The sequence below is a fragment of the Nocardia sp. NPDC004123 genome (assembly GCF_053603795.1).
Window position 1 is genome coordinate 1 of the sequence record NZ_JBSGGG010000046.1, and the last position, 43674, is coordinate 43674.

The window sequence follows — 43674 nt, forward strand, 5'->3', positions numbered from 1 at the left end:
CTCGACAACGGCTACCCGGCCCTCCTCGCGTGGACCAACACCCGCTTCGACCGCTGACACAAAAAGGCCGGTCACCACGGTGAATGTGGTAACCGACCATTTGAGTGGACCTGGCTGGGCGTTATTCCAAACGGTCTGACCTGCACAAACTCGAAACCACCCGTGCCAAAATCGATACCGGACCCTCGTCTCCACGCCCCCGCCGACACAAGAAGCCTCCGGCGGACCGTCCTCGCGAGCCTCGCAGAATCGAGCGGCGCCTCGGCCCTGCGACGGTCGAAGAACTCCTTCACGCGTACCGCGACGGCACCTCGACCACGCAACTCGCGGCGCGCTACAGAATCTCCAAAACCGCCGTCCTCAACCTGCTCACCAACCGCAACGTTCCCCGCCGATTCCAATCGATGACCACCAACGACACCGACCACGTCGAACGGCTCTACCTCGCCGGCCATTCACTCGTCAGCTGTAGCCGCCTCACCGGCTTCCCCGCCAGCACCATCCGCGACGCACTCCGCCAACGCGGCACCCCAATGCGGGCACCCGGCGGGCGCCACCGCGCACCGCGTTAGACCCCACGAGTCGGCGTGTCGACACGCCGACTCGTGGATCAAATTTCCCGACACAGCAAGCGACCGGCAATCAACTTCCCCGGCTCAACCGATACCTCCCCCATGCCAACCACGATCGATTTCGCAGACAGCGCGAGACTTACTGCCAACAATCCGATCCCCGGAACATCTCCGACTCCGGCGACGATATTGCGCACCATGCGAAGTTCTTGTCCTGCTTGGATTTCGGCGTCAGGGTTCGCCAAGGCCGCTGGATCCACACCCGTTCCGTCCAGGATCGCGGGCAATCACGCCCCCTCGGCCGAACCCGCTGACTCCACGACCCAGGCCGCGATCTGGGCGCGGGAGGTGAAGCCGAGTTTTGTCAGGATGTGCTCGACGTGACCTTGGGCGGTGCGTTGCGAGATCACCAATTTGGTGGCGATCTGCCGGTTGGTAAGTCCTTGGGCAACCAGCTCCGCGACCTGGCGTTCGCGCTTGGTCAAGCTCGATCCGGAACTGGTCACGATCTCCGGTTTCGGTTCCTCGAGCGCGACGGCTACAGCATCACGACGACTCATCGATAAACCGCGGCGAAATTCCGTTTCGAAGCGTCGGTCACCGAGCGCACGACGCACTTCCGTCTCGCACTGGTGATGAGCATGGTCCAGCTCTGGATATACAGAAAACTCCGAGGCCGACGATTTCAGCAGCCGCTCGGCAGCCCCCATGAGAACGGCCGCCAGGCCGGGGTCGCCTTCGGCGACGGTCCAGGCGAGCCCCTCGAGATCGAGTGCTGCGACCACAGGACTGTGTGCGCTTCGATCCAGTTGTAGCGATTGCTGCAGCATGTTCTGCGCTTCGCTTCGGTGCCCTCGGTGGAGCACGGCGAGAGCCAGTCCCCACAGGGCGCCGGCTCGAAACAGGGTTTCACTGCTTCTTTCGGTGATCGCCAGCAACTCCTCGTGAGAGTTGATCGACTGTGCGATATCGCCTTCCGCCGCGCTCGCGACGCCGTACAACATCAACATCTCGACCCGCAGGCGATCCTGCCCCGCCGACTCGATCAAGTCGACGGCGCGGGTCAGGCATGAAACCGCCCGAGCGGCGTCGCCTTTGTACAACGCCACGGCCCCTTCCGCATATCCGATCAATGCCTGGTTCATCGGACTCGAGTCCTGGTCGACGATTGCGCGCGCTTGCGCGAGCAAATACTCCGCGGAGTCGGTGTCGCGTTGCAACGCCGCGGTGACGATGTTCGCATGGAGTGCCCTGAGACGCCCGGGGGCCGAAGCGGCCCGCGGATGCGCGAGGACGCGTTCGAGCCAACGCCTGCCTTCTCCTTGCATACCTCGAAAACTCCAGAACGGGAACAGCGCAGCGGCCATGCTCAGGCCGGCTTCGGCCGCCTCCACGCTGTCCTCGGACAGCGAAAATTCCAGTGCGTCCCGCACATTGGCCTGCTCACGCTCGAGTCTGCGCAGCCAACCAATCTGCCGCTCACTGATCCACTCGGACTCGGCATTCACCACCATTCGCAAAAACCAATTACGGTGGCGGCTACCGAGTTCGGCGCTTTCGCCTGTCTCTCGCAGTTGCTCTCGACCGTATTCACGTACCGTCTCGAGCATCCGGAAGCGCACTGTTCCGTCGCGCTCCTCCCGTAACACGATCGACTTGTCCACCAGCGTCGACAACGCGTCCAGGAAATCTTCCGGAGCCCAGTCCGCGCCGCAGACCTGTTCTGCGGCATCGAGTTCGAAGCCCCCTGCGAAGATCGACAGTCGAACCCAAAGTTGCTGCTCGATCGGCGTGCACAGTTGGTAGCTCCAGTCGATACACCACCGCAGCGTCTGTTGCCGTCTCGGTGCCGTCCGGATGCTGCGGGTCAACAGCGTGTAGCGGTCGGTCATCCGCTGCAGGATCTGCTCGGGTGACATGGTTCGCATCCGAGCCGCCGCCAGTTCGATCGCCAGCGGTAGACCGTCCAGCCGCGAACAGATGCCCGCGACGGCGTCCTTGTTGTCGTCGGTGATTTCGAATCCCGGCACGACGGCGGCGGCGCGTTCGGCGAACAATGTGACCGCATCGTATTTGGGAAGCCCCCGCAATCGGTGCAGGCCCTCGCCCGATGGAGCAGACAGCGGCAGCACCCGAACCACCGCTTCCCCAGCGATGTCCAAAGGTTCGCGACTGGTGACGAGGACCCGCACATTCGGACATGACGACAGCACGGCCTCCACAAGAACAGCCAATGCCTCCACGACTTGTTCGCCGTTGTCCAACACCAGCAACAAATTTCGGCCCCGGAGGAATTCGATGAGAACGTCCCGCATCGGGCGAGCCGACTCGCCTCGCAATCCCAGACCGGCGGCGACCACATCGACCAGCAGGGACGGATCGTGCACGTCGGCCAACGCGATGACCCGCACCCCGTCGCCGAACTCGGACCGGGAGTTCGATGCAGCCCGAAGCGCCAGACGCGTTTTGCCGACACCGCCGATACCTGCCAAAGTCACCAGCCGCGATACCGCCAGCAGGTTCTTCACTTCTACCGTCTCGGCACGACGGTCGATGAAACTTGTCAACTCCGGCTGTAACCCGCCGGTCCAGTCCCTTTCTCGGGCAGTATCTTTCGAAGGACGCGCGGTCGACTCGCGGTGGAAAGCCATTTCGGTGACTCGGTCCCCGCGGGCACGCTGCACGTCCTGCATCGCCTCGCCGAACTCGGTCACCGACGGTCGCCCCGCCGGGTCCGGGTTCATCGCCGACTCCACCAACGCCGCCAGGTCACCGGAGATCCCGCGGTCACGCAGATCCGGTATCGGTTGGCTGGTGATTCGTAAGAACTGCGCCACCACCTGCTCACCGCTCAGGCGTTCGTATGCGGCATGTCCGGTCAACGCGGAGAACAGCGTCGCTCCGAGTCCGTAGACATCGGCGGCCGGAGTGACCGAGTCTCCGCTCAACATCTCCGGTGCCGTAAACGCCGGCGACCCGGTCAAAACACCCGAGTCGGTCTCGAATCCCCCCGCGATCCGCGCGATACCGAAATCGGTCACCGCGGGGTCCCCGTAGTCGGTGAGCAGTATGTTGCCCGGCTTCACATCGCGATGGACGATGCCGACCCGGTGCGCGACCGCGAGCGCGCCTGCGATCTTCACCCCGATCTGCAGCACCGTCTCCACCGGCATCGGCCCCTCCCGGCGTATCCGGGCATCGAGGGAATCCAAAGGGTAGTACGGCATCACCAGATACGGCCGCCCGCTCGCCGTGACTCCCACATGCAGGACCGTGACGATGTTCGGATGCCCGGTCAACCGGCCCATGGCCTGCTGCTCACGGAAGAATCTCGCTTGATTGTCGGCATCCAACTCGGCGGTCAGCACCTTCACCGCAACTGTTCGGTCCAGCGCCACCTGCCGACACCGATACACCGCACCGAAGCCGCCGTGACCGATCTCCTCCACATCCTCGAAACCGGATGCGCTCAACTCCGCGAGCACAGGCATCTGCATGTCGCGGCGGGTCCGCTGGGGATCATCGTCGACCATCAGCGACGCTCGATTCACTAGGCGGTGCACGAACAACGTGCACAACACGCTTACCTTCCGTCTACCGCCCAGCGTATCGCCGGCATCCGCAACCGGCCCCCGATCCGAGTCGCAGTTGTTACGCACTCTCTGCCGGCCGGCATTGCGGAATCAATGTGCCACGCCTCGCTCAACGACTGCTTCAACTGAGCCTTCAGTCCACGCACCACCGCGGCATCGGTCCGCCCGATCGCAATAAGTCGTCGACGACTTGGTGGCCGATCAAGACCGTCGGTCGAGAATCCGGTCGAGTTTCTCCTCGATCCTGGCCAGGCGGTCATCGGGCGTCGGGACACTCGGCCGGACCAGTAGGTCGATGGTCTGCTGGGCCACGGTCCTGACTCGGATCTCCTTACCTGCCACCACTTCTCCGCGCGCCGTGTGCTCCAGCGTGCCGAAGAGGATGTCCCGCACCAGCGGGGTGGGCGTCTCGGAGGCGAGGCCGCCGATCTCCTTGAGCTGGTCGATCAGCTGGGTGAACAGCCTGGTGTAGCGGCGGTTGAGGGTCGTCATGGTCCGCGCGAGCTCGGAGTCCGGCTCGACCTGGGAGCGCTGGACGAACACCGAGATCAGGTCCCAGTCGGATTCGATGCGGCGTGCCCAGCCGTCGATCAGGCGGCGGAGCCTGGTGACGGGGTCACCGGACACGGCGAGTGTTTCCTCGGCCTCGGCCTGCAGCAGGTCGTAGAAGTCCTTGGTGACGGCGGTGAGCAGCCCCATCTTGTTGCGGTAGTGCAGGAACACCGTGCCCTCGACGACTCCCGCGCGGCGCGCGATCTCGGCGCTGGTGGCGGCGAACCCGAATTCCCGGAAGCAGGCGTCGGCCGCCGCCCGGATGGCGTCGCGGGTCCGCTCACCCTTGGTCTGCACATCCTGCTGAGTCTCACTCATACCGCGAAGTATGCCATGCGCCCGCGCGGCAAATCGGCCGAAGACCCACTGATACCTGAGCATTACTCACCGACCCGCTGACTGCGGCTAGGCCGGTCCACATCGATACACCGTTGACGACCTGAGCGTTGCCCACCTACAGTCGAGACACAAAAATGAGTGCTACTCAGAAAGATGGGTGATGCCGTGGCGCTGTTTCGCAGCCGGGTGAGCACAGCCGGCGAGGAGTTCCGTCGGAATCGCGCGGGCATGCTCGCACTGGTCGAGCAGATGCGCGCCCTCGAGAATCGCGCCCGGGCCGCGTCGGAGACGTCGGCAGGCCGGTTCGCCGCGCGCGGCCAGCTCCTGCCGCGGGAGCGACTGGCCCGGGTCCTCGATCCGGGCGCACCGTTTCTGGAGTTGCAGAACATGATCGGCTACGCGATGTCGGACAACGGGCAGTCCGACACCGACCGCGCGACCACGGTGCCGGGCGGCAGCCAGCTGGCGGGCATCGGCTTCGTCGCGGGCGTCCGCTGCGTCATCCTGGTCACCGACTCCGGCATCAACGCCGGCGCGTACACCGCCGCAGGTATCTCGAAAGTCTTGCGGTGCCAGGAGATTTCGACGGCGAACCGGCTGCCGTTCGTGCATCTGGTCGAGAGCGCGGGCGCCAGCATTCCGACCTACCGGGTGGAGGGCTGGGTCCGCGGCGGCGAGATGTTCGCGAATCTGACCCGGCTGTCCAGTGCGGGCATCCCGGTCATCACGGTGCTGCACGGCTCCTCGACCGCGGGTGGGGCGTACATGCCGGGGCTGTCCGATGTCGTGGTGGGCGTACAGGGCAGGGGCAGAGCGTTTCTGGCGGGTCCGCCACTGTTGAAGGCCGCCACCGGCGAGATCGCCACGGACGAGGACCTGGGTGGTGCTCGCATGCATGCCGAGGTCTCTGGGCTGGTCGAGTATCTGGCCGAGGACGACAATGACGCGATCCGGCTGGTGCGCGAGGCGGTCGCCCGCACCGGCTGGGCCGCGCGGACATCGTGTTTCGCCCCGGCGGCCTTCGCCGCCCCCGCCTACGATCCCGATGAGATCGCTGGCGTCGTGCCGCTCGACTACCGCCGCCCCTACGATGTCCGCGAGGTCGTCGCACGGCTCGCGGACGGCTCCGACCTGACCGACTTCAAGGGCCGCTACGGCGCGGCGACGGTGTGCGTCGAGGCCGAGATCCATGGCCGCCCGGTCGCATTCGTCGGCAACAACGGGCCGATCGACAATGACGGCGCGACCAAGGCGGCACACTTCATCCAGCATTGCAGCCAGGTGGGCACGCCGATCACCTATCTGCAGAACACCACCGGCTTCATGGTCGGCACGGCCTACGAGCGCGGCGGCATGATCAAGCACGGCTCGAAAATGATCCAGGCCGTGGCGAATGCGACGGCCCCGCAGTTCACCTTCATGATCGGCGCGAGCTTCGGCGCCGGGAACTACGGCATGTGCGGCCGCGGCTACGACCCCCGGTTCCTGTTCGGCTGGCCGAATGCCACCATCGGGTTGATGGGTCCCGAGCAGGCCGGCACGACCATGCGCATCGTGGCCGAGGCCGCCGCGCAACGCCGCGGGCTCACGGTGTCCGAGAAGACCTTCGCCGCGCGGGAGCAGGAGGTGAGCAACCTGATCCAATCCCAGTCCGATGCGTTCTACGCCTCCGGCCGCGGCATCGACGACGGCGTGATCGACCCCCGCGACACCCGTCGCGTCCTGGCCTTCCTCTTGGCCACCACCGACGAGGCCGCACAGCACACCACCCGGCCGGTCACCTTCGGCGTAGCGAGGATGTGAGATGACAACCGCACTTCCCGATCTCGAGGACATCGCGCTCGACGACCGCGGCGACGTCCTGTACGTCACGTTGAATCGTCCGGAGCAGCGCAATCCGCTCACCGCGGCCGCACTCGACGGCCTCAACCGCATCGCCGACTACGTACCCCGCTCCGACGCGCGTGCGGTGGTGCTGCGCGGTGCGGGCGGCGTCTTCTGTGCCGGTGGCGACTTGAAGTCGTTCCGGGACACCTTCCAGGGCGATGCCCCCGATCCCGGGCAGATCGCCGCGGTCAACCGCGGCTACGGCACCGCGCTCGCTGCGTGGGATCGGCTGCCGGTCGCGGTGATCGCCGCGGTCGAGGGGGCGGCCATGGCGGGCGGCATGGGGCTGGTGTCCATCGCCGACATCGTCATCGCCACGGCCCGGACCCGATTCGCCCTCACCGAGACCAAGCTCGGGCTCACCCCGGCACAAATCTCGCCGTTCGTCATCGCGCGCATCGGCGCGCACCATGCGCGGCGGCTCATGCTGACCTCCGCGGTGATCGATGCGGAGGAGGCCCACCGGATGACATTGGTGGACGAAATCGTCACCGACAGAGCGGAATTGGATGATGCCGTCGATCGTGCGGTGCGACAGGTTCTGCGCTGCGCGCCGGGCGCGAACGCCCTCACCAAGGAGCTCGCGCACGCAGCGTTCGACCTGCCGCGCGAGGCGCTCCTCGACCTCGCCGCGGCCCGGTTCGCCGCGACCATGCTCGGCGCTGAGGGGCGCGAGGGCGTGGCGTCCCTCCTGGCCAAGCGGGATCCGTCCTGGGCGGTGCCGCAATGAGATTCGATACGGTACTCATCGCCAACCGCGGTGAGATCGCGGTCCGTGTGATCCGCACTGCGCGGGCCCAGGGCTATCGCACCGTCGCGGTATATTCCGACGCCGACGCGGGTGCACCGCATGTGCAGGCCGCCGATATCGCGGTCCGCATCGGCCCGGGTCCGGCCCGGGAGTCCTACCTCGACGCCGACCGGCTGCTCGACGCGGCCAAAACCACCGGGGCACAGGCTGTTCACCCGGGATACGGCTTCCTCTCCGAGCGCGCCGAGTTCGCGCAGGCGTGCGCCGACGCGGGCATCGTGTTCATCGGCCCACGCCCGGACGCGATTCGCGCCATGGGCGACAAGGCGGCGTCGAAGCGGCTGATGGCCGCGGCCGGCGTGCCGATGCTGCCTGGATATCAGGGCGAGGATCAGTCCGAGGAGACGCTGCTGGCCGAGGGTGCGCGGATCGGCTGCCCGCTCATGGTGAAGGCGTCGGCGGGCGGTGGCGGCAAGGGCATGCGGCTGGTCACCGATCTCGCGGATCTCCCCGCCGCGATCGCTGCGGCGCGCCGGGAAGCGTTGTCCGCCTTCGGATCCGATGTCCTGTTGCTGGAGCGGGCGCTGCTGCGGCCCCGGCATGTGGAGATCCAGGTACTCGGTGACGAGCACGGCAATGTCATCGCGCTGGGCGAGCGGGACTGCTCGGTGCAGCGCCGCCATCAGAAAGTGGTGGAGGAATCACCCAGTCCCGCAGTGGATCCCGGACTGCGGCGGCGCATGTGCGCGTCCGCGGTCACGGCGGCGCGCAGCATCGATTACGTCGGCGCGGGCACGGTGGAATTCCTGCTCGGTGCGGACGGCGAGTTCTCGTTCCTGGAGATGAACACCCGCCTGCAGGTCGAGCATCCGGTGACCGAACTGGTGACCGGGCTCGACCTGGTCGACTGGCAGCTGCGGGTGGCGCAGGGCGAACGGCTCACCATCGGCCAGGACGAGGTGCGCGCGACCGGGCACGCCATCGAGGTGCGCCTCTACGCCGAGGACCCGGCCAACGAATATCTGCCCGCCACCGGGGAGATCGTCGCATGGCGGCCGCCCATCGGCGCGGGGGTGCGGGTCGACTCCGGCATCGCCACCGGCAGCGTGGTCGGCAGCCACTACGACCCGATGCTGGCCAAGATCATCGCCCACGGCTCCGATCGCGACGAGGCCGTCCGGAGGCTGATCGCCGCGCTCGAGCAGACCATCGTGCTGGGCCCGACCACGAACCGGAGCTTCCTCGCCGCCGTCCTGCGGCATCCGGAATTCGCCACGGGTAGGGCTACCACAGCCTTTCTCGATGAGGTCGATATCACTGCGGCCCAGTCTGTTTCGTCTCGTCATCTCGCGATCGCGGCGGCTTGGCTGCAGCGCGAACGGGAGCGTGCCGCCGAAGCGCGCTCCCCCGGGCTGTCCGGGTGGAGCAATGCCGCCGCTCGGTCAACGGTCATCAGGTTCGGCAACAACGAGATTCGGCTCGAGCGCACCGAGGACGGGTTGCGGATCACGGTCGACAGCCACACCCATCATGCTCGGCTGGGCGATCCGCTCGTCCTGGACGGCGTCGCCGTCGGTGTCAGGGGGCGGCAGCCGGAACCGGGCCATGTGCTGCTCGCACTGCCGGATCGGGATCTCGATCTGCGTGACACCCTGCTCGCCCCATCGGATGCCGGGCAGTCGGGTGGCAGTGGTGTGCTGGCCGCACCCATGCACGGCACGGTGACGGCCGTCTTCGCGGCGGTCGGCGACGAGGTCGCCGCCGGGTCGGCGCTACTGGTCCTGGAGGCCATGAAGATGGAACGTCCCGTCACCGCGGACATCTCGGGCGTGATCGCCGAGATCACCGCTGCCGGACAGCAGGTCGCCACGGACGAGGTGCTGGTCCGCATCATCGCGAAGGAGGAACAGTGAGCGATCCGTTCGAAACCGAAGAGCGACAGGCGTTGCGGGAATCGGGGCGCGGATTCGCCGCGCGCGAGATCGCCCCCCACCTCGACGACTGGGAGCGAGACGGCCTGGTGCCGCGCGAGCTCGCGAAGAAGGCGGCCGCCGCCGGGCTGCTCGGCGTCGGTTACCCGGAGGACGCAGGCGGCGAAGGCGGTTCGCTGGTCGACAGCCTGGTACTGGCCGAGGGCATGGTGGCGGGCGGGGCGTCCAGCGGTGTGCTGGCCGCGCTGTTCACCCACTCGGTGGCGGTGCCGCACATGCTCAGGCTCGGGACTCCGGATCAGATCGAACGATTCGTGAAGCCCGCGCTGCGCGGTGAGAAGATCGGCTCGCTCGGTGTCACCGAGGCCGATATCGGTTCCGATCTGGCCGCCACCCGAACCACCGCCCGCCGCGACGGCTCGGACTTCGTGGTCAACGGCAGCAAGATGTTCATCACCTCCGGCACTCGCGCGGATTTCGTGACCACCCTGGTCCGCACCGGTGCAGCGGGTCCGGGCGGGTTGTCGATTCTCGTCATCGAGTCCGGCACACCGGGATTCACGGTCTCGCGCAAGCTCGACAAACTGGGCTGGCGTTGTTCGGATACCGCCGAACTCGCCTTCCAGGACTGCCGAGTGCCGGTCGAGAACCTCGTCGGGCCGGAGAACGGCGGATTCGTGCTGCTCATGCACCAGTTGATGTCGGAGCGCCTGTCGCTGGCCATCCAGGCGTGCGCGGTGGCCCAGCGCTGCCTGGATCTGACGGTGGCGCACACGAAGTCGCGGGTCACGTTCGAGCGGCCGCTGATCAGCCGGCAGGTGGTTCAGCACAAGCTGGTCGAGATGCGCCAGCGCATCGAACTGGCCCGGACCTACGCCCACGCGATCGCGGCCCGCTACGACGCGGGCGAGCAGCTCGTCGCCGAGACCTGCCTGGCCAAGATCGCCGCGGCCGATGCCTGCTCGTATGTCGTCGACCAGGCCGCCCAACTACACGGAAGCATGGGGTTCATGCGCGAGACGGAAGTCGAACGTCATTATCGGGATGCGCGGATCTTCCGCATCGGGGGCGGTGCCAGCGAGCCGCTCGCCGACTGGGCCGCGAAGATGTTCGGGTACACCGCATGAGCGAGCGCAGCGAGCGAACAGCCGGCGCAGCCGCCGGGAAGGTCGTCACCATCGGCGGTGCGGCGGGCATGTGGGGCGACTCGTACCTCGCCACACCGCAGCTGCTGGCCGACGGGCGGTGCGACTACCTCATCTACGAGGCCCTCGCCGAGATCACCATGGCGGTGCTGACCAAGGCTCGGATGAAGGATCCCGACCAGGGGTATGCCCGCGACATCATCGCGATCATCGCCGCGAACCTGGCCGAATTCCGGTCCCGAGGTATCCGGGTGATCACCAATGCCGGTGGCATCAATCCGGAAGCCGCCGCCGCTGTGCTGTACGCGGCGGCCGCCCGGGCCGGCGTCGATGTCTCGATAGCGACGGTCACCGGCGATGACCTGATGCCCGCCCTGGATACCCTCCGCTCGTCCGAGCTTCTCGAAATGAGCAGGGGCACAGCGGTTCCGGATAATCCGGTCAGTTTCAACGCCTATCTGGGCGCGCGGCCCATCGCGGCCGCGCTGGACGCGGGCGCGGATATCGTCATCACCGGACGCTGCGCCGACAGCGCACTGGTCCTCGGCCCGCTGATCCACGAATTCGACTGGGCTGTAGATGATTTCGACCAGCTCTCGCAGGGCAGCCTGGCCGGGCACCTGCTCGAATGCGGCCCGCAGTCCACGGGCGGTCTGCTCACCGACTGGCAGTCCACGACCAGCTGGGCCACGAGCGGCTACCCGATCGCCGAGGTGACCGCCGACGGCGCCTTCACCGTCACCACGCCGGAGGGCACCGACGGACTCGTCGACCGCCGGACCGTCACCGAGCAGATGGTGTACGAGATCGGCGACCCGGCCGCCTATCTGCTGCCGGATGTCGTGTGCGACTGGACGCAGGTGCGGGTCGAGGAGACCGGCCCGAATCGGGTCCGGGTGAGCGGCGCGCGCGGACTGCGCCCGACCCCGACGCTGAAGGCCTGCGCCCAGGTGCCCGACGGGTCCCGCGCCCAGATCCTCATCTTCCTCGGCGGCCGCGATGCCGTGCCCAAGGCCCGCCGGGTCGCCGCCGACCTGCTGACCCGCGGCCGGAAGTTGTTGTCCGCGCGAGGTTTCGCGGACTTCCGGGCCGAGCACATCGATATCATCGGGGCCGAGGACACCTACGGCCCGCACGCCGCCCGGCCCACCGCACGCGAGGTCATGATCCGCGTCGCTGTCCACCACGACGACCCCGCCGCCCTCAGCGCGTTCATTCGCGAATTCCCCTGCATGGGACTGTCCGGGCCGCCCGGCATGGGCGGTGGCGGCGCGCTGCCGAAGCCGTCGCCGGTGCTGCGCCTCGACAGCTTCCTCGTGCCCCGCGACACCGTGACCGCGTCCGTCCTGATCGATGGCCGGTCGATCGATCCGCGCGACGTCCCGGTCGGGCGGTGCCGCGCCATCGACCGGCCGCAGGGAACCGATGTGCCGGAAGCAACCCCGGACGGCTGGGAGAACTCCGTATTCGATGGGGAGACCGTCGAGGTCCCGTTGATCGCGATCGCCCACGGGCGCAGCGGCGACAAGGGCGCCGACGTGAATATCGGCATCATCGCCCGGGATCCGGCACTCGAGCCGCTCATTCACCGCCAGGTCACCGCCGCCCGCGTCGCGCAGTGGCTGGCGCATTTCGGCGCAGCCCGGGTGGAGCGGTACGCCCTGCCCGGCATCCACGGCGTCAATTTCCTGCTGCGCCGAGGGCTCGGCGCGGGCGGGACGCTCTCCCTGCGGGTGGACCCGCAGGGCAAGGCGGCCGCGCAGCAGCTGCTGGATATGCCGGTGCACATTCCCGCGGCGCAGTTTCTCCAATTGGCTTCTGCCGATCTCACTTCGAACGAATAGGTGACCTATGCCTGTCTTCACTCCTGAGCACGACCAGTTCCGCAACTCCGTCCGCCGATTCGTCGAGCAGCGGATCAACCCGCACATCGACGAGTGGGAAGCGGCGGGCATCATGCCGCTGCACGAATTGATCTCCGAGATGGCGAAATTGGGCTTCGTCGGTCTGGACTACGATCCCGCATACGGGGGCCAGGGCGCCGACCACCTGTTCACACTGGTGCTCGCCGAGGAGCTGGGCCGCGTCGAGAACGGTTCGTTCCCCATGGCATTCGGCGTGCACAACGCGATGGCCACCCCGTCACTGCACAAGTACGGCACCCGCGAACTCAAGCAGGCGTACCTGGCGCCGGCCATGCGCGGCGAGATGATCGCGGCCGTCGCCATCACCGAACCGGACGCCGGTTCCGACGTGGCGGGACTGCGCACCCACGCCCGCCGCGACGGCGGCGACTGGATCATCAACGGTTCGAAGATCTTCATCACCAACGCCGTTCAGGCCGACTGGTTGTGTGTGCTGGTCCGCACCTCCGACGAGGGCGGCTACCGCGGCATGAGCCAGATCATCGTGCCGACGAACACCCCCGGCTTCACGGTGGCCAAGAAACTGGACAAGCTCGGCATGCGCGCATCCGACACCGGGGTGCTGTCCTTCGACGACGTGCGCGTCCCGGTCTCCAACACCATCGGCTCCATCGGCCGCGGCTTCCAGCAGCAGATGGAGCAGTTCGTCATGGAGCGCATGTGGGGCTGCTACTCGGTGCCGACCACGATGACGATCGCCCTCGAACGCACCCGCGACTACGCCAAGCAGCGCAAAATATTCGGGCAGCCGCTCAGCTCCCAGCAGTATCTCGCCTACCAGTACGCCGAATTCGCGACCCGGGTCGACATGCTGCGCGTCTACAACCATGCCATCGCCGAGCAGTTCATGGACGGCGGCAACGTCACCCGCATGGCGACCATCGCCAAACTCGAGGCGGGCCGCCTGTCCCGCCAGGTCGCCGACTGGTGTGTCCAGGTGCACGGCGGCATCGGCTACATCGAGGAAACCTGGACCGCCCGCTTCTTCCGCGACAGCCGGCTGCTGTCCATCGGCGGCGGCGCCGACGAGGTGATGATGCGCGTGCTGTCGAGCATGGACGGCTTCGCGTGACTTCCCGGATCTTCGCCCCAGAGGTCCTGGCCGGTCAGGTCTGCGTCGTGACCGGCGCGGGCACCGGACTGGGCCGCGCCGCAGCGCTCGAACTGGCGCGCTGCGGCGCCACCGTCGTGGTGTGCGGCCGCCGCCCCGAACCGATCATCGACACCGCCGCCGCCATCGCCGCACTCGGCGCCACAGCCGCCGCATACCCCCTCGACATCCGCGACGAGTACGCCGTGGACGACTTCTTCGACACGGTCGTCGAACGCCACGGCCGCGTCGACACCCTGGTCAACAATGCCGGCGGCCAATTCATGTGCCCCGCGGAACGCATCACCCCCAAGGGTTTCCGCACCGTCCTCGACCTGAACATCATGGGCACCTGGCTGATGACCCACGCCGCCGCCACGAAAGCCATGATCCCCCAAACCCGCGGCAAGATCCTCAACGTCACCCTATCCCCCCACCACGGCTTCCCGGGCCTGGCCCACTCCGCCGCCGCCCGCGCCGCGGTAGAAAACCTGACCCGCACCCTGTCGGTCGAATGGGCCCGCTTCGGAATACGCCTGTGCGCCGTGGCCACCGGCCACATGAACACCAGCGCCCTCCGCGGCAAATACCCACCCGGCGTAACAGAAGCCGCCCTCACCACCATCCCCCTCGGCCGCTACGGCACCGAATCCGAATTCGCCTGGCTCATAACCTATCTCGCCTCCCCCGCTGGCGACTACCTCTCCGGCACCGTCCTCACCCTCGACGGCGCCCGCGACAACCTCGCCCACCCCTGGCCCCCACCAGGTTTCACCGAGATCGCCGACATGGTGGAAAAGCGCGGACCCCGTACCTACTGACTCGAACAGGCTCGCGGTGGAGTCAGTTCACGGAACAAGAACGAACATCCCCACTATTCCTGCCACGAACAGCACAGCTCCCGGCCAGACGAGCCAAGGCTCCGGGGACCAGGCAAAAGCCGTGTCCAGCAGCGCCGCGCCGACGAACGTTGTCAGCGCCGCAGCCCCGAGCAATCGCGCGCTCATCATTCCCCCCTGCGCCAGGTTCGACCACCGGCCACTATCGAGGGTACGGATTGCCAGGATCGGTCGACAACAGAAGCGCTGAACCACAACAAGTCTCGTCCGCGATGGGCGGCGGCTATTGCCGCCGCCCATGCTGGCTATTCGAAGGGTTTTCCGGATGCGGCCAGGTCGGTCAGGCTGGCCGGGGGCTGGAAGCGGGAGCCGTAGCGGTCGGCCAGTTGGGTGGCTCGGGCTACGAAACCTGGGACGCCACCGTCGTATTGGTTGATGTACTGGATGACTCCACCGGTCCAGGCGGGGTAGCCGATGCCGAGGATCGAGCCGATATTGGCTTCGGGGACCGAGCGCAGGACGGCTTCGTCGAAGCAGCGGACTGTTTCGAGCGCGGTGAGGATGAGCATGCGCTCTTTCATGTCCTCGAACGGAATCTCGGTGGTGCCACCGAAGATTTCGCGCAGGCCGGGCCACAGGCCGACGCGCTTGCCGGTGTCGCTGTCGTAGTCGTAGAAGCCGGCGCCGGTGGATCGGCCGCCGCGGTGGTGCTCGGTGACGAGGCGTTCCAGCACCGGGCCGGCTTCGACGCCGGTCACCACCTTGCCCTGCGCTTCGAACGCCTCGCGCATCAGATTGTTGATCTTCAGCGGGAGGGTGAGGGTGAGTTCGTCGAGGACTTGCAGTGGCGGAGAGGGGAATCCGGCCTGGACCCCGGCCTGTTCGATCGAGACCGGGCTGATGCCCTCGCCCAGCATGGCGACCGCTTCGAAGAGGAATCCGGCCATGACCCGGCTGGTGAAGAAGCCCCGGCTGTCGTTGACCACGATCGGCGTCTTCTTGATGGCCAAGGTGTAGTCGATGGCCTTGGCCAGCGCCGCGTCGCTGGTCTTCTCCCCCACGACGATCTCGACCAGCGGCATCTTGTCCACCGGCGAGAAGAAGTGCAGTCCGATGAAGTCCTCCGGACGCGAAACACCCTGCGCCAGTTCGGTGATCGGCAGCGTAGAGGTGTTCGATCCCAGCAGTGCGTCCGGCTTCAGCACCTGCTCCACATCGGCGAAGACGGCCCGCTTCAGCGCCGGATCCTCGAACACCGCCTCCACCACCAGGTCCGCACCCGCGCAGTCGGCGTAGTCGGCGGTCGGATGGATGCGATCCAGAATTTCGTCGCATTGCTCGACGGTCATCCGCCCTGTGACAACCGCCTTGTCCAGCAACCGCTTCGAGTAGTCCTTGCCCTTCTCGGCAGCCTCGATGGAGACGTCCTTCAGCACGACCCGCATGCCCGCCCGCGCCTGCGAGTAAGCGATGCCCGCGCCCATCATGCCCGCACCCAGCACCACGACCTTCTCGAACGTAGTCACCGGATAGCCGTCGGGACGCGCGGAACCCTTGGTGATCGTCTGCATGTCGAAGAAGAACGCCTGGATCATGTTCTTCGCGACCGGCCCGGTGACCAGCTCCATCAGGTAGCGGGTCTCGATGAGGAAGGCACCGTCGATCTCGACCTGGGTGCCCTCCACGGCGGCGGCCAGGACCGCGCGCGGCGCGGGCATCGGCTGCCCCTTGAGCTGCTTGCGCAGATTCGCGGGGAACGCAGGCAGGTTGGCCGCGAAGGCGGGCACGGCGGGGGTTCCGCCGGGAATGCGGTAACCCTTTGTGTCCCAGGGCTGTTGCGCATCCGGATTCGCCTTGATCCAGGAGCGGGCCTTGGCAAGCAGTTCCTCGGGGGTCGCGGCGAGCTCGTCGACCAGCCCGGCCTGCAGGGCCGCTGCGGGCTTGCGGCGCTGACCTTGCAACAGGATCTGGGTCAGCGCCTGCTGCACACCGAACATGCGCACGGTGCGCGTGACGCCGCCGGCGGCGGGCAGCAGGCCGAGAGTCACCTCGGGCAAACCGATCTCGCTGCCGCGAACGTCGAGCGCGATGCGGTGGTGGCAGGCCAGCGCGAGCTCGTATCCCCCGCCGAGCGCCGCACCGTTGATGGCGGCCACCACCGGCAGACCGAGCGTCTCGAGCCTGCGCAGGTTGGCCTTCATCAGGTTCAGCTCACCCGCCAGAGCGGGCACCGCGGCCAGGTCCGTAGCGAGGATGCGATTCAGGTCCGCCCCGGCGAAGAAGGTCTTCTTCGCCGAGGTCAGGATCACGCCGGTGATCGATTCCCGTTCCCGGCCCAGCCGCGCCACCACGTCGGTGAACTCGCGCTGAAAGTGCTCGGTGAGGGTATTGGCCGACGCGCCCTCGGCGTCCATCGTCAGCGTGACGATGCCCTCGGAATCGGTGTCCCACTTGATGTCCGGCATGTGTCAGACCCTTTCGACGATAGTTGCGATGCCCATGCCCGCGCCGACGCACAGGGTGACGAGCGCGCGCCGGGCACCGCGCCGCCCCAGTTCGTCGACCACCGTGCCGACGAGCATGCCGCCGGTCGCGCCGAGCGGATGCCCCATGGCGATGGCCCCGCCATTCACGTTGATCTTGTCGTCCGGAATGCCGAGGTCCTTCTGGAACTTCAGCACCACCGCCGCGAAGGCCTCGTTGAGTTCGAACAGGTCGATGTCGTCGACGGTCAGTCCCGCTTTGGCCAGCACTTTCTGGGCCGCCGGTGTGGGACCGGTCAGCATGATCGTCGGTTCCGCACCGGACACCGCCGTGGCGACGACCCGGGCGCGCGGCGTCAGCCCGAATTCCTTGCCGACCTGCTCACTGCCGATCAGCACCAGCGACGCGCCGTCGACGATGCCCGACGAATTGCCAGGGTGGTGAACGTGATTCATCCGCTCGACCCAGTGGTACCGCTGCAGCGCGACGGCATCGAACCCGCCGAGCTCCCCGAGTGTGCCGAAGGACAGCGGCAGCGCCGCCAGGGTCTCGACCGTGGTCTCCGGACGCAGCAGCTCGTCGTGGTCCAGGATCACCTGCCCGGTCCGGTCTCGCACCGGCACAACGGATTTCACGAAGTACCCGCCCGACCAGGCCGCCGCGGCCCGCTGATGCGAGCGGGCCGCGTAGGCGTCGACATCGCCGCGATCGAAGCCCTCGGTGGTGGCGATCAGATCGGCGCCGATGCCCTGCAGCACCAGGTGGCCGTCGTAGTTCGTCGCCGGATCCAGCACGTACGCGCCGCCGTCGGACCCCATCGGCACCCGCGACATGGATTCCACGCCACCGGCCAGAATCAGTGACTCCCAACCGGATGCGACCTTCTGGGCCGCCGTGTTCACAGCCTCCAGACCCGAGGCGCAGAAGCGGTTGACCTGCACGCCCGCGGTGGTGGGCGGCAATCCGGCCGCCAGCGCGGCGATCTTGGCGATATCCGCGCCCTGGTCGCCGACCGGGCTGACGACGCCGAGGATCACGTCGTCGATCACGGCCGGATCGAGCTGCGGATGCCGGGCGAGCAGGTCCTTGATCAACCCGGTCACCAGGTCGATGGGTTTGACCGTGTACAGCGCACCGGTCTTCTTGCCTTTTCCGCGTGGGGTGCGGATGGCGTCGTAGATGAATGCTTCAGCCATCAGGGCCCTTTCATGAGTGGCACTCATTCATTTCCGAGTGCCATTCATGACTGTAACTGCGCTGATCTCAAGTGGTCAACGCACCATCCACACGAATTAACCAGCCCAGGAATATTGGATTTCTGAGCACCACTCAGATACTCGGCCGGCGCGTTGACCGGCGCGGGCACGAGTTCTGCGATACTCGCTGCCATGACCCGCGTCGACGTCGAACCGCTGGACGAGCTCGATCGCGCCCTGCTCGCCCGCCTGCGCGTCGACGGCCGCGAGACCAACCGTTCGCTGGCGAATGCCTTGGGCATCAACGAGATAACGGTGGCCGCGCGCATCCGCCGCCTGGAGGAGTGCGACGTCATGCGGGTCGTCGCGGTGACGGACATGCGAGTATTCGGGCACCGGGAGTTCGCTTTCGCCGCTCTGAACGTCAGTGAACGCCCCGCCCTGCAGATCGCCGCCGACGTGGCCGCGCTACCGGAAAGCATCTCCGTCACGATCACCACCGGCCGTCACGATCTGATCGTGCCCATCCTGGGTCGCGACCGCACCCATCTGGCCGAGTTGCTGGGCGTGACGCTGGCCAGCATCCCCGGCGTCGACCAGGTGCGCGGATACCCGGTGCTCGATGTGCTCCGGTTCGACTCCGACTGGGGGTTGCTGTCGGTGGACCCGGGTACGGTACCGACTGCCCGGCCAAGCGACACCGCTGATGAACTCGATCTCGCGATCATCGACAACCTCCAGGTCGACGCCCGCCGCAGTAACCGCAGCATCGCCGCGGAACTCGATATCTCCGAAGGCACCGTACGGTCCCGGATCAAACGTCTGCTGGCGGACAACGTGATCCGGATCCAGGCGGTATCGGATATCTCCCAATTCGGGATCGGGGCATACGCCTTCGTCGGAATCACTGTCCGCGACGGCCGATTCGACGAGGCCGCGGGCGCACTGCTCGCCCGCGCCGATCTCCCGCAACTGAGCCGGACCCTCGGCGAATTCGACTTCATCGCGACCGCCTTCGCACCGACGCGGGCCGCATTGCTCTCGGCGTTGCTCAACGAGATCGCGCTGCTGCCCGGCATCCGCCGGATCGAGACGTTCGAGGCGTTCACCACGACCAAACACACCTATTTGTGGTCCTGGGTGGTGTAGCCGGGCTCAGCCCCGCTTGACCAGTTTGACCGGCAGCCCGTTCTTCATCTCCACCGTCATCCGGTACTTGGGCTCCAGGCGGTGGCGCGGATCCACCTCGACCCGAAAGCGTTTGAATGCGCCCGCCACGGTGTGCGTGCCCTCGATGTAGGCCATGTGCATGCCCAGGCACAGCCGGGCACCGCGACCGAACGGGATGTACGCGTCACGCCGGACCGTGCGGTCCAGCCAGCGGTCCGGGTTGTACCGCGCCGGGTCGTCCCAGTACCGAGGGTCGCGCTGGATCGAGATGTTGGAGCTGACCACCGTGGTGCCCGCCGTGATGCGGTAGCCGCCGATCACATCGTCGTCGATGGCCACCTTCGGATTGATGACCAGCCCGCCCTGCAACCGCTGCGCCTCGTCGAAACACGCACGCGCATAGACCAGATTGCTGGTTTCGGTGGGCGAGAGCGAGCCGCCCCCGGCGGAGTCGAGCTCGTACAACAGCCGCTCCTCCACCTCGGGATGCCGGGCGACCTGACCGAAGGTCCAGGTCAGTGCGGCGGAGGTGGTGTCGAACCCGCCGACGACCAGGCCCACCATTTCCGCGAGCACCTTGTCGTCCTCTAGTGGGGTGCCGTCGTCATAGGTCGCGGCGAGCAGCACATTGAGCATGTCGCCGCTGTCGGTGGGGTTGGCACGCCGCTCGGCGACGATGTCGGTCAGGAACAGATCGAGTTCGCGCTGCGCCCGAATACCGCGCCGCTCCCACAGCCGCGGAATCTGGGTCGGCACCGACCACATCAGGGTGCGCGCGGTCATGGCCCCCATGATGTCGATCAGGTGGTCGATGACCCACTGCAGCCGGGCCTCGGTGAGCCGGCGCGAGAACAGAGCGTTGAACAGGACCGCGACCGTCAGCACCTTCATCCGGCGCTGCAGATCGAAGGTCTCGCCGGTGTCGGCCAACCGCTCCCAGTGGTCGAGTTGCTCCGAAATCGCCTCGTCGAACAGCGATTCCAGATCGAGCAGCGACTTCTTGGTGAGATGCGGCTTCATCATCCGGCGGCCGCGCGCCCAGTCGGCGTCGTCGAAGGCGAAGAACCGGAACTCGTGCTCGACCGGCTTCTCGTACTCGGTGACCCAGAACGCGCGCTTGTAGTTGGCGGCATTGCCGACCTGGACGTGATTGATGTGGTCGAGGGAGCCGAGCAGCACGATATCGGCGCCGGGAACCGGGAGCGAGACGACGTCACCGTACTTCTCGGTGATCTTCCCCGGGTAGAGATAGGGGTCGATCACCATGCCCCGCCACATTTCCAGTGCGGCCCAGCCGCGGGGTCCGGGCGGCGCGGGCGCGACGAGACCCAGGCCGGTTCGATCCTGGGCGGAATTGGCCGAAACCATGGGAATACCTTCCTTCACAACGATTTTCAGACGATGTCGGCGGCGGTGGCATAGCCGCCATCGGGTGCGGTCACGGCGCGTTCACGCAGTTCACGCAGGACGGGAATCTGCAGCAGCGCGTAGGTGACGGCCAGCGAGGTGACGCAGACGATCAGGCCCGCGGCCCACGTGATCGGCCATGGCGCCGAGGACTGCACGGCCTGGTAGACGGGCCAGCTCACGCCCAGGATGTAGCCGATCGTGAGCGCGGGGATGAACAGGATCATCCAGAACAGTTGCGCCCCACGCAGATAGCGCACACCGAAATAGATGACGATGCCGTAGACCGGCAGCAGGGTGGTGTTCTGGACGATGGAGTACAGGGGGATGCCCAGGATGCGGGTCGGATTGTCGCCGTAGTAGACGATGATCCCCCAGTGGTGCAGCAGCATCTCGGCGACGATCTCGGGCACGCCCACGTAGACGGCCGACAGCATGAAGATGTCCCGCAGCGACCGGCCCTCGGCGATGTAGTGATAGGCGTAGTACCCGCCCACCGCCACATACGGCATGCAGCCGACCAGGATGAAGGCCGGCATCGAGCGTCCCATGATCGAGTAGTGGAACCACGGGATGTCGGCCGCGTACTTGACCAGGCCCGCCTGGTCACCGAGGGGCTCGATATTGGCCGCGATAAAACCAGCCACGACCAGCATCGACGGTAGTACCTCGCGGTGGCGGAACAGCTTCCACGCCGCCCAGCCCACCGCCGCGGCCGCGCCCGCGTACAGCAGGACGATCACGATCCACGCGGCCGTCTGATTGGCGTGCAGTTCGGGCGGGAGTGGGATCGCACCCTCGCCCGGCAGCTGGATTGCGGGGTCGGCGAGTACCACCACCGTTGCGTTACTAATGTTACTGCTCATGATGTATTGGTAACATGTATCGGGCGTCACATCAAGGCCCCCGAGCGCGGCGAGCGAGTCGCCGGCCCGTGGGCCGCGGGTCGAAATGGCTAGTGCGGCAACACGCGTTCGACGATCTTGCGCACGAAGGCCCGCTGGTCGGAGGCCACCGGATGAGTCGGCGCGACCGGCGCCAGCAGCAGCGACACGACCAGTCGCATCAGGACGTCACCCACGAAGTCCGCCTCGTCGGCCGCCAGCGGATCATCGAGCTGCTCGTCCTGCAACAGGTGCGAGATCAATCCCGCGCCCCAGGCCTGGCCGTCGAGCTCGGTCCCGCGCCACGCGTTCACGATCGCCGCCGGCTCGACCTGAGCCAGCCGCTGGAAGATCGAATTGCCCTGGGCCACGGAGATCAGCTGCCGGACGACGGTTTCGGCACGATCGAGCCGGTTGTGCGCCGAGTCCGCCGCGGTCGCGATCCGATCGAGCACGGTGCGCAGTTCGTGGGCGTAGGTCGCCTGCACCAGCCGTTCCCGGCTGCCGAAGCGCCGGAAGACGGTCATCCGGGTGAATCCGGCCCGTTCGGCCACCGCGTCGATGGTGAGATTGCGTTCACCGTTCTCGCTGATCACCGCCGCCGCCGCGGCGAGGATGGCGATATCGGTCCGGCTCTCGGGCACCTTGACCTCGCCGCCTTCGGCAATGGCGAGGAAGGACTCGAGGGCGCTGCGGGTATCGGCCGACATCATGGTTCGATACTGACACGACAATCTCCGGCCCCGGCGGACGACCGGCTGACCGCGACCATGACGTCGCGCTCGACGACCTTGACCCGCTCCCGCCCTTCGTCGGCGCCCAGGTCCCGCTCATAGGCGTCGAGCAGCTGCCAGCCGTACCAGGTGGTGAAGGCGATACCCCGGCCCTCGAGGAGCGCGACAACCGCCTCGGGCTGTGGCTGCTCGGGCCGGACGAAACGGTCCACATCGGCGAGCAACGACGAAATCGTCTCGCTCGCATCACCTTTGGTGTGCCCGATGAGTCCCACCGGACCCCGTTTGATCCATCCGGTGACATAGACACCGGGCAGATACCGCCGTTCGGGGGCGTCGGCGCCGGGGTCGGCGAGCACCCGGCCCGCCTCGTTGGGAATGACGCCCGCGCCTTCGTCGAACGGCACCCCCGCCACAGGTTCGGACAGATAGCCGATGGCCCGATAGACGGCCTGCACCTCCCACTCGGCTTGATTCGCCTCTGCCGCAACGACTTCGGCACCGCCGGGCCGGGTCCGTTCGGTCCGCAGCGCCCGGACGCGGCCGTCCCCGTCACCCAGGATCTCGACCGGGTTCTCGCAGAAGTGCAGGTACAGCCGATGCGGCCGGTCGCCGGGTTCCCGCGCCGCCCACTGCTCGAGTGTGTTGCAGATGAGATCCACCTGTTTGGAACTCCGCCGCAACGCGAGGGCGGCCTCGTCGTACACGAGGTCGGCCGGGTCCACGATGACCTCGATGGTCGGGGAATGATCGAGCTCGCGCAGCTCGAGTGGGGTGAATTTGGCGTGGGCGGGACCGCGACGGCCGAAGACGTGCACTTCGACGGCCTGATTCGCACACAAGCCCGCGTGGACATTCGGCGGGATTTCCGTCGGGAGCAGCTCCTCGGCACTCTTTGCCAGGATCCGGGCGACATCGAGGGCCACATTGCCGACCCCGAGAACAGCGACCTTCTTCGCGTCCAGCGGCCAGGTGCGCGGCACATCGGGATGGCCGTCGTACCAGGAGACGAAATCCGCAGCACCGTAAGAACATTCGAGGTCGATGCCCGGGATGGGCAGCGCCCGATCGGAATTCGCGCCCGTGGCATAGACCACCGCGTCGTAGAACGACCGCAGGTCGCCGAGCGTGATGTCGACGCCGACGTCGATATTGCCGAGCAGCCGCACCTGTGGCTTGTCGAGCAGCTTGTGCAGCGCGGCCACGATGGCCTTGATCCGCGAATGGTCGGGCGCGACACCGTAGCGCAGCAGCCCGAAGGGCGCGGGCATGCGCTCGTAGAGGTCGATGCTCACCGAGGCGTCGGACCTCATCAGCGCGTCGGCGGCGTAGATGCCGGCGGGTCCGGCGCCCACGACAGCCACGCGCAGCGGTCGGGTCGAAGTGTTCATGAGGCCCTTCCATGTTACTGAATATGCTGTTTCAATAACATTTGTATCACCACCGACCCAGCAGGGAGAACTCATGGAAATCTCGATCGACCGCTCACTCTGCGACGGCCACGGGCAATGCATCGCCGTCTCGGAAGGACTGTTCGACTTCGACGAGAACGGCACGACGATCCTCACCGCCGACCCGACCGAGGATCAGCGACCACTGGCCGAGCTCGCCGCGGCAGCCTGCCCGAGCCTGGCCATCTCGGTATCGGACGACTGACCGATATGAATGCGCAGGAGATACTGGTGTGATCCGACGCAAATAAGAGTATTGCCGTGCAATTTAAACGCATATGCGTAGCAACTACATGTAACTTGTGCGCATTTGCTTGCGCCCATCGGTCGCGGTGTGGCATCGTGATCGCCACCTCGGGTGACCGCCGACACAGTTGAGTCCCGGGTGTGTCCCCACTCTCGACGCTCGGAGACCCGCCGCCTCGAGGCATCTCCATCCGCGAACAGCCAGCAAGGTGCCACCGAATGAGTGATACGGCAGCGACGCCGCTCGTACAGTTCTTCACCACCAAGGCCGAACGGAGCCTCGGAACCATCGGCCGAACCGCACAGCTCGCCGCCGCCGTCCTCGCCTACAGCGCGGTCGACATCGTGCGCGGCCGGCTTCCGCTCACCGAATTGCTCACGCAGACGTGGACGCTGCTGAAGGTCACCGCGCTGCCGGCCCTGCTCATGGCGATCCCGATCGGCGCCGAGGTGTCGGTCCAGGTCGGCGGGCTCATGGGCCAGGTGGGCGCGAACTCGCTGGCCGGCGCGGCCAGCGGGCTGGGCGTCATCAGCCAGGGCGCGCCGATGGCGACGGGCCTGCTCATGAGCGGGGCCGCCGCCTCGGCGGTGGCGTCGGATCTCGGCTCACGTACCATCCGTGAGGAAACCGACGCCATGCGCGTCATGGGCATCGATCCTGTTGAGCGCCTGGTGATGCCGCGCTTCCTGGCCATGATCCTGATCTCGCCGATTCTGTGCACGGTCATCATCTCGGCGGGCGTCTTCGCCGGGTTGTTCATCGCCGTCTCAGTCAACGGCCTGGTGCCGGGCAGCTTCTGGCAGTCGCTGGGGGCCTTCGCCACGGTGACCGACGTGGTCTTCGCCATCGCCAAGGCCGTAGCGTTCGCCGCCATCGTGGTGCTGGTCGCGAGCCTGCGCGGCCTCGAGGCCAAGGGCGGTCCCCGCGGCGTCGCCGACGCGGTCAATGCCTCGGTCGTGCTCAGCGTGGTGGCCATCTTCCTCACCAATCTGTTGTTCACACAGTTCCAGTCGATGTTCTTCCCCGCCCAGGTGTCGTGACGATGACCGCTACGAAGTACACCCCGGCTCCCCGGATCACCGCCGCGCTACGCCCCGTCCGCCATGGCGCCGCGCAGTTCTGCACCGAAATCGGCCGTGGCGCACTGTTCGTCGCCAAGACGACCTATCTGCTGCCGAAGACCGTGCGGATGTACCGGCATCAGACACTCAAGACCATGCACAGCATGGCCTGGGGGCGCGGCTCACTGGTCGTCGACGGCGGCGTGGTGAGCCTGATGCTGCTGCTCGGACTCTCGGTCGGCATCGCCATCGCGATCCAGGCCTACGACGCGCTCAACCTGCTCGGGTTCGGCGCGCTGAGCGGCATTATCGGCTCGTTCGCCAATATTCGCGAGATCGCGCCCATTCTCACCGGCATCGGCTTCGCCGCCCAGGCCGGATGCCGGATGACGGCCGAGATCGGCGCCATGCGCATCTCCGAGGAGATCGATGCCACCGAAGCGCTCGGCCTGCAGGCGATTCCGTTCGTGGTGGGCACCCGGCTGATCGGCGGGATGCTGTGCGTCATCCCGTCCTATCTGCTGGCCCTGGTGGTCAGCTTCGTGACCGGCGGGACGGTCGTCAAACTGTTCCGGCACGAGGCGCCGGGCACCTACGACCACTACTTCGGGCAGTTCCTCGACGTGGGCGAAGTGGCGTTCTCCCTGCTGAAGGCCGTCGTGTTCTGCATTGCCGTCACCTTCGTGCACTGCTATTTCGGCTACTTCGCCGAGGGCGGGCCCGCCGGGGTCGGATCGGCGTCCGGGCGGGCGATCCGGATGAGCCTGATTCTCATCGTGACTCTCAATTTCATTCTGTCCGTATCGATTTGGGGCCTGAGCCCCGTCATGGAGTTCAAGGGCTGACCCATGCATCAGGACTTCATCCGCGGCACCGACCGCACCCAGCGCCGCGCACTGTCCCTGGCCGCCGCCGTCGTCGTCACAGTGACGGTGATGCTGGCCGTGCTCGGTATCGTCGTGCACCGGCTCGATCGCGACGACGGTCTGGTCGTCATGCGCATAGACACACCGTATGTGGCTCCGGGCATCTCGTCGGGAACGCACGTGATGCTGCACGGCGTACCGGTCGGCACGATCACCGCGCTCGACCGGATCGACGGCGAGCGAGTGCGGCTCACCGTGGCGTTGCAATCGAGCCGGATCTCCGGGCTGACCGACGCTTTCGATATCGACTACCGGCCCGAGAACTATTTCGGCGTCACCGCCGTCAATCTCATCGGGGGCACGGGCGGACGGCAGCTGACTACGGGCCTGCTGCTGCGCCGGAATCCACTGGGCGACTACTCGATGTCGACCATGATCGAACGAGGGTCGCTGGTGGTCGACGGGACACTGACACAGGAGATGATGACCACCCTCGACAAGGTGGTGCGCTACACCGACGGCCTGAACCCGATGATCCGCACCGGCATCGTGCTGGCCGATCGCATCGCGAAAACCCAGCGGGCACTGCCGAGTTCATCGCTGAGCGCGTTCAACGACGTGGCCGACGTGCTGCCCGTATTCCTGCGCGAAACCACCGCGGGGCTCTACGGCGTCTACGACCTCGACTATCACCACCTCCCCGACGGCAGTCTGGGGACCAACGATCCCCTCCTCGACCACGCTTCCGCCGGACTCGGCCTGGCCAGCGGAAGCCTGTTCGGCGCGGCCGGAAAGCTGCTCGCCTCGCATGGTGACGAACTCACCCCGGTCGTGAAGGCCGTGCAGGAGATCACCGACACCATTCCCGGCGTGCTCGCCAACGGCAGCCTGGCCGGGAAGCTGCAAACCCTGGTGGACCAGTACGACCGCGCGTTCTCCGGCGCCGGCGCCACGCGCACACTGCAATTGCGTGTGGTGCTGGACCGGCTGCCCGCGCTCGCGGCTCCCCTGGGCATGCTGCCCGCGGCGCCGGGGGCAGGCCGATGAATCATCGCCGCATCATCACCGGCTACCTCATCCGGCTCGGGATCGCCGCCGTGGTCGCGTTCGTCCTGCTGTCGCTGGTGATCACTGCGATCCGCCGGCCGGTCGAGGGGACGACGGCCACGGCGACGGCGGATTTCACCGATGTCTCGGGGCTACACCAGGATTCCGATGTCCGGATGCGCGGCCTGCAGATCGGCAAGGTGCGCGATATCTCGATCATCCGTGACCACGGACGCAGTCTCGCGCGAGTGACGTTGTCGCTGGCCTCTCCCTATCACCTGACGTCCAATGCGCAGCTGGCCGTGAAATACCAGAATCTGACGGGCATTCGCTATGTCGATCTGTCCGTGCCGGCGGACGCCGGCGGACCGGTGACCCATCTGGCGACCGACCGGACCCAGCCCTCGTTCGATATCACCCGGCTGTTCAACGGTTTACAGCCGGTGCTGCGAACCCTGAGCCCGCAGGAGATCAATACCTTCACCGAGAACGCGCTGACCGTGCTGCAAGGTGACGGCACGGGTCTGGCGCCGATGCTCGACAGCCTGCGCAAGCTCGCCGACCAGGCGCGCGACCGCCAGCAGCTGATCTCCACCCTCGTCGACAACATGTCGCGCATCGACTCGTCGATCGGCGGCAAGTCCGCCAATGTCATCCAGTTTCTGCGCAGCCTGAACATCACGGTGCTCGCGGCGAACTCGGTGCTCGACGAATTCCGCAAGACCGACCTCTACGGGCCGCTGTTCATGCGGCCGGTCGCACGGCTCATCGCGCAGCTCGGCCTCCAGGAGGATCTCGACATCGACAAGCTGCTCGGGTCGGCGTTCTCGTCCATGAATCAGGCGGCCGAGGCGATTCGGTTGCTTCCCAACACGTTCGAAGGTCTGCAGGTGCCCGGGCTGACCACGCCCGGTACGGGATCCGCGCTCGGCTGCTCACACGGAGCAGCCGACCTGCCGGACACCGTCAAGGTCCTCCTCAGCGGCAGCAAGGTGACGATATGCAAGCCCGAATGAGTTCCGCCCGTACGCGCCGCGCAATGCGCCGGACCCTGCGGCGGATCGCATCCGACGAAAAGCTCCTGGGGTCCGTGGTCGTCGGTATCACGGTGGCCGTCCTGGTGACCACCACCGTCGTCTACCTCCATCCTCCGGGCCGCCACCCCGTGGTATTCGAAACGACCGACGCGGCCTCGATCCGCGGCGGCGAGGACGTCCGGATCGCGGGGGTGTCGGTCGGGAAGGTCACCGGCGTGACGCTGGAGCCGACCGCGGTGCGCATTCACGCCGACGTCCCCACGAGTGCCTTCGTCGGTGCCGATTCGACCGTCGAGGTCCGCATGCTCACCGCGGTCGGCGGCTACTACGTATCGATCGTCCCCGTCGGGGAGAAACCTTTGGGAGACACGGTGATTCCGGCGTCACGGGTCACGATGCCGTATTCGATCGCGGATGTCCTGCAGGACGTCCCCCCGGTCACCGACAATACCGACGGCACGCCGGTGCACGGTGACATCGCCCAGCTGGCAACAGGTTTGCAGCACGCCCCCGACTCGGTGGGCTCCTTGGTCGCCGGGCTGGACAGCGTGGCCAAGGTGATGTCCGTGCAGCGTGATCAGATCCGGACCACACTAAGTCTGGCGTCGGAGTACACCACGGCGTTCAACAGCAACCGGGACTTCGTGTTCCAGTTCCTCCGCGATCTCGAAACGGTGCTCGCCACCTACAACACCTATCGGGCCGGGTTCAACGAGTCGTATCAGTTGGTGGGCGACGTGCTGACGCGGCTGTTGCCCGAGGAACAGTACTTCCTCGACCACAAGCAGGATGTCCGCGCGGCCGTGGCGCAGGCGAAGCAAGCCCTCGGCGATTTCCTGGGCGCCGTGGACCCGACCATCGGCGGGCTGTCCGCACTGCGCGATCGGCTGGCCGCCTGGCTGACTCCCGATGGCATCGCACAGCTCGGCGGCGGGCAGCTGCTGGCTTCTCAGGTGTGTGTCCCCGTGCCGGGACGGGCGTGCTGAGATGAACCGGAAGAGAATGGCTTTCACCGCCGGCGCGGTGACGCTGACGGCGGCGGTCGCGGTCGGCACGGCGGTGACTGTGATCCGCTCCACGCACTCGGCCGACTCCGGATACTGCGCGCTCATGCCCGACGCCGTCGGGCTCTATGTCGGCAACCCGGTCACGCAAATGGGTTATCACGTAGGGAAAGTCGACCGCATCGAGCCGCAGGGCGCACAGGTACGCGTCACCTTCCAGCTGGACTCCGGGCGTTCCTATCCCGCGGATGTCAAGGCGGTGACGCGCTCGAAGTCCATCCTCGCCGACCGCAGCCTGGAGCTGGTCGGCAGCTACGGGTCGGGTGCCAAGCTGGAACGCGGGAACTGTATTGCGCTGCGGAACACCGCGACCCCCAAGAGCCTGTCCGAGATCACCGGGTCCGCAGCCGATTTCATCGATCACGTCGCCCCGGATGGGGACAACCGGTCGGTCGCGGACGCGGTCGATGGACTGTCCAGAGCGCTGGCGGGACAAGGGGGTAACACCCATCAGCTGATGATCGACGCGCAGAGCGCCATGGCCGGCCCCGACCGCATGGTCGGCGATATCGGATCGATCATCTTCGCACTCGCCCCGCTGACCGATCAGGCCGTGGCGAACTGGGGCGCCATCCGCCACATCGCGGAGGTGCTGCCGACCGATGTCACCAGCCTCACCTACGGGGCGTGGCCCGGCGTCGACGGGCTGATCCGCGGCATGGGTCCCCTGATCCAGATGCTCTACGAGATCCAGGCCCGGTACGGCGGCGACATCTGGCCGCTGGCCGACCGCGCGGCCGACGCCATCCACTTCGCCGCCACCCGTGCGGAAGACATTCGCGGATTCCTTGCCGTGCTGCCAGGCGTGGCCGCGTTCCTCGGCAATACCGCCAAGGGCGATGGCGTGCGCTGGCAACCCCCGACGGTGAACGGCACGAACGTGCTGGATCTGACGCTGGCGAAGGAGAACAAGTGACGACCGGGATCGGCCCCAAGGCCGTGCTCGCCGCCGCGGTGCTGGTCTCGACGGTGCTCGCCGGCAGCTCGTGCGCGATCGACCCGAACCGGGTGCCCCTGCCGGGCACCAGCATCGGCGACGGATACGACCTGACGCTCGAATTCACCAGTGCCATGAACCTTCCCGACCGCGCGAACGTCATGATGGACGGCCTGCGAATCGGTCAAGTGCTGTCGACACAGCTGACCGGATCGGCGGTGCGGGTCCGGGCACGCATCGCGGCGGACACCCGGATTCCCGAGGACACCACCGCGATCATCCGGCAGGACACCGTGCTCGGCGACACCTACGTCGGGCTCGAGCACGGCCACGACGCGGCCCCGACCGGCTACCTGTCCGCGGACGCGGTCATCCCCGCGACCCACACCACCGCGCCACCGCAGCTCGAGGACGTCATGGCGGTGCTGGCCAACTTCATCAACGGCGGCAGCATCCAAAAGGTCCAGAACACCCTGATCGGAGTCAACAAGGTGATGCCGGCCCCGCCCGACGTCTCGCGGATGGCGAGCACGGTGTCCACCGACCTGCAGGACCTGGCCGCACAGAACTCCGAAATCGACCGCCTGCTCGCGCAATTGAACGCCACAGCGGAGTCGGTTGATGCGAGCGGGCCCCAGCTCTCGGCCATGCTCTCCGACCCCGCCGTGCACTACTGGTTCCGGATCAACGATGGCGTGCTGAAGTATGTCGGTACCCTGCTGCCGTCCATCGGCACCATTTTCCAGGGCGGGCAGTGGTTGATCCCCCTGCTCGAGTCGCTCGCGTCGGGCGTGACCGCGGCCCGCTCCACCGCGGAGAACGTCCCCGCGGACCTCACCGCGATGTCCGGCTTCCTCAACGGCACCCTGCTGCCCTTCCTGCGCAATCCGTCGGTGAACGTCGACTCGGTCCGCACCCGCGACGGCGGCGACATCACGCCGGCATTCGCCGATATTCTCCGAATTCTGGGGGTCCTGCGATGAATTGGCGCACTCCCCTGTCACTGGGCGGGCTCTGCCTCATCGCGGCGAGTTCGGTGCTGTACATGAATGTGCTGGGACTCGGCCTGGAACCCTCGCCCTACACGCGCGACGCGACGCTCACCGTGCCGGATACCGTCGGCCTGGCCGTCGGATCGAAGGTGCTGCTGCGCGGGGTGCCGATCGGTGAGATCGCCGGCCTGAACCCGAGCGTGAACGGCGTCGAGGTGCGCTGGAAGTACAACGGGGACTACGCGATTCCGGTCGGTAGCAAGTTCCGGATCGACAACCTGTCCGCGCTCGGCGAGCCCTACCTGGCCGTGCTGCCGCCGTCACCGGGCGGTCCGTATCTGGCGAACCATGCGTCGGTGCCGCCCGCGAATGTCACGGTGCCGACCACCGTCCAGGAACTGTCGGCGCGGCTGACCCGCTTGATGGAACAGATCCACCCCGATCAGCTACGCGCCATCATCTCCGAACTCGATATCGCGCTCCCCGACCACGGACTCGTGCTGGTGGACCTGTCCCGCGCCTGGTCGTTGTACGAGCAGATGGTCACCGCGCGCCAGGACGACCTCTCCGTGGTGCTGGACAAGTTCCAGGCCATGCTGGCCGACAGCGCCTGGCTGCCGGGCGGCCTCGCGGGCGCCTCGGTCGATATCCGCAAGTTCGGCGTCGATATGGGCACCTGGCTCAATCATTCCGCCGACGACGTCCGAACCGCCCCGTTTCCCGAGGGCATCAGCGAGGGCGCGGGCCCGTTCATCGACGAGGTGCAGAAGTTCCTGGACAAGGCCGCCCCCGGGCTGCGGGTCCTGGCCGTCACCACCATGCCCGCGATCCGGGCGGGCGCCGCGGCCATCCGGACCCTCGATGTCTCGAACCTGCTCGACACCGCGATCCGCGACAGCGCGGGCGGCGCACTCAGCGTGCCCGTCTCGATAGCCAGCGGCAACTGAGAACAGCTGCCGTACAACCACACCCACAAGGAGACTCCGATGTTGAAGGAAGCAGACCGGACCGACGAGGACGCGCCCGAGCAGACGGTCACGCCCCCACGAGCCGCCGCCGGGCCGACGATCAAGGTCAGGACACTCGCGATCGGCGCCGGGATCACGTGTCTCGTCGCGAGTTCCGCGTTCTTCGCCTGGCAGGCGCACTCGAAATCCCAACAGGTCAGCGCACTGCACAGTGCCGATGCCGACCGGGCACACGCTGAACAGGTCGCACTCGACTACGCCGTCGGCGCGGCGAACATGGACTTCAAGGACCTGAACTCCTGGCAGACCAAGCTCACCGCCAACACCACCCCGGACCTGTCGAACAAGCTCAAGCAGGCCGCGGGCTCCATGGAACAGATCATCACTCCGCTGCAGTGGACCTCGAGCTCGACCCCCATCGTGGCCAAGGTCCGCTCGGAATCCCACGGGCAGTTCGCCGTTGACTGCTTCGTCAGCGTCCTCACCAAGAACGCGCAGGCCCCCGACGGCGTGCAGTCGACCGCCACCTACCGCCTGACCATCGACAAGAACGCCAACTGGGTGATCACCGAGGTCGGCGGCATCGATTCCGCGCTGACCACCAAGTGATTTCACCGCAGGGGATATTGGCGGGGAGTGGCGTTGGGGTTCTTGCACGAGGTGCTGCGCGACGTCACGCAGCACTCGACGGTCTATGCCGCCATGCCCGCGATCGCGGCGCTGATCGGATACGGCACCAAGCTGGTGGCGGTGGAGATGATGTTCCGCCCCATCGAATTCATCGGAATACCACCGTATCTGGGGTGGCAGGGCATCATTCCGCGGTACGCGGCGCGGATGGCGTCGATGGTGGTGGATCTGGCCCTGGCGCGGATCCTGGATCCGAAGGAGATCCTCACCGGCGTGGACACCCGGGCGGTGGTCCACGAGCTGCGCGAGCCGGTGCACGAGATGGTCGAGGAGTTCGCGCCGGACTTCGTCCGGATTCTGCATCCGGCCGTGTGGGACGCGATGCCCGGCGGAATGCGGGACGCGGTGGTGCGCCGGATCGAGGACACCCTGCCCGAGGTGCTGGACAAGTTCCTCGGTGAACTGGGTGACCACATCGATCTGGTCCTCGATCTGCGGGCACTGGCCATCGACGCCCTGACCCGCGACAAACGCATGACGGTCAAGTTGATTCGCATGATCGGTCGCAATGAGATGCGGTTCATCGTGCGCATCGGCCTGCCGTTCGGGCTGGCCCTCGGAGTGGTACAGGCGGTGGTCTGGGCGTTGACGCATTCGGTGTGGATCATGCCGTTGTTCGGCGCGTTCACCGGCTTGTTCACCGATTGGCTGGCCCTGCAGATGATCTTCCGGCCGATCCGGCCGGTGCGCGTACTGGGCCTGTTCACCTGGCAGGGCCTGTTCCACAAACGCAGGTCCGAGGTCACCCGCGACTACGCGGCGCTGATCGGCGAGGAAGTCCTGACACCGGTCACGATGTTCGACGCGCTGCTTACCGGTCCGCGCTTGGATCGCTTTCTCTACTTGGTGGACAAGCAGATTCGGGATTCGGTTGCCGAGGTCGCCCGGCCCGTGCAGCCGCTGCTGGTGCTGGCCGTCGGCGGCGAACGCTATCGGCGCTTCCAGCAGGATGTCGCCGGGGTGGCCGTGGCCGGGATGCGGGAACGCGCCGACCGCCTGGGCGGATACGCGAACCAGGTGCTCGACCTGCCCGAATTGCTGCGCGGCAAAATGGATTTGATGACCGACGACGAGTTCGAGGGACTGCTGCGGCCAGCCTTCAAACAGGATGAATGGAAGCTGGTCACCGTCGGTGCCCTCCTCGGCTTCCTGGTCGGCGAACTCCAGGTCCATCTCCTGCTCAGCTGATGTATTCGCGACCGGGGCACCGGAAGACGGCGGTCGGAGGCTGTGCGTCAACCGCGCGCGGCGCGGGCGAAGCGGCCCGGGGTGGTTCCGGTCCAGCGGGTGAAGGCGTGGGTGAAGCCGGAGGCGTCGGCGTAGCCGAGGCGGCCGGCGACGTCCTCGACGGTCGCGCCGATGCTGAGTAGTTCCTCGGCCAGCATCTGCCTGGTTTCGTCGACCAGTTCGCGGTAGCTGGTGCCCTCCTCGTCGAGGCGGCGGCGCAGGGTGCGCACGCTCATGCGCAGTCCGGCGGCGACCTCGTCCTGGGAGGCGTGGGGGCCGTACGTGATGAGCGCCGATCGCACCCGGGCGCCCAGGCCGGTGCGTTCGCGGCGGCGTTGCAGCAGTTCGCCGCATTGCCGTTCGGCCAGTGCCGCGGTGTACGGATTGGCTTGCGGCATGGGCAGATCCAGCGTGTCGGCGCCGACGGTCAGCCGGGTCACCGGGGCGTCGAAGACCGGTTCGCAGCCCAGCAGGTCTCGGTGCATCGCCGCGTACGCGGGTTCGGGGTACGCGAGTTCGACGCGATCCAGCGGCCGTAGCTGCCCGAAGGCGTCGCGATCGGCGCTCGCCACGCAGGCCACGTCACGCTCGATGAGGAAGGTGCGCACCGCTTCGGGGACCCGGGAGGTGTCGAGGACGATATCGATGCCCGTCTCGTGTTCGACGATGCCCCAGCCGAAGAACGAGCTGCCGATATCCATGTGGGAGATGGCGGTGCGCAGGGCGGCGCGCACGGTGGCGCAGCTGATCACAGCGAAGGCCCAGATACCGTGCGTCGCAAGGTGATAGCGGCTCCCGACGAGCAGGCCCAGGCCGGGAACGTCGCCGCGGGCCGCCACGATATTGCCGACCATCTGGAGTTCCTGGCGGGCCTGGATCTCGGCCTCGACATCGCGCAACGCGGCCGGGTCGATCCCGGTTCCGCGCAGGATGTCGCCCAGTTCCATGCCGTGTTCGAGGGCGACGTCGGCCAGGATGACCGCGCTCGCGATCGAGCGCGGTGGCAACAGCGCCTCGGTCATGCATCGATGGTGACCGCCCTGGCCGAAATTCACAAGTACTGGCCGCCGATCCCATGGATCGCGGACGGCAGGATTCCTAGCCTGATTCTCAGTGCGCCGCCTTTCCACTGGAGGACTCAATGACGAGACATCGCAACCGCGCGGCACGACCGAAGGCGGTGCAATCGTGACATCCGACGTTGCCGACGTCCCGAAGCTGGTGTCGGAACTTCGTGCCGCACAACCGGCTTGGGAGAACCTGGGCGTCGAGGCCCGGGCCCGCTGGCTGCGCCGGTGGGCCGACTGGCTGCTCGACAACCAGGAACGCATCGTGGCCGCGCTCGCCGCCGACACCGGGAAACCGGTGGTGGAAGCCCGAATCGAATTCACGGTGCCGGTCGACCTGGTCAAGTACTCCGCCCGCCATGCCGGGCAGTGGTTGCGGACCGGGCATCCCGCGCCGCCGAACCTGCTGAACCTGATGAAGAAGACCACCGTGGCACACCGGCCGTACCCGGTCGTCGCGGTGATCACGCCGTGGAACTTCCCGCTGGGATTGTCGCTGTGCGACGCGATTCCGGCGCTACTGGCCGGCGCCGCGGTGGTCGTGAAACCGGCGTCGGCGACCCCGAACAGCGTCATCGGCGCCATCGAGGGCTGGGAGCAGATCGGCGCGCCGCCGGTGTTCCGGGTGCTGCACGGGCCCGGATCCAGTGGCTCGGCGCTGGTCGAGGAGGCCGACTTCATCCAGTTCACAGGGTCGACCGAGGTCGGCACCACGATCGCGAAGCGGTGCGCCGAACGGCTGGTCCCGTGCGGGCTCGAGCTGGGCGGCAAGGATCCGGCGATCGTGCTGGCGGATGCCGATCTCGACCTGGCGGCCCGCGGCATCGCGTGGGGCGCACTGGCGAACGCGGGGCAGATGTGCACCTCGGTGGAGCGGGTGTATGTGGAGTCGGCCGTGTACCCGGAGTTCGTTTCCGAGCTGTCCGCACACGTCGGTTCGCTGCGCCGCGGCGCCGATGTCGGTCCGCTGGTGACCGACGACCAATTCGATATCGTGCGTGCGCATCTGGACGACGCGACCGCCGCAGGCGCCCGGATCGCCGCCGGCGGCGACACCGATCGCGAGTCGCGCTGGGTACAGCCGACGGTGCTGACCGGTGTCGATCACACGATGGCGTGCGTGCGGGAGGAGACCTTCGGCCCGCTCATCCCGGTGATGCCGGTGGAGAACGCGGAAGAGGCCATCGCACTGGCCAATTCGTCGCAGTACGGCCTGTCGGCGAGTGTATGGACCCGCGACGTGCGACGCGGCCGCGCGATCGCCGCCCGGCTGGAGGCCGGCGCGGTCAATATCAACGACTCGCACGCCAATGTGTTCTTCTTCGCCGCGCCCATGGACGGCTGGAAACAGTCCGGGCTGGGCGGGCGCTTCGGCGGCGCGGAATCCGTGCTCCGCTACTGCCGTCCGCAGACCGTCACCGCGCCCCGGGCACCGCTGCCCTATCAGCGCTACCTGTTGTGGTTCCCCTACACCGGAACCGGAGCCGCGGTGCTCGGCCGGGTTATGCGCGCGCTCGCCGCGACCGGACGACGGAGGTGGGGCTGGTGACCCGCACCCCCGATACCGTCCCTGCCCCGGTGCGGCAGCTGGTGGAGAAGGTCGCCGCGGCGGCGCTGCTGCACCGGACCGGCGTCATCGACCTCACCCGGCCCGATCGGCTGCGGCGGCTGGCGGCCGCCAACCAGTGCTACGGCCCGCAGGCGTCACTGATCATGAAGGCGGCGGCCGAACACCCCGAGGCGCTCGCCGTGGTCGACGAGCGCGGCGCCCTGACCTACCGGGAGCTCGACGAACAGTCGAACGCGCTGGCGTCCGCGCTCGCCGCTTCCGGCCTGCGGCCCGGCGCGGTGGTGGCGGTTCTGGCCCGTGATCACCGCGGACTGCTGCTGGCCATCAGCGCGGCCGGGCGCGCGGGCCTGCGGCTGGCCATGATGAACACCGGCTTCGCGAAGCCGCAGTTCCTCGAGGTCGCGCTCCGGGAGCGGGTGCGGGCCGTGCTGCACGACAGCGAATTCACCGGCCTGCTCGAGGAACTGCCGCTGCCGAGGTACCTGACCTGGGTCGAGGACGGGCACGAAGTCCCGGCCGGGTCCGAGACGATCGACGACCTGATCGCCCGCGGCGATCGCCGCCCGCTGCCTCCTCCCCCGCGTCCGGGCGGCTTCGTCATTCTCACCAGCGGTACCACTGGATTGCCGAAAGGCGCTCCGCGAACGAAGGTTTCGCCGCTGCTCAGCGCCACCTTCGTGGACCGGATCCCGTTCCCCCGCCGGGGCAGCGCCGTCATCGCCTCGCCGCTGTTCCACAGCACCGGATTCGGTATGTGGACGGTGAACACCGCGCTGGCCAATACCGCGATCACCATGCGCCGCTTCGACGCCGAGGCAACCCTGGCGGCGGTCGCGGCCCATCGGGCCGAGATGCTGGTGCTGGTCCCGACCATGCTCAACCGCATCCTCGACCTCGGGGCGCACACCCTGTCCCGGTACGACCTGCGGTCGCTGCGCGCGATTGTCGTCGCGGGTTCCGCGCTGGCACCGGATCTGGCGACGCGCGCCCTCGACGCCTTCGGCGATGTGCTCTACAACCTGTACGGCTCCACCGAGGTGGCCATCGCGGCCGTCGCCCAGCCGGCCGAGCTGCGGGTGGCGCCCGGCACCGTCGGGCGGCCGCCGATCACCACCGAGGTCGTGCTGTTCGACGACGCGGACCGGCGCATCGACGGCCCGCACACCATCGGCCGCGTCTTCGTCCGCAGCGGAGCGCCGTTCGAGGGCTACACCGACGGCCGCCACAAGCGCGTCATCGACGGCTACATGTCGACCGGCGATGTCGGACATTTCGACGACGACGGACTGCTCTACATCGACGGGCGCGACGACGACATGATCGTGTCCGGCGGCGAGAACGTCTACCCGCTCGAGGTCGAGAACCTGCTCGCCGCGCTGCCCGGGGTGACCGATGTCGCGGTCGTCGGGGTCGAGGACCGTGACTTCGGAAAACGGCTGCGCGCCATCATCGTTCGCGGCCCCGAGACCGAGCTGGACGCCGACGCGGTCAAAGCGCACGTGAAAGCGAACCTGGCGCGCTACAAGACGCCCCGGGACGTGATCTTCGTCGAAGAACTTCCCCGCAATGCCACCGGCAAGGTGCAACGTCGCATCCTGGAGGAACTGGACCTCTCATGAACACCAATGAATCATCCACCGGCGCCCGGCCATCCGTCGCGATCATCGGGTGCGGCTTCGGCGGCCTGGGCGCGGCGATCGAGCTGGAGCGCCACGGCATCACCGACTACACCGTCTTCGAGAAGAGTGACGGCGTCGGCGGAGTATGGCGGGCCAACCACTATCCGGGCGCGGCCTGCGATGTGCCCTCCCCCACCTACTCGTACTCGTTCGAGCTGGAGACGGAGTGGTCGCAACGCTTCGGCACGCAGGCCGAGATCCGGGCCTACCTCGAGCGGTGCTCCGTCAAATACGGTGTGGCGCACAAGATCCGGTCCAATACGGAGGTGACCGCCGCCGCCTTCGACGAGCCCAGCGGGCGCTGGCGGGTGACGCTGGCCGGCGGCGAACAGCAGTGGTTCGACGCGTTGATCTGCGCCACCGGGCAGCTTTCCCGCCCGAAGATCCCGTCATTGGATGGCGTGGATACCTTCGCGGGCAAGCAGTTCCACTCCGCCGAGTGGGACGACTCGGTGGATCTGACCGGCAAACGGGTCGCGGTCGTGGGCAGTGGCGCCAGCGCGGTGCAGCTGGTGCCCGCCATCGTCGACCGGGTCGAAAAACTGCACGTGATTCAGCGCTCGCCCAACTGGGTCGGCAACAAATGGAATCATCGGACCTCGCCGTGGATCCGGCGCGTGCTGCGCACCGTGCCCGGGTTGGCCCGCGCCCAGCACAACATGGAATGGCTGTGGTACGAGGCGCGGGTTCCACTGATCCACAACTGGTTCGACCCGCTGCGCGGGGCCATGCACGCCTGGCTGCGATTCAAGATTCGCCGCGAGATCTCCGACCCGGACCTGCGGCGCAAGGTGACGCCCGACTACAAGGTCGGCTGCAACCGGGTGCTGCTGTCCAACGACTGGTACCCGGCGCTGGACCGAACCCACGTCGAGGTGCACACCGAAGCCGTTGCGCGCGTCACACCTTCGGGACTGGTGCTCTCCGACGGATCGACCGTCGAGGCCGACGCCATCGTGTGGTGCACCGGGTTCACCGCCACCGAATACCTCGCGCCGATCGACATCACCGGACGCGACGGCCGCAAGCTGCACACCGAATGGAAGTCGGGTCCCGAAGCGTACCTGGGGATTTCGGTGTCGGGATACCCGAATCTGTTCATGATCTACGGCCCGAACACCGGCTCCCTCACCAATACGATCATCTTCCTGCTGGAGAAGCAGGCCCGCTACGCGCGCCGGGCCATCGAGATCAGCGTCCGGCTGGGCCGGTGGCTCGACGTGCGCCGCGAGGTCCAGGACGACTTCAACCGGGAACTCCAGCACCGCCTGTCCGGCACCGTGTTCACCAGCGGATGCCCCGGCTGGTACCACACCGAAGCCGGCAAGGTCGTCGCCGTCTGGCCCGGCTCCCACATCGCCTACGCCCGCGCCACCGCCCAGGTCGATCTGGCCGCCTACCACGTCGGCGACAACGCGATCGAGAACGTGCGGGCATGAGGGTGTGCGCGTTTCGGGAGACGACCCTGCCGGTGCCGGTGATCTGGGAGGTGCTGACCGACCACGAGGGCATGTCCACGTGGCTGCCCGGCTTCGGCGCGCACTTGGAGCGGCCGGGCCGGACCGTGCGCAACGGCGTCGGCGCCGTCCGCCGGATCGGCCTGCCCGGCATCGGGGTCCGCGAGGAGATCACCGGCTACGAGCCGCAGTGCCGGCTGTCCTACAAGGCCCTGTCCGGCATCCCGCTGCGGCACTACCGTGCCGAGGTCCAGCTGACCGGCGACGGCTCCCACAGCGCTGTCACCTGGTCGGCGATGTGCGAAAACCGTTCCTGGATCGTCGAATTCGCTATGAGACTGTTGACACGGCTGCTGCTGGGGGCACTGCTCCGCACGGCCGCGCGGCGCGCCGGGCAGGTGAGGACCATGCCCTGACGGCCGCGTCACCGTCCTGTTCCGACATCAAATTTCATACAGAGCACTGCTGAACAACGACGTTCCGGCTGTTGCGGTCATCCGACCGAGGAAATCGGTCGACCAATCAGTTGAGGGGACTGAATGGAACGTCATCGCTCACACCCGTTCGCCACCCGGCTGCACCTGTTCGACGCCGGCTGGCTGTGGCTGGAGTCCGATTCGAACCTCATGCACGCCTCGATGCTTGCCGTCTGCCGCAAGCCCGAGGGGTGCGAGGAGGACTTCGTACCCCGGCTCGTCGCGAACCTGCGCAGCCACCGTGCGCCCGCGCCGCCCTACGACGTCCGGCTGCGACCGGCCGCACGCGGGCTCGCCTGGCCACGCTGGGAATCCGTCGACGTACTCGACACCGACCATCATGTGCGTTACCTGAGCCTGCTCGACGGTGACGGCCTGCTCGACGTCGTCTCACGCCTGCAAGGCATTCCGCTGGATCGCGCGACCCCGCTGTGGACCGTGCACGTCATCGAGGGTTTCGACGACGATCATTTCGCGGTGTTCGGCAAGCTGCATCACGCCATCGCCGACGGGGTGACCGGGGCCGAACTGCTGCGGCGGTGGTTCTCCGAAGATCCGGCCGAGACGGCGAAACCGCCTGTGTGGTCGATGCGCCCGCCTCGCGGCGTACGGCAGGCCGCCGCGAGCCGGTCGAGTCGCGTGCTGGGCCCGGTCGTGTCGGCGGGCCACCTGATCGCATCGATACCGGCCATGGTCCGCGCCGCCCGCGTCTCGCCCACCGGCTCGGCCACCCGGCCCTGGACCGGCCCCAGGACGGCGCTCAACTCCGTCATCGACGCCGAACGACGCATCGCGACACGGTCTTTCGAGATCGACGAGTTCCGCGCCGTGGCCCAGGCCGTCGGCGGAACCATCAACGATGTCCTGCTCGCGGCCTGCTCCGGGGCGCTGCGCGGATATCTCACGGAATCCCGCGCGCTACCGGAAACCCCACTGGTGACCAATATCCCGATCTCGATCCGGCACCGCGCCCACTACGAGCACGTCGGCAATGCCATCACCTGGGCGCGCATTGCCCTCGGCACCGACACCGCCGATCCCGGGCACCGCCTGGAGTCGATCGTCGCGGCCACCCGGGCGGTGAAGGCGCGACTGTCCCGGCTGCGCGGTCCCGCGCTCACCGCCTACACGCTGCTGGTCACCCTCCCGATCCTGCTCGAGCACCTGCTGCGGCTCGGCGGACGCGCCCGGCCCCTGTTCAATGTTCCGGTCTCCAACGTCCCCGGACCTGCGAATCCGCTGTACCTCAACGGATCCGAGGTGGTGAGCCTGCACGCGATGACCGTGCTCTACAACGGCCAGGGACTCAATGTGGTGTGCCTGTCCTACGGCCGCCGGCTGGAGGTCTGCTTCACCGCCTGCCCGGCCGCGGTACCCGACGTGGACCGGCTGGCGGCGCTGTGCGACCAGTCGTTCACCGAGCTGCGCCGTCTGTACCTGCCCCGCAAAGAAGGATGACCATGTCGATCTCCCTGACCGGACGCGTCGTAGCGGTGACCGGCGGCTCCCGCGGCATCGGATACGCCATCGCCCGAGCCTTCCGAGACCACGGCGCGAAGGTCGCCATCGGAGCCGTGAACCAGACCCAGCTGCACACGGCCGCAACCGAACTCGGACTCTCCTGCTATTCGAGGCTGGATGTCGCCGATCCGGCATCGTTCCGTGCCTTCCTCGACACGGTGACCCGCGAACTCGGGCCTCTCGACGTGCTCGTCAACAACGCCGGGATCATGCCGATCGGGGCCCTGCTGGACGAATCCGACGAACTCACCCGGCGCACCCTGGAAACCGATGTCCTCGGCGTCATCACCGGCACCAAACGCGCCCTCGAACTGATGATTCCGCGCGGGCGGGGGCATGTGGTCAATATCTGCTCCGTCATGGGCCAGGCCGCCCTGCCCGGCACCGCCACCTACAACGCCTGCAAGGCGGCCGCCATCACCTTCACCGACGCGGTCCGGCTGGAGCACCGCCAGACGGACGTGCGCATCTCGACCATCCTGCCCGGCGGCGTCGCCACCGAACTCGTTGCGGGCCTGGATTCGACCGTCTCCCTTCCCGTTCCGGGCACGACCCGCCGCATCCCGCTCATCAAGGAGGTGTCACCCGACGCCGTCGCAGACGCGGTCGTCCGCACCGTCGAGCGCGATGTGTCGGCCCCGCGCGTGTACGTCCCAAAAATCGCCGGGCCCTTCCTTACAGCCCAGCGCCTCCTGCCACGCGGAGTCGGCGAAGCACTGAATCTCCTCCTCGGAGGCGAAAATGCCTGCAACGCCGACCAACTGGCGCGCCGGGACTACCAAGGCCGGATCAACCCGGCCCAGGCCCGGCAGGACGCGGCGGCGAATCAGCCCAGCAGGTAGAACCCGGCCAACAGGCTCAGCAGAATCGCGCAGTAGCCCTCTAAGAGGGCCCGCAGCGAAGTCGGCGCCGTTCGCAGTTCCATGAAGGACAGCCCCACCAGGCGGACCTTGAAAACCGCGACCACGAAAATCGCGAGGCTCGATGGAACCTGGTCGGCGCCGACGCCGTCCGACGATCCCAGCGCCCACGCGGCGACGGTCAGCGCGACAAGTACCGCCCAGACAACTGTCGCCCTCGTTCTGACCACCGTGCGCATGCTCACCTCACCAGAAAAACAAGCGGGAAAATGACTATCCACAGCAGATCGACCATGTGCCAGAAGCAGCAGCCCCCTTCGAAGAACATCAACTGGGATGCGGTCGGTGCCGGCTTGCGGGCGAGCTGCGACAGCACTACCAAGACGCCAAGACCGATGATCACGTGAATCAAATGCAGTCCGGTGAGCGCGAAGTAGTACATGAAGAAGGTGTTGGTGGCCGGTTCGATCCCGGCCGAGAGCTCCGCGCGGTACTCGATCGCTTTGATGATCACGAACAACCCGCCGACGGCGGCGCCGATGAGCGTCAACCGGCGAGCCAGCCGGCGGTGCGTCTCACTGCGGATGGCCCGCGCGGCCAATACCACACACAGTGAACTGGTAAGGAGCACAAGGGTATTGACCGCGCCGAGACCGCGGTGGAGATATTGCTGGGAATCGGCGAACAGCTCGGGCTCGGCACGCCGCTGCGCAGCAGGTTCTCCGCGCCGCCTTCCTAACAAGTCAAGGTCTGGACTGTCGACGATCACGCGGGGGAACCGATTCGGCTCGTGCACCCCAGCAGGATCACCGCGGTCGCCACCATCGGTGTCGAGGGCCAGCCGTGGGGGGGGGGGGGGGGGCCCCCCCCCCCCCCCCCCCCCCAAAAAAAAAAAAAACAGAAGCCGGCCCCCCCCCCCAAGCAAACCACCACAGCCACCACCCCCCACACCACCCCA

At 67.2% G+C, this 43674-nt stretch carries 38 protein-coding genes; 26 read left to right on the top strand and 12 right to left on the bottom strand.

The genetic code is table 11. The annotated features are described in order from the left end of the window. Positions 1-404 precede the first annotated feature (404 nt). Positions 405-572: a hypothetical protein gene (locus ACWEQQ_RS43025; protein ID WP_452352295.1), complete on the top strand. Its 168-nt coding sequence runs from the start codon at positions 405-407 to the stop codon at positions 570-572. Positions 573-610: 38 nt separating this feature from the next. Here the strand turns inward: ACWEQQ_RS43025 and ACWEQQ_RS43030 are convergent, their stop codons facing one another. The 3 genes from ACWEQQ_RS43030 to ACWEQQ_RS43040 all read right to left on the bottom strand — a co-directional run bounded on the left by ACWEQQ_RS43030 (position 611) and on the right by ACWEQQ_RS43040 (position 5035). Further along, positions 611-859, bottom strand: coding sequence for an AraC family transcriptional regulator ligand-binding domain-containing protein (locus tag ACWEQQ_RS43030; protein ID WP_452352296.1), 249 nt, complete (start codon positions 857-859; stop codon positions 611-613). Next, positions 860-4105 (bottom strand): protein kinase domain-containing protein, encoded by a 3246-nt coding sequence (locus ACWEQQ_RS43035; protein ID WP_452352297.1) that lies wholly within the window; start codon positions 4103-4105, stop codon positions 860-862. 261 nt (positions 4106-4366) lie between these two features. After that, positions 4367-5035, bottom strand: a complete 669-nt coding sequence (locus tag ACWEQQ_RS43040) for a TetR/AcrR family transcriptional regulator (protein ID WP_452352298.1) — start codon at positions 5033-5035, stop codon at positions 4367-4369. A 174-nt stretch (positions 5036-5209) separates the two neighbouring features. Between ACWEQQ_RS43040 and ACWEQQ_RS43045 the strand changes: the two genes are divergently transcribed. Genes ACWEQQ_RS43045 through ACWEQQ_RS43075 form a run of 7 tightly spaced genes read left to right on the top strand, consistent with a single transcriptional unit; the run spans position 5210 to position 14606 of the window. Continuing rightward, positions 5210-6859 (top strand): acyl-CoA carboxylase subunit beta, encoded by a 1650-nt coding sequence (locus ACWEQQ_RS43045; protein ID WP_452352299.1) that lies wholly within the window; start codon positions 5210-5212, stop codon positions 6857-6859. 1 nt (position 6860) lies between these two features. Further along, a complete protein-coding gene (locus ACWEQQ_RS43050) occupies positions 6861-7673 on the top strand; it encodes an enoyl-CoA hydratase/isomerase family protein (RefSeq protein ID WP_452352300.1) in 813 nt (270 codons plus the stop codon). Beyond that, on the top strand, positions 7670-9607 hold the full coding sequence (locus tag ACWEQQ_RS43055) for an acetyl/propionyl/methylcrotonyl-CoA carboxylase subunit alpha (RefSeq protein ID WP_452352301.1): 1938 nt from the start codon (positions 7670-7672) through the stop codon (positions 9605-9607). Before ACWEQQ_RS43050 ends, ACWEQQ_RS43055 begins: the two co-directional genes overlap by 4 nt. Next, positions 9604-10752 carry an acyl-CoA dehydrogenase family protein gene (locus tag ACWEQQ_RS43060; protein WP_452352302.1) on the top strand — a complete coding sequence of 383 codons (1149 nt, stop codon included), beginning with the start codon at positions 9604-9606 and terminating at the stop codon, positions 10750-10752. The genes ACWEQQ_RS43055 and ACWEQQ_RS43060 overlap by 4 nt, the downstream gene beginning before the upstream one ends. Continuing rightward, positions 10749-12614 (top strand): acyclic terpene utilization AtuA family protein, encoded by a 1866-nt coding sequence (locus tag ACWEQQ_RS43065; RefSeq protein ID WP_452352303.1) that lies wholly within the window; start codon positions 10749-10751, stop codon positions 12612-12614. The genes ACWEQQ_RS43060 and ACWEQQ_RS43065 overlap by 4 nt, the downstream gene beginning before the upstream one ends. A gap of 7 nt (positions 12615-12621) precedes the next feature. After that, positions 12622-13767, top strand: coding sequence for an acyl-CoA dehydrogenase family protein (locus ACWEQQ_RS43070; RefSeq protein ID WP_452352304.1), 1146 nt, complete (start codon positions 12622-12624; stop codon positions 13765-13767). Further along, positions 13764-14606, top strand: a complete 843-nt coding sequence (locus ACWEQQ_RS43075) for an SDR family oxidoreductase (RefSeq protein ID WP_452352305.1) — start codon at positions 13764-13766, stop codon at positions 14604-14606. Before ACWEQQ_RS43070 ends, ACWEQQ_RS43075 begins: the two co-directional genes overlap by 4 nt. 323 nt (positions 14607-14929) lie before the next feature. Here ACWEQQ_RS43075 and ACWEQQ_RS43080 read toward each other — a convergent pair whose 3' ends face one another. Continuing rightward, a complete protein-coding gene (locus ACWEQQ_RS43080; protein ID WP_452352306.1) occupies positions 14930-17089 on the bottom strand; it encodes a 3-hydroxyacyl-CoA dehydrogenase NAD-binding domain-containing protein in 2160 nt (719 codons plus the stop codon). Positions 17090-17092: 3 nt separating this feature from the next. Continuing rightward, on the bottom strand, positions 17093-18307 hold the full coding sequence (locus ACWEQQ_RS43085) for an acetyl-CoA C-acetyltransferase (protein WP_452352332.1): 1215 nt from the start codon (positions 18305-18307) through the stop codon (positions 17093-17095). A gap of 189 nt (positions 18308-18496) precedes the next feature. Here ACWEQQ_RS43085 and ACWEQQ_RS43090 point away from each other — a divergent pair, with 189 nt between their 5' ends. Next, positions 18497-19453: an Lrp/AsnC family transcriptional regulator gene (locus ACWEQQ_RS43090; RefSeq protein ID WP_452352307.1), complete on the top strand. Its 957-nt coding sequence runs from the start codon at positions 18497-18499 to the stop codon at positions 19451-19453. A 6-nt stretch (positions 19454-19459) separates the two neighbouring features. Here ACWEQQ_RS43090 and ACWEQQ_RS43095 read toward each other — a convergent pair whose 3' ends face one another. From ACWEQQ_RS43095 to ACWEQQ_RS43110, 4 genes are all read right to left on the bottom strand, one after another. Next, complete coding sequence (locus tag ACWEQQ_RS43095) at positions 19460-20842, bottom strand: cytochrome P450 (protein ID WP_452352308.1); 1383 nt, start codon at positions 20840-20842, stop codon at positions 19460-19462. Between the two features lie 26 nt (positions 20843-20868). Then, the gene (locus ACWEQQ_RS43100; protein WP_452352309.1) at positions 20869-21747 is read right to left on the bottom strand and encodes a hypothetical protein; all 879 of its coding nucleotides are present in this window, start codon (positions 21745-21747) and stop codon (positions 20869-20871) included. Positions 21748-21836: 89 nt separating this feature from the next. Continuing rightward, a complete protein-coding gene (locus ACWEQQ_RS43105) occupies positions 21837-22478 on the bottom strand; it encodes a TetR/AcrR family transcriptional regulator (protein ID WP_452352310.1) in 642 nt (213 codons plus the stop codon). Then, the gene (locus ACWEQQ_RS43110) at positions 22475-23890 is read right to left on the bottom strand and encodes an FAD-dependent oxidoreductase (RefSeq protein ID WP_452352311.1); all 1416 of its coding nucleotides are present in this window, start codon (positions 23888-23890) and stop codon (positions 22475-22477) included. Before ACWEQQ_RS43110 ends, ACWEQQ_RS43105 begins: the two co-directional genes overlap by 4 nt. 73 nt (positions 23891-23963) lie before the next feature. Here ACWEQQ_RS43110 and ACWEQQ_RS43115 point away from each other — a divergent pair, with 73 nt between their 5' ends. The 11 genes from ACWEQQ_RS43115 to ACWEQQ_RS43165 all read left to right on the top strand — a co-directional run bounded on the left by ACWEQQ_RS43115 (position 23964) and on the right by ACWEQQ_RS43165 (position 34047). Further along, positions 23964-24155: a ferredoxin gene (locus ACWEQQ_RS43115; RefSeq protein ID WP_452352312.1), complete on the top strand. Its 192-nt coding sequence runs from the start codon at positions 23964-23966 to the stop codon at positions 24153-24155. 260 nt (positions 24156-24415) lie between these two features. Next, positions 24416-25237 carry an MlaE family ABC transporter permease gene (locus ACWEQQ_RS43120; RefSeq protein ID WP_452352313.1) on the top strand — a complete coding sequence of 274 codons (822 nt, stop codon included), beginning with the start codon at positions 24416-24418 and terminating at the stop codon, positions 25235-25237. Between the two features lie 2 nt (positions 25238-25239). Continuing rightward, entirely contained in the window at positions 25240-26103 is an 864-nt protein-coding gene (locus tag ACWEQQ_RS43125; RefSeq protein WP_452352314.1) for an ABC transporter permease, read from the top strand. A 3-nt stretch (positions 26104-26106) separates the two neighbouring features. Beyond that, on the top strand, positions 26107-27171 hold the full coding sequence (locus ACWEQQ_RS43130; RefSeq protein ID WP_452352315.1) for an MlaD family protein: 1065 nt from the start codon (positions 26107-26109) through the stop codon (positions 27169-27171). Beyond that, complete coding sequence (locus ACWEQQ_RS43135; RefSeq protein WP_452352316.1) at positions 27168-28187, top strand: MlaD family protein; 1020 nt, start codon at positions 27168-27170, stop codon at positions 28185-28187. Before ACWEQQ_RS43130 ends, ACWEQQ_RS43135 begins: the two co-directional genes overlap by 4 nt. Next, the gene (locus ACWEQQ_RS43140) at positions 28184-29194 is read left to right on the top strand and encodes an MlaD family protein (protein ID WP_452352317.1); all 1011 of its coding nucleotides are present in this window, start codon (positions 28184-28186) and stop codon (positions 29192-29194) included. Before ACWEQQ_RS43135 ends, ACWEQQ_RS43140 begins: the two co-directional genes overlap by 4 nt. A 16-nt stretch (positions 29195-29210) precedes the next feature. Continuing rightward, entirely contained in the window at positions 29211-30188 is a 978-nt protein-coding gene (locus ACWEQQ_RS43145; RefSeq protein ID WP_452352318.1) for an MlaD family protein, read from the top strand. Continuing rightward, positions 30185-31192: an MlaD family protein gene (locus ACWEQQ_RS43150; protein ID WP_452352319.1), complete on the top strand. Its 1008-nt coding sequence runs from the start codon at positions 30185-30187 to the stop codon at positions 31190-31192. Before ACWEQQ_RS43145 ends, ACWEQQ_RS43150 begins: the two co-directional genes overlap by 4 nt. After that, complete coding sequence (locus tag ACWEQQ_RS43155) at positions 31189-32148, top strand: MlaD family protein (RefSeq protein WP_452352320.1); 960 nt, start codon at positions 31189-31191, stop codon at positions 32146-32148. Before ACWEQQ_RS43150 ends, ACWEQQ_RS43155 begins: the two co-directional genes overlap by 4 nt. 39 nt (positions 32149-32187) lie before the next feature. Beyond that, entirely contained in the window at positions 32188-32778 is a 591-nt protein-coding gene (locus ACWEQQ_RS43160) for a hypothetical protein (protein WP_452352321.1), read from the top strand. A gap of 33 nt (positions 32779-32811) precedes the next feature. Beyond that, positions 32812-34047 (top strand): DUF445 domain-containing protein, encoded by a 1236-nt coding sequence (locus ACWEQQ_RS43165; protein ID WP_452352322.1) that lies wholly within the window; start codon positions 32812-32814, stop codon positions 34045-34047. A gap of 47 nt (positions 34048-34094) precedes the next feature. Here ACWEQQ_RS43165 and ACWEQQ_RS43170 read toward each other — a convergent pair whose 3' ends face one another. Beyond that, on the bottom strand, positions 34095-35108 hold the full coding sequence (locus tag ACWEQQ_RS43170; RefSeq protein ID WP_452352323.1) for an AraC family transcriptional regulator: 1014 nt from the start codon (positions 35106-35108) through the stop codon (positions 34095-34097). A gap of 91 nt (positions 35109-35199) precedes the next feature. Here ACWEQQ_RS43170 and ACWEQQ_RS43175 point away from each other — a divergent pair, with 91 nt between their 5' ends. The 6 genes from ACWEQQ_RS43175 to ACWEQQ_RS43200 all read left to right on the top strand — a co-directional run bounded on the left by ACWEQQ_RS43175 (position 35200) and on the right by ACWEQQ_RS43200 (position 42698). Then, positions 35200-36702 (top strand): aldehyde dehydrogenase family protein, encoded by a 1503-nt coding sequence (locus ACWEQQ_RS43175; RefSeq protein WP_452352324.1) that lies wholly within the window; start codon positions 35200-35202, stop codon positions 36700-36702. Then, positions 36699-38342: an AMP-binding protein gene (locus ACWEQQ_RS43180; RefSeq protein ID WP_452352325.1), complete on the top strand. Its 1644-nt coding sequence runs from the start codon at positions 36699-36701 to the stop codon at positions 38340-38342. Before ACWEQQ_RS43175 ends, ACWEQQ_RS43180 begins: the two co-directional genes overlap by 4 nt. Then, positions 38339-39841, top strand: coding sequence for a flavin-containing monooxygenase (locus ACWEQQ_RS43185; protein ID WP_452352326.1), 1503 nt, complete (start codon positions 38339-38341; stop codon positions 39839-39841). The genes ACWEQQ_RS43180 and ACWEQQ_RS43185 overlap by 4 nt, the downstream gene beginning before the upstream one ends. Continuing rightward, positions 39838-40275 carry an SRPBCC family protein gene (locus ACWEQQ_RS43190; protein WP_452352327.1) on the top strand — a complete coding sequence of 146 codons (438 nt, stop codon included), beginning with the start codon at positions 39838-39840 and terminating at the stop codon, positions 40273-40275. The genes ACWEQQ_RS43185 and ACWEQQ_RS43190 overlap by 4 nt, the downstream gene beginning before the upstream one ends. Before the next feature lie 123 nt (positions 40276-40398). Continuing rightward, positions 40399-41793, top strand: coding sequence for a wax ester/triacylglycerol synthase family O-acyltransferase (locus ACWEQQ_RS43195; RefSeq protein ID WP_452352328.1), 1395 nt, complete (start codon positions 40399-40401; stop codon positions 41791-41793). Between the two features lie 2 nt (positions 41794-41795). Beyond that, positions 41796-42698, top strand: a complete 903-nt coding sequence (locus ACWEQQ_RS43200; protein WP_452352329.1) for an SDR family oxidoreductase — start codon at positions 41796-41798, stop codon at positions 42696-42698. On the opposite strand, the gene ACWEQQ_RS43205 is transcribed toward ACWEQQ_RS43200, so the two are convergent. Together ACWEQQ_RS43205 and ACWEQQ_RS43210 are read right to left on the bottom strand one after the other, a co-directional pair. Further along, the gene (locus ACWEQQ_RS43205; RefSeq protein WP_452352330.1) at positions 42683-42955 is read right to left on the bottom strand and encodes a cytochrome C oxidase subunit IV family protein; all 273 of its coding nucleotides are present in this window, start codon (positions 42953-42955) and stop codon (positions 42683-42685) included. The two genes, ACWEQQ_RS43200 and ACWEQQ_RS43205, sit on opposite strands and share 16 nt — an antisense overlap. A gap of 2 nt (positions 42956-42957) precedes the next feature. Next, entirely contained in the window at positions 42958-43485 is a 528-nt protein-coding gene (locus ACWEQQ_RS43210) for a cytochrome c oxidase subunit 3 (protein WP_452352331.1), read from the bottom strand. Positions 43486-43674: the final 189 nt, after the last annotated feature.

Excerpts from the sequence above, each read along its gene's own strand:
- ACWEQQ_RS43155 (WP_452352320.1), top strand. The coding sequence starts at position 31,189 with ATGAATTGGCGCACTCCCCTGTCACTGGGCGGGCTCTGCCTCATCGCG.
- ACWEQQ_RS43070 (WP_452352304.1), top strand. The coding sequence starts at position 12,622 with ATGCCTGTCTTCACTCCTGAGCACGACCAGTTCCGCAACTCCGTCCGC.
- ACWEQQ_RS43025 (WP_452352295.1), top strand. The coding sequence starts at position 405 with ATGACCACCAACGACACCGACCACGTCGAACGGCTCTACCTCGCCGGC.
- ACWEQQ_RS43205 (WP_452352330.1), bottom strand. The coding sequence starts at position 42,955 with ATGCGCACGGTGGTCAGAACGAGGGCGACAGTTGTCTGGGCGGTACTT.
- ACWEQQ_RS43200 (WP_452352329.1), top strand. The coding sequence starts at position 41,796 with ATGTCGATCTCCCTGACCGGACGCGTCGTAGCGGTGACCGGCGGCTCC.
- ACWEQQ_RS43095 (WP_452352308.1), bottom strand. The coding sequence starts at position 20,842 with ATGGTTTCGGCCAATTCCGCCCAGGATCGAACCGGCCTGGGTCTCGTC.
- ACWEQQ_RS43195 (WP_452352328.1), top strand. The coding sequence starts at position 40,399 with ATGGAACGTCATCGCTCACACCCGTTCGCCACCCGGCTGCACCTGTTC.
- ACWEQQ_RS43160 (WP_452352321.1), top strand. The coding sequence starts at position 32,188 with ATGTTGAAGGAAGCAGACCGGACCGACGAGGACGCGCCCGAGCAGACG.
- ACWEQQ_RS43190 (WP_452352327.1), top strand. The coding sequence starts at position 39,838 with ATGAGGGTGTGCGCGTTTCGGGAGACGACCCTGCCGGTGCCGGTGATC.
- ACWEQQ_RS43125 (WP_452352314.1), top strand. The coding sequence starts at position 25,240 with ATGACCGCTACGAAGTACACCCCGGCTCCCCGGATCACCGCCGCGCTA.
- ACWEQQ_RS43140 (WP_452352317.1), top strand. The coding sequence starts at position 28,184 with ATGAGTTCCGCCCGTACGCGCCGCGCAATGCGCCGGACCCTGCGGCGG.
- ACWEQQ_RS43120 (WP_452352313.1), top strand. The coding sequence starts at position 24,416 with ATGAGTGATACGGCAGCGACGCCGCTCGTACAGTTCTTCACCACCAAG.
- ACWEQQ_RS43055 (WP_452352301.1), top strand. The coding sequence starts at position 7,670 with ATGAGATTCGATACGGTACTCATCGCCAACCGCGGTGAGATCGCGGTC.
- ACWEQQ_RS43105 (WP_452352310.1), bottom strand. The coding sequence starts at position 22,478 with ATGATGTCGGCCGATACCCGCAGCGCCCTCGAGTCCTTCCTCGCCATT.
- ACWEQQ_RS43145 (WP_452352318.1), top strand. The coding sequence starts at position 29,211 with ATGGCTTTCACCGCCGGCGCGGTGACGCTGACGGCGGCGGTCGCGGTC.
- ACWEQQ_RS43050 (WP_452352300.1), top strand. The coding sequence starts at position 6,861 with ATGACAACCGCACTTCCCGATCTCGAGGACATCGCGCTCGACGACCGC.
- ACWEQQ_RS43040 (WP_452352298.1), bottom strand. The coding sequence starts at position 5,035 with ATGAGTGAGACTCAGCAGGATGTGCAGACCAAGGGTGAGCGGACCCGC.
- ACWEQQ_RS43110 (WP_452352311.1), bottom strand. The coding sequence starts at position 23,890 with ATGAACACTTCGACCCGACCGCTGCGCGTGGCTGTCGTGGGCGCCGGA.
- ACWEQQ_RS43065 (WP_452352303.1), top strand. The coding sequence starts at position 10,749 with ATGAGCGAGCGCAGCGAGCGAACAGCCGGCGCAGCCGCCGGGAAGGTC.
- ACWEQQ_RS43135 (WP_452352316.1), top strand. The coding sequence starts at position 27,168 with ATGAATCATCGCCGCATCATCACCGGCTACCTCATCCGGCTCGGGATC.
- ACWEQQ_RS43100 (WP_452352309.1), bottom strand. The coding sequence starts at position 21,747 with ATGAGCAGTAACATTAGTAACGCAACGGTGGTGGTACTCGCCGACCCC.
- ACWEQQ_RS43045 (WP_452352299.1), top strand. The coding sequence starts at position 5,210 with ATGGGTGATGCCGTGGCGCTGTTTCGCAGCCGGGTGAGCACAGCCGGC.
- ACWEQQ_RS43185 (WP_452352326.1), top strand. The coding sequence starts at position 38,339 with ATGAACACCAATGAATCATCCACCGGCGCCCGGCCATCCGTCGCGATC.
- ACWEQQ_RS43080 (WP_452352306.1), bottom strand. The coding sequence starts at position 17,089 with ATGCCGGACATCAAGTGGGACACCGATTCCGAGGGCATCGTCACGCTG.
- ACWEQQ_RS43090 (WP_452352307.1), top strand. The coding sequence starts at position 18,497 with ATGACCCGCGTCGACGTCGAACCGCTGGACGAGCTCGATCGCGCCCTG.
- ACWEQQ_RS43130 (WP_452352315.1), top strand. The coding sequence starts at position 26,107 with ATGCATCAGGACTTCATCCGCGGCACCGACCGCACCCAGCGCCGCGCA.
- ACWEQQ_RS43115 (WP_452352312.1), top strand. The coding sequence starts at position 23,964 with ATGGAAATCTCGATCGACCGCTCACTCTGCGACGGCCACGGGCAATGC.
- ACWEQQ_RS43170 (WP_452352323.1), bottom strand. The coding sequence starts at position 35,108 with ATGACCGAGGCGCTGTTGCCACCGCGCTCGATCGCGAGCGCGGTCATC.
- ACWEQQ_RS43035 (WP_452352297.1), bottom strand. The coding sequence starts at position 4,105 with ATGGTCGACGATGATCCCCAGCGGACCCGCCGCGACATGCAGATGCCT.